49 protein-coding genes and 2 tRNA genes (2 of these 51 only partly in view) are annotated in these 57,671 nt (G+C 59.7%); 16 read left to right on the top strand and 35 right to left on the bottom strand.

Annotated features, from left to right (window positions below; all coding sequences use genetic code 11):
* The 4 genes in view from CX511_RS07175 to CX511_RS07160 are tightly spaced (at most 24 nt apart) and all read left to right on the top strand, a layout consistent with a single transcriptional unit that may run on beyond the window.
* On the top strand, positions 1-403 hold the final stretch of the coding sequence (locus tag CX511_RS07175; protein ID WP_045180214.1) for an ABC transporter permease. Its footprint begins 431 nt before the window's first position; 403 of the gene's 834 nt are visible here — the last part of the coding sequence; its start codon lies off the left edge, out of view; the stop codon is at positions 401-403.
* Positions 390-1,187 carry an ABC transporter permease gene (locus CX511_RS07170; RefSeq protein ID WP_045180158.1) on the top strand — a complete coding sequence of 266 codons (798 nt, stop codon included), beginning with the start codon at positions 390-392 and terminating at the stop codon, positions 1,185-1,187. The genes CX511_RS07175 and CX511_RS07170 overlap by 14 nt, the downstream gene beginning before the upstream one ends.
* 1 nt (position 1,188) lies before the next feature.
* Positions 1,189-2,178, top strand: coding sequence for an ABC transporter ATP-binding protein (locus CX511_RS07165; protein WP_045180160.1), 990 nt, complete (start codon positions 1,189-1,191; stop codon positions 2,176-2,178).
* A 24-nt stretch (positions 2,179-2,202) separates the two neighbouring features.
* Positions 2,203-2,856, top strand: a complete 654-nt coding sequence (locus CX511_RS07160; protein ID WP_045180162.1) for an HAD family hydrolase — start codon at positions 2,203-2,205, stop codon at positions 2,854-2,856.
* A 70-nt stretch (positions 2,857-2,926) separates the two neighbouring features.
* On the opposite strand, the gene CX511_RS07155 is transcribed toward CX511_RS07160, so the two are convergent.
* Positions 2,927-3,889 (bottom strand): NAD(P)H-quinone oxidoreductase, encoded by a 963-nt coding sequence (locus CX511_RS07155; protein WP_045180163.1) that lies wholly within the window; start codon positions 3,887-3,889, stop codon positions 2,927-2,929.
* A 140-nt stretch (positions 3,890-4,029) separates the two neighbouring features.
* Between CX511_RS07155 and CX511_RS07150 the strand changes: the two genes are divergently transcribed.
* A complete protein-coding gene (locus CX511_RS07150) occupies positions 4,030-6,117 on the top strand; it encodes a carboxy terminal-processing peptidase (RefSeq protein ID WP_177409691.1) in 2,088 nt (695 codons plus the stop codon).
* 359 nt (positions 6,118-6,476) lie between these two features.
* Here CX511_RS07150 and CX511_RS07145 read toward each other — a convergent pair whose 3' ends face one another.
* The 8 genes from CX511_RS07145 to CX511_RS07110 all read right to left on the bottom strand — a co-directional run bounded on the left by CX511_RS07145 (position 6,477) and on the right by CX511_RS07110 (position 17,032).
* Positions 6,477-6,851, bottom strand: a complete 375-nt coding sequence (locus CX511_RS07145) for a hypothetical protein (protein ID WP_045180167.1) — start codon at positions 6,849-6,851, stop codon at positions 6,477-6,479.
* Positions 6,848-7,186, bottom strand: a complete 339-nt coding sequence (locus CX511_RS07140; RefSeq protein WP_101293066.1) for a helix-turn-helix domain-containing protein — start codon at positions 7,184-7,186, stop codon at positions 6,848-6,850. The genes CX511_RS07145 and CX511_RS07140 overlap by 4 nt, the downstream gene beginning before the upstream one ends.
* Before the next feature lie 98 nt (positions 7,187-7,284).
* Positions 7,285-7,725, bottom strand: coding sequence for a YkvA family protein (locus tag CX511_RS07135; protein ID WP_045180171.1), 441 nt, complete (start codon positions 7,723-7,725; stop codon positions 7,285-7,287).
* A gap of 284 nt (positions 7,726-8,009) precedes the next feature.
* A complete protein-coding gene (gene bamJ / locus CX511_RS07130; RefSeq protein ID WP_045180173.1) occupies positions 8,010-8,729 on the bottom strand; it encodes a BamJ family beta-barrel-assembly machinery protein in 720 nt (239 codons plus the stop codon).
* Between the two features lie 227 nt (positions 8,730-8,956).
* Positions 8,957-9,889: a pca operon transcription factor PcaQ gene (gene pcaQ, locus CX511_RS07125; RefSeq protein ID WP_045180175.1), complete on the bottom strand. Its 933-nt coding sequence runs from the start codon at positions 9,887-9,889 to the stop codon at positions 8,957-8,959.
* A gap of 155 nt (positions 9,890-10,044) precedes the next feature.
* Positions 10,045-10,410 (bottom strand): nitrite reductase small subunit NirD, encoded by a 366-nt coding sequence (nirD, locus tag CX511_RS07120; protein ID WP_101293067.1) that lies wholly within the window; start codon positions 10,408-10,410, stop codon positions 10,045-10,047.
* Positions 10,410-12,968, bottom strand: coding sequence for a nitrite reductase large subunit NirB (gene nirB / locus CX511_RS07115; RefSeq protein ID WP_101293068.1), 2,559 nt, complete (start codon positions 12,966-12,968; stop codon positions 10,410-10,412). The genes nirD and nirB overlap by 1 nt, the downstream gene beginning before the upstream one ends.
* A 275-nt stretch (positions 12,969-13,243) precedes the next feature.
* Positions 13,244-17,032 carry a bifunctional nitrate reductase/sulfite reductase flavoprotein subunit alpha gene (locus tag CX511_RS07110; RefSeq protein WP_101293069.1) on the bottom strand — a complete coding sequence of 1,263 codons (3,789 nt, stop codon included), beginning with the start codon at positions 17,030-17,032 and terminating at the stop codon, positions 13,244-13,246.
* A 315-nt stretch (positions 17,033-17,347) separates the two neighbouring features.
* On the opposite strand from CX511_RS07110, the gene CX511_RS07105 reads away from it, so the two are divergent.
* On the top strand, positions 17,348-18,046 hold the full coding sequence (locus tag CX511_RS07105; RefSeq protein ID WP_045180184.1) for a DUF1266 domain-containing protein: 699 nt from the start codon (positions 17,348-17,350) through the stop codon (positions 18,044-18,046).
* Positions 18,043-20,730 carry a DUF805 domain-containing protein gene (locus tag CX511_RS07100; RefSeq protein WP_101293070.1) on the top strand — a complete coding sequence of 896 codons (2,688 nt, stop codon included), beginning with the start codon at positions 18,043-18,045 and terminating at the stop codon, positions 20,728-20,730. The genes CX511_RS07105 and CX511_RS07100 overlap by 4 nt, the downstream gene beginning before the upstream one ends.
* Here the strand turns inward: CX511_RS07100 and CX511_RS07095 are convergent.
* The 3 genes from CX511_RS07095 to CX511_RS07085 all read right to left on the bottom strand — a co-directional run bounded on the left by CX511_RS07095 (position 20,727) and on the right by CX511_RS07085 (position 22,742).
* Complete coding sequence (locus tag CX511_RS07095; protein WP_045180188.1) at positions 20,727-22,418, bottom strand: molecular chaperone HscC; 1,692 nt, start codon at positions 22,416-22,418, stop codon at positions 20,727-20,729. The two genes, CX511_RS07100 and CX511_RS07095, sit on opposite strands and share 4 nt — an antisense overlap.
* A gap of 155 nt (positions 22,419-22,573) precedes the next feature.
* A tRNA-Asp gene (locus tag CX511_RS07090) sits at positions 22,574-22,650 on the bottom strand.
* Positions 22,651-22,666: 16 nt separating this feature from the next.
* Positions 22,667-22,742, bottom strand: a tRNA-Val gene (locus tag CX511_RS07085).
* Between the two features lie 159 nt (positions 22,743-22,901).
* Between CX511_RS07085 and rdgC the strand changes: the two genes are divergently transcribed.
* Both rdgC and sugE read left to right on the top strand, forming a co-directional pair.
* Positions 22,902-23,822 carry a recombination-associated protein RdgC gene (rdgC, locus tag CX511_RS07080; protein ID WP_045180190.1) on the top strand — a complete coding sequence of 307 codons (921 nt, stop codon included), beginning with the start codon at positions 22,902-22,904 and terminating at the stop codon, positions 23,820-23,822.
* A 138-nt stretch (positions 23,823-23,960) separates the two neighbouring features.
* Positions 23,961-24,278, top strand: coding sequence for a quaternary ammonium compound efflux SMR transporter SugE (gene sugE / locus CX511_RS07075; protein ID WP_045180192.1), 318 nt, complete (start codon positions 23,961-23,963; stop codon positions 24,276-24,278).
* Between the two features lie 15 nt (positions 24,279-24,293).
* Here the strand turns inward: sugE and CX511_RS07070 are convergent, their stop codons facing one another.
* The gene (locus CX511_RS07070; protein ID WP_045180193.1) at positions 24,294-26,168 is read right to left on the bottom strand and encodes an MFS transporter; all 1,875 of its coding nucleotides are present in this window, start codon (positions 26,166-26,168) and stop codon (positions 24,294-24,296) included.
* 79 nt (positions 26,169-26,247) lie between these two features.
* Positions 26,248-27,396 (bottom strand): TDT family transporter, encoded by a 1,149-nt coding sequence (locus CX511_RS07065; RefSeq protein ID WP_101291824.1) that lies wholly within the window; start codon positions 27,394-27,396, stop codon positions 26,248-26,250.
* A 182-nt stretch (positions 27,397-27,578) separates the two neighbouring features.
* Between CX511_RS07065 and CX511_RS07060 the strand changes: the two genes are divergently transcribed.
* Positions 27,579-28,754, top strand: a complete 1,176-nt coding sequence (locus tag CX511_RS07060) for an MFS transporter (protein ID WP_101291825.1) — start codon at positions 27,579-27,581, stop codon at positions 28,752-28,754.
* A gap of 324 nt (positions 28,755-29,078) precedes the next feature.
* A complete protein-coding gene (locus tag CX511_RS07055; protein WP_052675453.1) occupies positions 29,079-29,381 on the top strand; it encodes a DUF6124 family protein in 303 nt (100 codons plus the stop codon).
* 164 nt (positions 29,382-29,545) lie between these two features.
* On the opposite strand, the gene CX511_RS07050 is transcribed toward CX511_RS07055, so the two are convergent.
* The 5 genes from CX511_RS07050 to CX511_RS07030 form a co-directional block, all read right to left on the bottom strand.
* Entirely contained in the window at positions 29,546-30,034 is a 489-nt protein-coding gene (locus tag CX511_RS07050) for a hypothetical protein (protein WP_177409665.1), read from the bottom strand.
* A gap of 511 nt (positions 30,035-30,545) precedes the next feature.
* On the bottom strand, positions 30,546-31,301 hold the full coding sequence (locus CX511_RS07045) for a hypothetical protein (RefSeq protein WP_220639110.1): 756 nt from the start codon (positions 31,299-31,301) through the stop codon (positions 30,546-30,548).
* A gap of 251 nt (positions 31,302-31,552) precedes the next feature.
* A complete protein-coding gene (locus CX511_RS07040) occupies positions 31,553-32,308 on the bottom strand; it encodes a hypothetical protein (RefSeq protein ID WP_220639109.1) in 756 nt (251 codons plus the stop codon).
* A 251-nt stretch (positions 32,309-32,559) separates the two neighbouring features.
* Positions 32,560-33,315 carry a hypothetical protein gene (locus CX511_RS07035; RefSeq protein WP_220639108.1) on the bottom strand — a complete coding sequence of 252 codons (756 nt, stop codon included), beginning with the start codon at positions 33,313-33,315 and terminating at the stop codon, positions 32,560-32,562.
* 20 nt (positions 33,316-33,335) lie between these two features.
* Positions 33,336-36,806, bottom strand: coding sequence for a T6SS effector BTH_I2691 family protein (locus CX511_RS07030; protein ID WP_220639107.1), 3,471 nt, complete (start codon positions 36,804-36,806; stop codon positions 33,336-33,338).
* Positions 36,807-37,147: 341 nt separating this feature from the next.
* On the opposite strand from CX511_RS07030, the gene CX511_RS07025 reads away from it, so the two are divergent.
* Positions 37,148-40,621 carry a hybrid sensor histidine kinase/response regulator gene (locus CX511_RS07025; protein ID WP_101292242.1) on the top strand — a complete coding sequence of 1,158 codons (3,474 nt, stop codon included), beginning with the start codon at positions 37,148-37,150 and terminating at the stop codon, positions 40,619-40,621.
* On the opposite strand, the gene CX511_RS07020 is transcribed toward CX511_RS07025, so the two are convergent.
* Positions 40,593-41,981, bottom strand: a complete 1,389-nt coding sequence (locus CX511_RS07020; protein ID WP_177327816.1) for a DNA recombination protein RmuC — start codon at positions 41,979-41,981, stop codon at positions 40,593-40,595. The two genes, CX511_RS07025 and CX511_RS07020, sit on opposite strands and share 29 nt — an antisense overlap.
* 179 nt (positions 41,982-42,160) lie before the next feature.
* Positions 42,161-42,589: a tetratricopeptide repeat protein gene (locus CX511_RS07015; RefSeq protein ID WP_045187479.1), complete on the bottom strand. Its 429-nt coding sequence runs from the start codon at positions 42,587-42,589 to the stop codon at positions 42,161-42,163.
* A 958-nt stretch (positions 42,590-43,547) separates the two neighbouring features.
* On the opposite strand from CX511_RS07015, the gene CX511_RS07010 reads away from it, so the two are divergent.
* The 3 genes from CX511_RS07010 to CX511_RS07000 all read left to right on the top strand — a co-directional run bounded on the left by CX511_RS07010 (position 43,548) and on the right by CX511_RS07000 (position 46,079).
* Positions 43,548-43,772, top strand: a complete 225-nt coding sequence (locus CX511_RS07010) for a hypothetical protein (RefSeq protein WP_045187354.1) — start codon at positions 43,548-43,550, stop codon at positions 43,770-43,772.
* Between the two features lie 418 nt (positions 43,773-44,190).
* Positions 44,191-44,673, top strand: a complete 483-nt coding sequence (locus CX511_RS07005) for a hypothetical protein (RefSeq protein WP_101292241.1) — start codon at positions 44,191-44,193, stop codon at positions 44,671-44,673.
* A 146-nt stretch (positions 44,674-44,819) separates the two neighbouring features.
* Positions 44,820-46,079 carry an OmpP1/FadL family transporter gene (locus tag CX511_RS07000; RefSeq protein ID WP_045187358.1) on the top strand — a complete coding sequence of 420 codons (1,260 nt, stop codon included), beginning with the start codon at positions 44,820-44,822 and terminating at the stop codon, positions 46,077-46,079.
* A gap of 40 nt (positions 46,080-46,119) precedes the next feature.
* Here CX511_RS07000 and CX511_RS06995 read toward each other — a convergent pair whose 3' ends face one another.
* Positions 46,120-47,055: a LysR family transcriptional regulator gene (locus tag CX511_RS06995; protein WP_045187360.1), complete on the bottom strand. Its 936-nt coding sequence runs from the start codon at positions 47,053-47,055 to the stop codon at positions 46,120-46,122.
* Between the two features lie 116 nt (positions 47,056-47,171).
* Between CX511_RS06995 and CX511_RS06990 the strand changes: the two genes are divergently transcribed.
* The gene (locus tag CX511_RS06990) at positions 47,172-47,435 is read left to right on the top strand and encodes a DUF2798 domain-containing protein (RefSeq protein WP_045187362.1); all 264 of its coding nucleotides are present in this window, start codon (positions 47,172-47,174) and stop codon (positions 47,433-47,435) included.
* Positions 47,436-47,442: 7 nt separating this feature from the next.
* Here the strand turns inward: CX511_RS06990 and CX511_RS06985 are convergent, their stop codons facing one another.
* From CX511_RS06985 to bluB, 13 genes are all read right to left on the bottom strand, one after another.
* A complete protein-coding gene (locus tag CX511_RS06985) occupies positions 47,443-47,994 on the bottom strand; it encodes a glutathione peroxidase (RefSeq protein WP_045187480.1) in 552 nt (183 codons plus the stop codon).
* Positions 47,995-48,037: 43 nt separating this feature from the next.
* The gene (locus CX511_RS25405) at positions 48,038-48,160 is read right to left on the bottom strand and encodes a hypothetical protein (RefSeq protein WP_256205390.1); all 123 of its coding nucleotides are present in this window, start codon (positions 48,158-48,160) and stop codon (positions 48,038-48,040) included.
* The gene (locus CX511_RS06980; protein ID WP_045187363.1) at positions 48,157-49,359 is read right to left on the bottom strand and encodes an MFS transporter; all 1,203 of its coding nucleotides are present in this window, start codon (positions 49,357-49,359) and stop codon (positions 48,157-48,159) included. Before CX511_RS06980 ends, CX511_RS25405 begins: the two co-directional genes overlap by 4 nt.
* Positions 49,360-49,422: 63 nt before the next feature.
* Complete coding sequence (locus CX511_RS06975) at positions 49,423-49,827, bottom strand: MarR family winged helix-turn-helix transcriptional regulator (RefSeq protein WP_045187364.1); 405 nt, start codon at positions 49,825-49,827, stop codon at positions 49,423-49,425.
* Between the two features lie 52 nt (positions 49,828-49,879).
* Complete coding sequence (locus CX511_RS06970) at positions 49,880-51,034, bottom strand: glycoside hydrolase family 5 protein (protein WP_231353433.1); 1,155 nt, start codon at positions 51,032-51,034, stop codon at positions 49,880-49,882.
* A 107-nt stretch (positions 51,035-51,141) separates the two neighbouring features.
* Complete coding sequence (locus CX511_RS06965) at positions 51,142-51,870, bottom strand: adenosylcobinamide-GDP ribazoletransferase (protein ID WP_101292240.1); 729 nt, start codon at positions 51,868-51,870, stop codon at positions 51,142-51,144.
* A gap of 1 nt (position 51,871) precedes the next feature.
* Positions 51,872-52,441: an alpha-ribazole phosphatase family protein gene (gene cobC, locus CX511_RS06960; protein WP_101292239.1), complete on the bottom strand. Its 570-nt coding sequence runs from the start codon at positions 52,439-52,441 to the stop codon at positions 51,872-51,874.
* Complete coding sequence (cobT, locus tag CX511_RS06955; protein WP_045187368.1) at positions 52,438-53,493, bottom strand: nicotinate-nucleotide--dimethylbenzimidazole phosphoribosyltransferase; 1,056 nt, start codon at positions 53,491-53,493, stop codon at positions 52,438-52,440. Before cobT ends, cobC begins: the two co-directional genes overlap by 4 nt.
* Positions 53,490-54,011 (bottom strand): bifunctional adenosylcobinamide kinase/adenosylcobinamide-phosphate guanylyltransferase, encoded by a 522-nt coding sequence (gene cobU, locus CX511_RS06950; RefSeq protein WP_045187369.1) that lies wholly within the window; start codon positions 54,009-54,011, stop codon positions 53,490-53,492. The genes cobT and cobU overlap by 4 nt, the downstream gene beginning before the upstream one ends.
* Position 54,012: 1 nt before the next feature.
* Complete coding sequence (locus tag CX511_RS06945; protein WP_101292238.1) at positions 54,013-55,467, bottom strand: cobyric acid synthase; 1,455 nt, start codon at positions 55,465-55,467, stop codon at positions 54,013-54,015.
* Positions 55,464-56,456: a threonine-phosphate decarboxylase CobD gene (gene cobD / locus CX511_RS06940; protein WP_101292237.1), complete on the bottom strand. Its 993-nt coding sequence runs from the start codon at positions 56,454-56,456 to the stop codon at positions 55,464-55,466. The genes CX511_RS06945 and cobD overlap by 4 nt, the downstream gene beginning before the upstream one ends.
* Positions 56,449-57,357, bottom strand: a complete 909-nt coding sequence (gene cbiB / locus CX511_RS06935; protein ID WP_045187372.1) for an adenosylcobinamide-phosphate synthase CbiB — start codon at positions 57,355-57,357, stop codon at positions 56,449-56,451. The genes cobD and cbiB overlap by 8 nt, the downstream gene beginning before the upstream one ends.
* A protein-coding gene (bluB, locus tag CX511_RS06930) for a 5,6-dimethylbenzimidazole synthase (RefSeq protein ID WP_045187373.1) crosses the window boundary here: on the bottom strand, positions 57,357-57,671 show its 3' end. It continues 333 nt past the right edge of the window; only the last 315 of its 648 coding nucleotides appear in the window; the start codon falls outside the window, past its right edge; the stop codon is at positions 57,357-57,359. The genes cbiB and bluB overlap by 1 nt, the downstream gene beginning before the upstream one ends.

Here is a 57,671-nt window from a genome sequence, read left to right as displayed (position 1 = left end):
TCTGATCATTCTCTACACCTACTTCCAGATCCCCCTGGGGGTATTGTTGCTCTACCCCGCCTTCGACGCCCTGCGCGAAGACTGGCGCGAATCGGCCGAACTGCTCGGCGCCAACACTTGGCAATACTGGCGACTGATCGGCCTGCCGGTACTGACGCCAGCACTGCTGGGCACCTTCGTGATCTTGCTGGCCAACGCCCTGGGCGCCTACGCCACGGTGTATGCCTTGACCACTGGCAACTTCAACGTCCTGCCCATCCGTATCGCGGCGCTGGTGGCCGGCGACATTTCACTGGACCCGAACCTGGCCAGCGCCCTGGCAATAATCCTGGTGGGGTTGATGACCCTGGTCACCATCGTCCATCAATGGCTGTTGAAGAGGAGCTACCATGTCGCGCGCTGAACCCGGCACCAGCCGCCTCTACCATCGGTTGATGGTCTATTTGTTGTTCATCATTCTGTTGTTACCGCTAGCAGGGACCCTGCTCTATTCACTGGCCACCAGTTGGTCGGCGAGCCTGCTGCCCAGCGGCCTGACCTTCAAGTGGTACCTGGCACTGTGGAGCGATCCGCGCTTTCTCGCCGCGTTCGGCCAGTCGCTGCTGGTGTGCGTCGGCGCCCTGCTGCTGTCGGTGCTGCTGATCCTGCCGTTGCTGTTCGTAGTCCATTACCACTTTCCGCGGCTCGACGCGCTGATGAACATCCTGATCCTGTTGCCCTTTGCCGTGCCACCGGTGGTGTCGTCGGTGGGGCTGCTGCAACTGTATGGCTCGGGCCCGATGGCCATGGTCGGCACACCGTGGATCCTGATCGGCTGCTACTTCACCGTGGCCCTGCCGTTCATGTACCGGGCGATTACCAACAACCTGCAGGCCATCAACCTGCGCGACCTGATGGACGCGGCCCAACTGCTCGGCGCCAGCACCTTTCAGGCCGCGTTTCTGGTGGTTTTGCCGAACCTGCGCAAAGGCCTGCTGGTCGCCTTGCTGCTGTCGTTCTCGTTCCTGTTCGGCGAGTTCGTGTTCGCCAACCTGCTGGTCGGTACCCGCTACGAAACCCTGCAGGTGTACCTGAACAACATGCGCAACAGCAGTGGCCACTTCAACAGTGCCCTGGTGATTTCCTATTTTTTCTTCGTGCTGGTGCTGACGTGGGCAGCTAACCGCCTGAACAAGGACAAGTCCTGATATGAGCTTTGTCAGCGTACAGAATCTGCAAAAGAGCTATGGCGCAAGCCCCGTGTTCAACGACATCAATTGTGAAATCCAGCGCGGCGAATTCGTGACCCTGCTCGGCCCCTCCGGCTGCGGCAAGTCCACCCTGCTGCGGTGCATCGCCGGCCTGACGGCGGTCGACAGCGGCAAGATTCTCCTCGATGGCCACGACCTGGTACCGCTGAGCCCGCAAAAGCGCGGCATCGGCATGGTGTTCCAAAGCTACGCGCTGTTTCCCAACATGACCGTGGAACAGAACGTGGCCTTCGGTCTGCGCATGCAAAAGGTCAACGCCGATGACAGCCGCAGCCGGGTGCGCGAGGTGTTGCAACTGGTGGAACTGCAAGACTTCGCCAGTCGCTATCCGCATCAGTTGTCCGGCGGTCAATGCCAGCGGGTCGCCCTGGCACGTTCGCTGGTGACCCGACCACGTTTGCTGCTGCTCGATGAGCCGTTATCGGCACTCGATGCGCGAATCCGCAAGCACCTGCGTGAACAGATCCGCCAGATCCAGCGCGAGCTGGGCCTGACGACCATCTTCGTCACCCACGACCAGGAAGAAGCGCTGACCCTGTCTGATCGCATCTTCTTGATGAACCAGGGCCGCATTGTTCAAAGTGGCGATGCCGAAACCCTCTACACCGCGCCTGTGGATGTCTTTGCCGCAGGCTTTATCGGCAACTACAACCTGCTCGACGCCCAGAGCGCTAGCCGTTTGCTGCAGCGTCCGGTGAGCAGCCGTCTGGCTATCCGCCCGGAAGCCATCGCCTTGAGCCTCAACGGCGAACTGGAAGGCCTGGTGCGCAGCCACAGCCTGCTCGGCAACGTGATCCGCTACCGGGTCGAAGCCCGCGGGGTAGAATTACTGGTCGATGTGCTCAATCGTTCGCCCGCCGATCTGCACCCCGACGGCCAGCGCGTATCCTTGTCGATCGATCCCACCGCCCTCTGCGAAGTCGCCTGAGGGTTGCACAGGAGTTTTTTTAACATGGCATTAGCGATTTTCGATCTGGATGAAACCCTGATCCACGGCGACTGCGCCTCACTGTGGAGCGAACAGATGGCCCGCCTTGGCTGGGTCGACGGCGAATCTTTCCTGCGTCGCGACCGGGAGCTGATGGACGCCTATGGCAAGGGGCACCTGGCGATGGAGGACTACATGACCTTCAGCCTTGAGCCGCTGATCGGACGGACACCGGAAGAGGTCGATCATCTGGTCGGGCCGTGGGTGGAAGATTTTATCGAACCGATCATTTTCAGTGACGCGACGCGAACCATCGCCGCACACCGCAAGGCAGGTGACCGGATTCTGGTGATTTCGGCGTCCGGCACGCACTTGGTGCGGCCGATTGCCGAGCGTTTGGGCATCGATGAAATCCTTGGCATCGAGCTGGAGGTAGCCCATGGCGTGTATAGCGGCAAGACCACCGGCGTGCTGACCTACCGTGAAGGCAAGATCACCCGCTTGTTGGAATGGCTGGATCAGGAAGAAGAAAATCTGGAAGGCGCGAGTTTCTATTCCGACTCGCGTAACGACTTGCCGCTGTTAGTGAAGGTGGATTACCCGCATGTGGTCAATCCGGACCCGGTGCTGCGTGAGCATGCCGAGAAGAACGGCTGGCCGATTCACACCTGGACCTGAACAAGGCCAACTCCCACAAAAGACGGTGTGACACCGATCCTGTGGGAGCCGGTCTTGCCGGCGATACGGCCTACGCCAGGCTCTCGTCGATTACCAACACCAGCTTGCCCGACACCTGATTGCTCGCAAGCTCGGCAAACGCAGCTTCGGCATCCTTGATCGGGAACGCCTTGGCCAGTTGCGGCTTGAGTCGGCCTTCGCTGAACAACGGCCAGACCTGGTGGCCCAAATCGCTGAGCAGATCTGCCTTGAACTGGTCATCGCGGGTGCGCAACGTCGAGCCGATCACCTGCACGCGCTTGACCAACAGCTGCGCCAGGTCCAGCTCAGCCTTGCGCCCGCCCATCAAGCCGATGATCACCCAACGTCCGTCACGGGCGAGCAACTTGAGGTTGAGCTCGGCGTAGTTGGCACCGACCGGGTCGAGAATCACGTCGAATGGCCCGAAATCGTTCAAACCATTGAGGTCATCGCCGCGCACTACACCCGCGCTGGCCCCTAGCTCTTCACAGTAGGCCAAACGCTCGGCCGAGCCAACGCTGACCCAGCATGGGCTGCCAAACGCCTTGCACAGCTGAATCGCCGCCGACCCCACGCCACTGGCGCCCGCATGCAGCAGGACCTTCTCCCCTGGCTTGAGCCCGGCCAGCTGGAACACATTGAGCCAGGCCGTCGCGTACACCTCGGGAATGGCTGCGGCTTCTTGCAGGCTCAGGCCTTCCGGTACCGGCAACACGTGACGCGCATCGACCACCACTTCCTCGGCCATGCCGCCACCGGCGAGCAGTGCGCAAACCCGATCACCGACCTGCCAGGCGACGCCAGCGCCCACCTCACTGATCACCCCGGAGCACTCCAGGCCAAGAAATTCGCTGGCTCCCGGCGGTGGTGGGTAGAGCCCGGCACGCTGCAGCAGGTCGGCACGATTGAGGCCGGCGGCAGCCACGCGAATTCGTACTTGACCGATATCGCAGGTTGGACTTGTCGTCGTAACCCACTCCACATGTCCGTCAACGCCTTGCAATGCCTTCACAGTGCCTCCATAGTTGAGTCATGACTGAGCCCGGGTGCTGTAGCCCCGGGCTTTTTGCATTATGCGTCCGGTTCTGATGGAACCGGCGAATCCAAAGACGGCCTAATATGCGTGATCAATTGTCCCTACGTCGAATCAGCATGAAGCATTTTTTGCCAAGCACCACCCTCGCACTGTTGATCGGCCTGGGCAGTCTGCCGTTGGCAGGCAATGCATGGGCCGCCAACAGCTGGGATAAACTCCAGCCTGACCGCGATGAAGTGGTTGCCAGCCTCAACGTGGTTGAGCTGCTCAAGCGCCACCACTACAGCAAGCCGCCGCTCAATGATGCGCGCTCAGTGATCATCTACGACAGCTACATCAAACTGCTCGATCCGGCGCGCAGCTATTTCCTGGCCAGCGATATCGCCGAGTTCGACAAGTGGAAGACCCAGTTCGACGATTTCCTCAAAAGCGGCAATCTCGACCCCGGTTTCACCATCTACAAGCGCTACCTGGACCGGGTCAAATCGCGTCTGGACTTCGCCCTGGCTGAATTGAACAAAGGTGTCGACAACTTCGATTTCACCACCAAGGAAACCCTGCTGGTCGACCGCAAGGACGCCCCGTGGGTCAAGAACCAGGCTGAACTCGACGACCTGTGGCGCAAGCGTGTCAAAGATGAAGTGCTGCGTCTGAAAATTGCCGGCAAAGAACCCAAGGCGATTCAGGAGCTGCTGACCAAGCGTTACAAGAATCAGCTGACGCGCCTGGACCAGACCCGCGCTGAAGATATCTTCCAGACCTACATCAACACCTTCGCCCAGTCCTACGACCCGCACACCAACTACCTGTCGCCAGACAGCGCGGAAAACTTCGATATCAACATGAGCCTGTCGCTCGAAGGTATCGGTGCCGTGCTGCAAAGCGACAACGATCAGGTCAAGATCGTGCGCCTGGTCCCGGCCGGCCCTGCCGCCAAGACCAAGCAAGTGGCCCCGGCCGACAAGATCATCGGTGTTGCCCAGGGCGACAAGGAAATGGTCGACGTGATCGGCTGGCGCCTGGATGAAGTGGTCAAGCTGATCCGTGGGCCGAAGGGCTCTGTGGTCCGCCTGGAAGTGATCCCGGCCAGCAATGCGCCGAACGACCAGACCACCAAGATCGTGCCGATCACCCGTGAAGCGGTGAAGCTTGAAGAGCAGGCGGCGAAAAAGTCGGTGCTCAAACTCAAGCAGGATGGCCGCGACTACAAACTCGGCATCATCGAGATCCCGGCCTTCTACCTGGACTTCAAGGCCTTCCGTGCCGGTGATCCGGAGTACAAGAGCACCACCCGTGACGTGAAGAAGCTGCTCACCGAACTGCAGAAGGAAAAAGTCGACGGCGTGGTCATCGACCTGCGCAACAACGGCGGCGGATCCCTGCAGGAAGCCACAGAGCTGACCAGCCTGTTCATCGACAAGGGCCCGACGGTGCTGGTACGCAACAGCGACGGTCGCGTCGACGTGCTCGAAGACGAAAACACCGGTGCCTTCTACAAAGGCCCGCTGGCGTTGGTGGTCAACCGCCTGTCCGCCTCGGCTTCGGAGATTTTCGCCGGCGCCATGCAGGACTATCACCGTGCGCTGATCCTCGGTGGCCAGACCTTCGGCAAAGGCACCGTGCAGACCATCCAGCCGCTTAACCATGGCGAACTGAAGCTGACCCTGGCCAAGTTCTACCGTGTCTCCGGACAGAGCACCCAGCATCAGGGCGTACTGCCGGACATCGACTACCCGTCGATCATCGACACCAAGGAAATCGGCGAGAGCGCCCTGCCTGAAGCCATGCCGTGGGACACCATCCGCCCGGCAATCAAGCCTGCGGTTGATCCGTTCAAGCCGTACCTGGCCCAACTCAAGGCCCGTCATGACAGCCGCACCGCCAAGGATCCGGAGTTCGTCTACATTCGCGACCGCCTGGCGCTGACCCAGAAGCTGATGAACGAGAAGACTGTCAGCCTCAACGAAGCCGAACGCCGTGCCCAGCATGCCGACATTGAAAGCAAGCAACTGGCACTGGAAAACACCCGGCGCAAGGCCAAGGGCGAAGAGCCGCTCAAGGAACTGAAGAAGGAAGACGAAGACGCACTGCCAGTCGAGCCGGACGATACCAAACCGGAAGACGACGCCTACCTGACAGAGTCCGGGCGAATCCTGCTCGACTACCTGGGGCTGAACTCGGCCGTGGCGAAAAACAACCCGTAAAAGGTGACGGCAAAATAATGTGACTGTGCCGCTATTGAGTCATTAAACAGTCACCATTCTGTCGAAAAAAAGGGACTGAGCGCCGTTGGCCTCAGTCCCTTTTTTTTGGTTTTTCACGGAACCTCTTCGACAGCAGGTTTAGCAGTGGGTAGCTAGTGGGAGCCGCTCTTTCCGGCGATGGTATCGACGCCGTGTCCGTTGCTGCGCGGTGTCTGCATCGATGCCTATAGGGCCGTATACAGGAGCAAGCGGTTTTGCCTACTTTATCCAAGAAAAAGTAGGCCGCCGTAAGGGCGGAAGGGGCCAGCAGCATCGCCACATTGAATGGATAAGCCCCCCGAGCCAGCCCGTGATAATCCTCAGGCCTCTTCTTTTTCCGGGTAGCTGTATTCGAACACTCGCACCACTTCCGAAGCATGCCAGGAGGCCGCAGCCATGCCATCCGACGGCCCGGAAAAACGCCCCAGGCGCTCAACGCACTCGAAAAAACCGGTACGCGGCAAACGGCTGGCACCCTGGCTGATCACCAATGAGCTGCGCAGCGGCTGCTCGGCACGGGCATCGAGCGCCGCCAGATGCTCCAGCGCTGCGGTCAGTGTCTGCATGGCCGGGCTTGGCAACTGCAGGCGCTCGAGCAATGCACGATAGGTCAGCAGATGACGTTGGCGGCGGGCCAAGTCCAATTCACCAAGCAAACCATCCCAGTGCTGGCGGCTGATCCTGACACCGCTCACGATGGCTCGCTCCAGCCTGCGACACCCAATTCCCAGGCCAGACTGCGGCGAATCGCGGCATCTGGCTGGCGCTCACCACTTTCGATCAGAGCCAGGTATACCGGACTGATGCCAACGCTGCGCGCCAACTGTTCTGGCGCCAGTCCCTTGCCTTCACGCAAACGCGCCAACTCGCTGAAATGCGGCAAGCTGACACTTTCTTGAGGGGTGACTTGTGTGCTGTCGACGGCTGCTGGCTCACGCAGGCCGGCCGCCTTCAGTAGTGCCTGGTACTGCTCCCAGGGTACAACCGCATACTCGGGTTGACCGTCCCGGCTGATGACCTGAATACCCATTACAACCCCCTTGTAGGATTACGATATGTAATCGGTAGGCATAATCCTTATGCCAATTATATTACCAGCCAACAAGGGTGTGCAGGGAGCTGATGTAATTAGCCTTTGGGCTGTTCCAGTCGCAGGGCTTCAGGGGTGGCCGGCAAACGCTCGACCACGCGCAGTTTTTCCGGCGCCTGACGGTTGCGCCAGGCGTTGAAGGCGGCCAGTTCGTCCGACACGGCCTTCATGACCCAGGCCAGTACGGCAATGTCATCGAGAAACCCCACGCCCAGCAACCAGTCGGGGATCGCGTCCAGGGGGCTGACAAAGTACAGCAGCCCCGCCACCACCGTCACCAGCGCCCTGGGGCTGATCGAACGGTATTCACCACGCCACCAGGCCAGGCACAGGGCCTGCATCAGACGCACGTCTTCACGCAACTTGCCCAGCCGCGGGCCTTTGCGGGCCACAGCAAACAGCAACGCTGGCAGACGGCCGCGACTGAGCAAGCGCTCAGCCAAGGGCAGAAAGCGGGCGAAATTCCACGGTGCTTTCATACAGCCTCCAAGGGCCAACCAGGGAAAGGTTATCCACAATAATTGTGGATAACCTTGTGAACAGAGCGCCATATGCGCTCCAAGGCGCCCGCCGGGCAAGGGCCGGGCTCAAATCGGGCGTTTTTTACACACCTGTTTCAATCGCGCAAACGTTTTGTTTATCCTGCACCTTTTCTGCACCGGGTGCAGCTTTTCAGACCGTACCTGACCCGCATCGGTTCGAACCGGTTGGCAGAAACAACAACGCCCCGTCGAGACGGGGCGTTGTTAGTATCGCGCGCGGATTACTCGGCGGCGTCGGCGTCAGGCTTGGCCTGATCCTTGATGCCCAGCAGTTCCAGTTCGAAAACCAGAACAGAGTTGGCCGGGATCATCGGGCTCGGGCTCTGGGCACCGTAAGCCAGGTCGGAGGGGATGTACAGCTTGTACTTCTCGCCAACGTGCATCAGTTGCAGGCCTTCGACCCAACCTGGGATCACACCGCTGACCGGCAGGTCAATCGGGCTGCCACGCTCAACCGAGCTGTCGAAGACCTTGCCATCGATCAGCTTGCCTTCGTAGTGAACGGTTACCACGTCAGTCGGCTTTGGCTGAGCGCCATCGGCCTTCTTGATCACTTCGTACTGCAGGCCGGAAGCGGTGGTCACGACACCCGCTTTCTTGCCGTTTTCTTCAAGGAACTTCTTGCCAGCAGCAGCCGACTCTTCGCTCATCTTGGCCAGGCGCTCTTCAGCGCGCTTTTGCAGGGCTGCAAAGGCTTCGACCAGTTCTTCGTCCTTGATTTTCTGTTCTTTCTTGCCGACAGCATCTTCGATGCCTTGAGCAACCGCTTTTGAATCAAGGTCGTCCATGCCTTCCTGAGCCAGGCTCTTGCCCATGTTCAGGCCAATACCGTAGGAGGCTTTCTGTGCCGGAGTCTTGAGCTCGACGCTGGTCTGCGAATCGCAACCCGCCAGGACCAGACCAACCAGGGCAACCGCAGCCGCCAACCGATGCTGTTTCATGCTATTTCCTTGTTCATGCGCCAATAGGGCAATCGAGTAAAGCCGCGAGCTTATCAGGCGGCCACGATCAATGGCTACCGGCATAGGAGCAAGAAAAGCCGGATAAGTTCAGCCAAGTAAACGGTTCTTCTTACAAAGCTGCAGCCAGTGGCCAGTATTGACGGGACAACGCACTTGAGCAACTTCCCCGCGCAGGTTTTGTAGCTGTTTGTAAGTTCATGAAGATTTCATGGATAACGGCCGTCGCGGTACTGACCGGCCACTTCGCGCAGCACCTCACACAACCAGCGTGCCGGCATACTCAGCGGCAAGGCGGCGTTGCTGCAGATGCCCACCGAGCCTCCCGGTTCTTTTACACCCAGGTCCAGTTCACACAACTCACCACGCCCCAGGTCGATGCGCACCGCATCACGCGGTGCGACCCAGACGGCGTCGCTGCTTTGCACATAACGTCGGCTCAAGGCCGGTGAAAGCGTTTCCAAGCGCTGTACCGGTTGCTCGATGGCGCACTGCACGAACAGGCTGTCGGCATGCTTGCGGATGGTTGTGCCGGCCAACGGCAGCACCAGCGGATAGCGTCCAAGCTGACTGCGCTCAAGGGGCTGACGGGCGAGCAAGGGATGGCCCGGACGCACCACCAACGACATTGATTCGCTGTACAGGTGCTCAAATAAAAGGCCTTGAATCTGCGGGCTATCAGTCATACGCCCGATCACCAGGTCCAGCTCCCCCACATGCAGTTGCGCCAGCAGGTACGCGCTCGGGCCTGTAGCGACGCTGACCACCAGGGCATCATGGCGTTGATGCAGACGGCAAAGCACCTCTGGCATCAACAGGCTTTCCACCGTCGACAGCACACCGATGCGCACCTGTGGTGGCGCATGCTCTTCGCCACGCACACTGCTCACGCCCTCACGCAGCGCCTGCACGCTGGGACCGGCATAGCGCATGAAACGCACCCCGGCCGGGGTCAGCTCGACCCCCTGCTTGCTGCGCTCGAACAGCCGGGTCTGCAGCAATTCTTCCAGCTCCTTGAGGGTCTTGGAGATGGCCGGCTGAGTGATTGCCATGGCGTCGGCGGCTTTGGCAAAACTGCCCTGGCGGGCGATTTCAAGAAAGCACAGCAAATGGCGGAATTTGATTCGGGTGTCGAGGTTCATCCCCGGAGTTTATCGAGCGCTTGCGTGGACTGCGACTGCTTTGCGGTTCACCGCGTGTAGCCGCTGCCGAAAGGCTGCGATCGGCTGCGAAGCAGTCGTCATCGGATGTATGAATGGCGGCCATTTCACACCCGATCACAGCCTGCCGGCAGCGGCTACATTGAGCCCAGCTCCACCTGTTCACCGCGCAGCCGCACCGGCCACACCTGCAACGCCTGCTGCGGGTCCTCCAGGCAACGACCATCTCTCAAACTGAAATGCTGCTTGTACAACGGCGCTGCTACCACCAGTTCACCCTTGAGCTGGCCAACCAGCCCGCGGCCGATCACATTGGCACCGGACTTGGGGTCCTGGTTGTCGAGGGCAAATAGCGATACCTCCTGCTCCGGCAGGTAGAACAACGCCACCTGGCGGCCCTCGAACCAGACCACTACCCCCGATTGCGCGACCAGATCGTGACGGCTGCAGACCGCTTGCCAGTCGTGGGGTTGCAGATTTACTACAGCATTGGACAGGCTCATCACAGCACCTCTTCAGTGGTCGGGATCAACTGCAGTTCAGCCGCGGCGATAGGCCGACGCTGACCACGTTCGCGGACAAAATGCACACCGGGGTCAGGACGCTGGTCATTGACGAAGGTACGGAAGCGTTTGAGTTTTTCCGGGTCTTTAAGCGCATTGGCCCATTCGCATTCGTAACGGTCGACCACCAGTTGCATCTGTGCTTCCAGTTCAGCCCCCAGGCCCAGACTATCTTCGATGATCACCTGCTTGAGGTAATCCAACCCGCCCTCCAGGCTCTCGCGCCAGACCGAGGTGCGCTGCAGCTTGTCGGCGGTGCGGATGTAGAACATCAGCACGCGGTCGATGAGGCGGATCAAACCGGCATCATCCAGGTCAGTGGCGAACAGCTCGGCATGGCGCGGACGCATGCCACCATTACCGCAGATGTACAGATTCCAGCCTTTTTCGGTGGCGATCACGCCGATGTCCTTGCTCTGCGCCTCGGCGCATTCGCGGGTGCAACCGGACACCGCGAACTTGAGCTTGTGCGGCGAGCGCAGGCCTTTGTAGCGGTCTTCCAAGGTCAGGGCCATCTGCACGCTGTCTTGAACGCCGTAGCGGCACCACGTGCTGCCCACACACGATTTAACCGTTCGGGTGGACTTGCCATAGGCGTGGCCGGTTTCAAAACCCGCCTCGATCAGCTCGCCCCAGATCGCCGGCAACTCATGCAACTGAGCGCCAAACAGGTCAATGCGCTGGCCGCCGGTGATCTTGGTATAGAGGTCGTACTTCTGCGCCACCTGACCGATCACGATCAGCTTTTGCGGGGTAATTTCACCACCGGGAATGCGCGGCACCACCGAATAGGTACCGTTCTTCTGCATGTTGGCCATGAAGGTGTCGTTGGTGTCCTGCAACGGCACCCGTGACGGGTCCATGATCGGTTGGTTCCAGCACGACGCCAGAATCGAGCCCACCGTGGGCTTGCAGATATCGCAGCCGACATCACCGCGCCCGTGCTTGGCGAGCATCTCGTCGAAGCTGAGGATGCCTTCGACGCGCACCAGGGCGTAGAGCTCCTGACGGGTGTAGGCAAAGTGCTCACACAGGCGCTTGTCGACACTGACGCCACGGGCAATCAGTTCGTGTTCGAAGACCTGCTTGAGCAAGGCTGCGCAGCCACCACAACCGGTGCAGGCCTTGGTCTGCTGCTTGAGCGCGCCAAGCTCGCCACAGCCGTTGTCGATGGCGCTGCAGATCGCCCCTTTACTGACGTTGTGACAGGAGCAGATGGTCGCGCTGTCCGGCAAGGCATCTGCCCCCAAGGTGGGTGCGCCAGACACTTGCGGCAGAATCAATGCGGCAGGGTCGGCAGGCAGGCTGATGCCGTTCTGAGCATACTGCAGCAACGTGTCGTAGTAGCTGTTGTCACCGACCAGCACCGCCCCCAGCACGCGTTTGCCGCTGGCATCGACGACCAGGCGACGGTAGGCCGAATTGGCTTCGTCGATGAACCGGTAGCTACGCGAACCCGGCGTCACGCCATGGGCATCGCCGATAGAACCGACATCGACACCCAGCAGCTTGAGCTTGGTCGACATGTCTGCACCGGTAAAACTGGCGGCGTCCTCACCCACCAGCTCACCGGCAACATTGCGCGCCATGCTGTAGCCCGGCGCTACCAGGCCAAATACACTGCCGTTCCACGACGCGCATTCGCCGATGGCGAAGATCTGTGCATCGCTGGTGCGACACGCGCTGTCGATGACCACCCCACCGCGCGCGGCAATGTCCAGACCGCTGCGGCGACCCAGGGCATCCTGCGGACGAATCCCGGCGGAAAACACGATCAGATCGGTTTCCAGAAACTCGCCACCGTCAAAATTCATCCGGTAGCGATAATCTTCGCCCGCCCCTACTGACTGGGTTGCCCGTGACAGGTGCACGCCGACCCCGAGCGCTTCTATCTGCGCGCGTAAGGCTGTGCCCCCTTCGGCATCCAGTTGCACGGGCATCAGGCGCGGCGCGAACTCCACCACATGGGCCTCCAGGCCCAGGGATTTGAGGGCATTGGCGGCCTCAAGCCCGAGCAAGCCACCACCGACCACCACACCACGCCGGGCATTGGCCGCTGCCGCACGAATGGCATCAAGATCATCGAGGGTGCGATACACCAGCCGTGAAGCACCTTCACAACCTTCGATCGGCGGCACAAAAGGATAGGAGCCGGTGGCCAGAATCAGGTAGTCGTAGGCATAGCGTCCCACCGAGGTCACCACCTCACGACGCTGGCGATCAATGTCCAGCACCGCTTCGCCCAGGTGCAGGTTAACGCCCTGCTCGGCGTACAAGCCCGCCGCCGCCAACGCCAGAGTCTCGGCATCGCTGCCACTGAAGTATTCGGACAGGTGTACCCGGTCGTAGGCGCGCTGGCGCTCTTCACCGAACACCCGCAGCTCGAAGCGACTCAGGGCATCGCGTTCGATCAGTTGCTCAACGCAGTGATGGCCAACCATGCCGTTGCCGACAATGATCAGTTTTTCCCGCGGGGCGATGGTCATTGCTGCATTCATACCCGATCCTCACTCAAGGCCATTCACGGTGGCGCTGCTGCCGGGGCGAGCCCGGAAAAACAAAAAAGGCGCCTGGAGCCGAAGCTCCAGGCGCCTTTGCCTGGTCGTTTTATGCAGTTCCGCGTGCGAATCGCCATTGACCCGCGGGAACGTTGTAAAAGTACAAAAGCAGGGAGCGTGCCAACTGCCAGAAACCTTTGAAACCGGGGTTTTCCAAGTAGTTTGAGCCGTTGTCATCGACCCAGACTGGTGCACACCTCCCCCTAATGGGGCATTCAATACACGTCGCGCAGGTAGCGCTTGCTGCGGTTCAGGTCGCCGACATAGGCCTCGGCCCGCTCGACACTCATGGCACCGTGCTCGCGCACCACGTGCTTGAGCGCGGCGTCGACGTCCTGGGCCATGCGCCCGGCGTCGCCACAGACATAGAAGTAAGCGCCCTCCTGCAGCCAGCGCCACAGGTCAGCGCCCTGCTCGAGCATGCGCTGTTGTACATAGATTTTCTCCGTCTGGTCACGGGAGAAGGCGGTGTCCAAGCGGCTCAGGTGGCCGTCGCGCTGCCAGGTCAACAGTTCGTCGCGGTAATAAAAATCACTGGCGGCCTTTTGCTCGCCGAACAACAGCCAGTTGCGCCCACTGGCAGCCATCGCCTGACGTTCCTGAAGAAAAGCCCGAAACGGCGCAACCCCCGTGCCTGGGCCGACCATGATCACCGACGCCGAGTTGTCTGCAGGCAGACGAAAATGGCTGGTCGGCTGAGGGAAGATCGCCACCCGCCACCCCTCTGCCCGGTCGGCCAGGTAGCTGGAGCACACGCCCTTGCGCTGGCCATAACGGACGGTGGACAGGGTCAGGTGAACCTGTTCGGGATGTGCTTTTTGGCTTGAGCTGATCGAATAGAGTCGCGGCTGCAACGGTTTGAGCACGCTCAACCAGGTGTCCAGATCAAGTACCGGTGCAAACGCCTGCACCAGATCGACCAGTTGCTTGCCCCATAGCCAGTCCTTCAGTGCCGCCTTGTTTTGCGCCAGCAGCCGTTGCTGCAAGTCACCGTCAGCGCTGTGGCGGGCAATCACTTCAAGTATCTGCGGGGTGATACGGGCAATTTCCAGATGCTCACTTAACGCCTGCACCAACGGCATGTCGGGCTGCCCCTTGAGGCTGACGCAACGGCGGCCATCAAGACCGCTCGCCAGCAGCAACTCCTCGACCAGCGCCGGGCAGTTGCGTGGCCAGACGCCCAAGGCATCACCGGCCTGATAGGTGAAACCGCTGTCGCCCAGATCGAACACCATCTGGCGGGTTTCCTTGCTGGTGCCAGGGCTGTTGAGCAAACGGTTCTCCACCAGACAGGCCGCCAACGGCCGATGCTTGCTAAAGCTGCTTGAGACTGGCACGGATGACTGCGCGATGGGTTCAACGCCTTGATGCCCGAGCTTGCCGAGCAAGGCTTGCAGCCACTGGCCAGCCGGCTCGACGAAATCACCTTCGCAGTCCACGCGCTCCAACAACCGTTGGCCGCCCAGCTCCGCCAAACGCTGATCAAGCTTGCGACCAAAACCGCAGAACTGCTCATAACTGGAATCCCCCAGCGCCAGCACGGCATAGGGCAACCCTGCGCAACGGCTCGAATGCTCACCGTGCAGCCCTCGCCAGAACGCCGCGCCGCTATCCGGTGCATCGCCATCACCAAAGGTACTGGCAATCAATAGCAAGCTGGCGGGGCTGTCCAATTGCTCCAGCGCGACATCCTCCATGCAACTCAACTGCACCGCCAAACCCGCTTGGCGCAAGCGCTCGGCACATTGCTCGGCCAACGCCTGACCGTTGCCGGTTTGCGAGGCCCAAAGCAACAGGTGCTGATCCTGCACAGACAAGGTCTGTGATTCGAATTCAACAGCGGCAATACGCTCAACGGCCACGCGTTGCAACGCCACGGCGCAGTACTTGAACGCGGGCTGCAGCGACACCGGGTCAACGGCATCGCTGGTGACAGCGTTGATTGCCAGGAAGTCGCCGTAAACATCGTTCCAGTGAAACGGGGCAAAACAATTGCCCGGCAAAACCCGTGTGGTGATCCGTGCAGGCAATACGGCCTGGCCACGGCGTGAGCGCACCTGTACCTGGTCCGCTTCAGCAATGCCCAGGCGCTGGGCGTCTTCGGGATGAAGTTCGACGAAAGGGCCGGGATCGAGTTTGTTCAGCGCCGCGACCTTGCCGGTCTTGGTCAGGGTGTGCCATTGATGCTGGACACGCCCCGTGTTGAGCACCAGGGCAAATTCCTCGTCCGGCAACTCGGCGGTGGGCAGGCAGGGTCGGGCAAAGAAACGGGCCCTGCCGCTGCGGGTTGGAAAAGCAATGGCCGGTACCCGGCCGGCGCCATCGCGATACAGCGTCTGGCTGATCCCGTCATTGCGATAACGCAGCGGGCTGCGGTTGTCCTCCCGACCCGGCTCACACGGCCACTGCTGAGGCGTCTGGCGCAGGCTGGCGTAGCTGACGCCGCGTACATCGTAGCCAGTTTCCGGATTCCAGGCCCTGCGGAGCTCTTCGAACACCGCCTCGGCACTGTCGTAGCTGAACGCCTCGGCATAGCCCATGGCACAGGCGACACGGGCAATGATCTGCCAGTCGGGCAAGCTCTCCCCGGGCGGCTCGACGGCCTTGTTCATCAGTGTCATGTTGCGCTCGGAGTTGATCATCACCCCTTCCCCTTCGGCCCACAGCGCCGCAGGCAGAAGGATATCGGCATAGCGATTGGTTTCGGTGTCGAGAAAGGCATCCTGGGCGATCACCAGTTCCGCTGCCTGCAGGCCGTCGATCACCTGTTGGCGATTGGCGACACTGGCCACCGGGTTGCTGCAGAGGATCCAGCAGGCCTTGATTTGCCCGGCAGCGAGCTGCTCGAACAAGGCCACCGTGCCATCGCTGGCTTCACTGCGCAAACTGCCGGCCGGCACCTGCCAGAGCTGCTCGGCGAACGCCCGGTCACTGGCGATCAAGGCCGACCGCTGACCAGGCAGCCCAGGGCCCATATAGCCCATTTCGCGTCCGCCCATGGCATTGGGTTGCCCGGTGAGCGAAAACGGCCCGCTGCCAGGCCGGCAAATGGCCCCCGTGGCCAGGTGCAGATTGCACAGGGCGTTGGTCTGCCAGGTGCCGTGAATGCTCTGGTTCAGGCCCATGGTCCAGCAGCTCATCCATTCTGGGGCCAGGCCGATCCATTCAGCGGCCTGGCGAATGTCGGCTTCGGCCAGTCCGGTGATGGCCGCGACGCGTGCGGGGGTGTAGTCCTCAAGGAAGGCCGGCATACCCTCCCAGCCTTCGGTGTAGCGGGCAATAAAATCATCGTCACAGTGGCCATTGTGTTTGAGCAGGTACAGCAAGCCATTGAGCAGCGCCAGGTCGGTGCCCGGCTTGATCTGCAGGAACAGGTCAGCCTTGTCGGCGGTGGCACTGCGCCGTGGATCGACGACGATCAGGCGGGCACCGGCCTTGAGCCGGTCAAGCAGGCGCAGAAAGAGGATCGGGTGACAGTCAGCCATGTTCGCGCCAATCACGAAAAACACCTCGGCGCGGTCAAAATCCTGATAGCTGCCCGGCGGCCCGTCAGCCCCCAGCGACTGTTTATAGCCGCTGCTGGCGCTGGCCATGCACAGGCGTGAGTTGGATTCGATGTGCCGGCTGCGGACAAAGCCTTTGGCCAGCTTGTTGATCAGGTATTGCGCCTCCAGCGACATCTGCCCGGAAACGTAGAACGCCAGGGCGTCCGGCCCGTGCTCGTCCAGGATGGCGCGCAGACGCTGGGCAGCCCCCTCAATGGCCAACTCCATGCTTGTTTGCACCGGATCACGCTGACGCTGGTCACGCAGGTAGGCCCGCTCCATGCGCCCTGAATCGCGCAATGGCTGATGTGCGGTCAGGCCCTTGGTACAGAGCCGACCGAAATTGCTCGGGTGCTGTTTATCACCACTGACCTTGGTTACCCGGTTGCCTTCAACCGTCATGACGATGCCGCATCCCACCCCACAATACGGGCAAACGCTGCGCACAGTGCTGCTCATCTGCCGACCTCCTGCTTGCGCAAACAAAAAGGCGCCTTGCTGCCCCGGCTTGTGAAAACAAGCAGGAGCAACACGGCGCCTTTGTCGTGAACGGGGCAATCTGCGTTGATTGCCGGATGTTCAGGCTTTAGCAAGGGTCGCGCCAGAATGCTCGAAGTCATGTGGGCCGGGCATTTTCCAACAAAAACCGGTCGGCGCACTGCACCGCTATGGCTCAGTTGCACCATTGCATGGCACACCCTGGCAACAGGCTTTATCATGCGCGCCATCACGGCCGGCACTTGTCTATTTTCCTACCGGCCCCGGAGTGTTTTCATGGAAGAAATCGAGCAGCACTGGCTGTACGCGCTTTCCGCGCCCATGGCCGCCCTCAATGGCGCCAGCTACACCGCCGCCACCTACTACGCGCTGGAAGATGAAGACGAATCAGACCTGCAGAAATGGTGGGGGCTGAGCAATCGTCGGCAGTTGCTGGACATGTTGCAAATGGCCGATGACGGTCATGCCCGCGAAGTCAGCAATGCCTATTGGCAAGCGGCCCGTTGCCTGCCCAGCGAGTGGCAAGACGCCGTGGCGCAACTCGGCCCGCGCCAACGTATCCAGTACCAATTCGCCTACCGGACCCTGCCTGACTGCGGCCAGGGCGGCGTGCGCGCCTGGGACCTGGGACGCATGGGCTTCTTGCTGCGCAGCGGCCTGCGCAAAGGCTGGATCAGTGCCGAAGAAAGCCTCTGGCTGCAGGGCCGTCTGGCCCTGCGTGCGCGTCATTACTACAACGGCTGGAACAGCTACCTGGCCGGCTACATCTACGGCAAGGCGCTGTGGAACTGCTCCGATAGCAGTGATGATGACCTGGCCCAGGACTTGGCCCGTCAGGGCGACGAGCACTGGAATCGCTGCATCCTCATCAACCTCAACAACGGCGCCAGCAACCTGCTCGCCAGCCTGCCCTGGGACCTGCCACTGGACCTGCCGGAACGCCCTGACACCCTGGAAGAGGACTGCTGGTCATGAGTTGCTGGATACACCTGGGCATTGAGCCGACCACAGATCCTGACGTCATTCGTGGTGCCTACCGCGCACGCTTGCCGCAGCACCACCCGGAAACCGACCCACAAGGTTTTCAAGCCCTGCGCCAAGCCTACGAAACCGCCTTGAAACTGGCCCGTATGGAGCAGGATCAAGCCCCAGCAGATGAAGAACAGGCGCCAGTCGACAACGGTCCTGTCGAACTCACCCTGAGCGCTTTTAGCGCCCTGCTCGAAGACGCCAGCAAGCGCTTCGACCCGGCTGCGTGGCAGGCCTTTATCGAGCAGCTCGATCAGTTGTCACTGGCCGACCTGGAACAAGTCAACTGGCACTTGCTGTACCAACTGATGCAGGCCGGTCCGCTATCCCACAATTGCGCGCAATTGTTGGCCAAGCGCCTGGGGTGGAGCCATCAGTTGCTGCACCTGGAACAGCCGCGTCAGGCAGAAGAGTTCCTTGAGCGTATCGCTGAAGCGGACCCCTTCGACACCGCCCTGATGAAGGATTGGCCGCCGGTTGCGCAGATCGAAACCTTATGGTTTGCCCGCACACTCGAGTACCTCTTTCACAATCGGCCGCTGTTTGAATACAAGAGTTTTGCCAGCACCCACACCTGCTTTGCCTTCCCCGCGGATGAGGCCTTTGTCCAGCGTTTGCTGGTACAGTTCAGCCAGGCCGGTATCGGCAGCAAGACCTTGTGCGCGAGGGTTACCGAGCAACAGCGCCAGGCACCGGACGACGTCGATCTGTTGTACCTGCTCGCCTGCCAGCGCAGCCACACTGGCCAGGAAGAATTGGCGCGCCAAAGCTGGACGCAGCTATGGCGCGAGTACCAACATCCGCAGGCGGCGCGCTGGCTGCTGGAGTTGTGCCTGACCCACCAGCCCCAGCGCTTGCCCCTGCTGATCCAGGCCTTTGACCGCCTTGACCCGGTGTTGACCTGGCCCAATCATCTGGGCGAGCACGCGCAGGTTTGGGGCAGCCCGTCACAGCGCCCGGAAACCCTGACGCGTTGGTTCGAAGCGGCCCGCAACGCGCTACCAGGCGTCGCAGGCACCTTCGTCAAATGGCGCATGAGCAGTGGCGATGAGTTGCCGCTGCTGGCCTGGCTGCTTGATGAACAGGAGGACGCTCAACTGCAGCGCCTGTATCGCCATGCCTGGGCTCTGCATCGCGGCGACAGTGGTCTGCTGCGCCAGATACTCGCCGACACGGTCAGCGACGACCCACTCGATGCGCTGATCCTCGAAGGCTTCCAGTACCAGGCTGAGCAACAGCTACGCTGGTTGAACGAATCACCGATTGCCCTGGCCCTGACCGCCTTCATCAACAGCCCGTCGGCGCACGCACAGCTGCCTGAAGCGTTGACTGACGACAACGTGTTGCCCGTGTGCCGCGACTGGATGCGGCGCATGCGCAGCTACCCGGCTGCCGGGGTGATCCGCCTGACTGAGGCGATCGAGCCGAGCTCCTTGTACCCGGTCCCTTATGCGCTTGACCTGTTGGCGCAACTGGCCACGCTCGGCATCGAGCTGCCCCGCCCGCCAAGCGACGACGAACTGTGGAACTGGCATCGACAGAACCTGTTCATGCTGGCCCTGATCAATCAGCCGGAACGCTGGCTGGCGCTGGTTTCGCCGCAATTGCTGGCGGGCCTGAGCTATCCGGCCGGACATCCCTTTGCCCCGCTGCACCAATGGCTGATGCGTCTGCAAGCTGAGCAAGGCCACCTTGAGGGGCTACTGGGTTGGCTGGAACCTGACGACCCGGTTCAGCAGTTGATGGGCAGAGGCCTGCTCACTGTGCAGCAGGCCCTCGACAGCGCCAAGCTACCGAGCAATCAACAGCTTTATGCCTGCCTGGAGAATAATCCAAGCGCCTTCGATGACGACCTGCTGGGCTTGATGTTGCTCTGTGGCGTGCTCTATCACGATCCAAGCCTGAGCGCCGAACAGCACCGCGACCTATTGCAGCGCATTGCCAACCTGACCTGCTCGCAAGACTGGTTCGAGCCGTTTCGCACGGGCCTGATCAAGGGTGAGCCTGTGCACCCGCCGCGCAAGCTGCTGGAAGAGGATCATTTGATCCATGCCCCGCTGTTCTATACCGCGCTGGATGCACTGAAGAACCTGGTACGTTTTGGCAACTACGGTGTACCACGGGCCAAAGTGCTCAAAGAGTTGCAGCGTGGCAAAGACTTTCCCGGCATGGACACCGGCATTCGCGCAGCCCTGACCGCATTGCTGTCATGGTCCGAACGCCTGCTGCTGGCCAACACTAGCAACCAGCCGGTGCCCGCATTACACATCTGGAAACTGGGTAGCCGCCTGGGTCGCAAGGGCTACGGGCTGCAAGTGCTCGGCAGCATCCTGCTCGGGCCGATACTGACGATAATGGCCGCTGGTACACCGCTGCAGTACCTGTTCGGCCTGCTGTTCGTCGGCCTGTTGGGCAGTGCCAGCCTGCGTCGTTTACACGATATCGGCCGGGGTATCCCGACACTGATCCTGTTCGCGGCGCTGCTGCCTTTTCTGCACTTTTTGCCGGTGGTGCTGTTGTTCCTTCCAGGTGAACCGCTGCCCAATCGCTACGGCGTAGCGCCGGTCAACGCAACGCAGTTCAACCTGCAGGCGGGCCTGCAAGCTGCCCTGCGGCGCTTGAACGGTTAAAAACGCAGTTGCTCCAGCGCCTCGCTGAGGCGCTTGCGCTGAGTGCTGATCTGATCGGCTTGCTGACCGGCCAAGGCATTGGAAAAATCATCCAGCCAGCGGCCGATCTGCTCGCGCTCATCGCCCAGGCTCTGCATCCAGGCCCGTTCCAGGCGGGCCAGCAAGGTGCGGTTGGGCAGCGCATCACGCGGATGGATTTTCAAACCCGAAAGCCGTGCATGACTGGCCTGGCGTGCCTGCTGATCCAGCCCGGTGGGGCTGCGGTCGATGCTGTGGCTGTGCTGCTCACCGGTGTCGAGCAAGGTCACGTCGACTTCCAGCAGGCCGTTGATGTCATAACTGAAGCGCACATCCAGGCTCTGCAGCTTGCCGTTGGGGGTCAGCGGCACGTCGAAGGCGTCAACAAAGATATTGTCTTTTACCCACGGCCGTTCACCTTGGTACACCTCGATACGGATCGATTTTTGCTCAACATGGGTACTGCTGAAACGCTCGACGCGCGACGTCGGGATCACCGTATTGCGCTCAATGATGGGTGAAAACACGCCCGTCACCGTCTCGCTGCGGCTGGTATTAATCCCCAGGGTGTAAGGGCAGACATCGGTGAGGATCAGCTCTTCGATCGCCGCGTCGCGGGCCTTGCAAGCCGCCTGGGTGGCGGCGCCGAGTGCAACGATGGTGTCTGGGTCCAGGTGCCGATACGGCAGGCGGCCAAACAGCGTGGCAACCATCTGCTGCACCGCCGGCATACGCGTGGCGCCGCCTACCAGCACCAGGCTGTCGAGGTCCTTGGGGCTGACCCGGGCATCCCGCAGCGCCTGCTCAATCGGCGTGCGAATGCGCGCCAACAGCATGGCCCAGATTTTCAGCGCCCGCGCCTCATCCAGCGACCATTCGCGGTTTTCACCGGCACCGTTCCAGCTCAGCTGCTGCTCGCCCTCGCCCAGCTTGCACTTGAGCTGCTCAATGGCATCGGCAAGGCTGGCCAGGGCTTGTGGCTCCAGTGCCGAGGGCTTCAGTTGCCAATCCTTTAGGCAGGCCTGCAGCAACGCCGCGGTGAAGTCTTCACCGCCGAGGAAGTTGTCACCGGTCGATGCATGCACCTCGATCAGTGGCAGCGCGTACTCCAGCACCGTGACGTCAAAGGTACCGCCGCCCAGGTCGAAGATCAGTGTGCGTTCGAACTTCTTCTCGTGCAGGCCGTACGCCATGGCCGCAGCGGTTGGCTCATTGATCAGGCGTTGCACCTTCAAACCGGCAAGCTCGGCGGCAAAGCTGGTGCGCTTGCGCTGCTCGTCGCTGAAATACGCCGGCACGGAAATCACCGCTTCGTTCACCGTACAGCCCAGGAACGCTTCGGCATCGGCTTTCAAGGCACCGAGCACCAAGGCCGAGAGTTCTTCGGGGCTGAACGACTGATCGCCTAGCTCAAGCTTTTTATCACTGCCCATGAAACGCTTGAAGGCCGCGACGGTACGATCAGGGTGGGTGGTCAGACGCGCTCGGGCGGCCGAGCCTACGAGGATACTGCCGTCGTCGTCGAGACTGACGACCGAGGGGGTGAGGACGTCGCCAAGGGCGTTGGGGATCAATTGCGCCTGACCATCCCGCCAGACGGCCACCAGGCTGTTGGTGGTTCCCAGGTCAATACCCAGCAAAGGCGCTGGGGAAGTGCTTGCATCCTGCATGATCGTTCTCTTGCTCAGTAGGGGCTGGCACGGAGAAAACTGCGACGTACCAGCGTGCTGGTGGATTCTGGACGAAATCCAGAAACAAAAAAAGCGACCCTAAGGTCGCTTTCTTTGTTGCTTCCGGGTGTTCAGTGGGCCCTGGAAGCTAAATATGGCGCAGCGGACGGGACTCGAACCCGCGACCCCCGGCGTGACAGGCCGGTATTCTAACCGACTGAACTACCGCTGCGCGATACACTGAGAAGTGGTGGGTGATGACGGGATCGAACCGCCGACCCTCTGCTTGTAAGGCAGATGCTCTCCCAGCTGAGCTAATCACCCTTCGTCTCGGTGTGGCGCGCATTCTACGGAGCACCGAACACTCTGGCAAGCACTTTTTTAAAAAAATTTTTCAGGCGTTCCAACGACTTAGCGGGCTTGGCCTAAAGTGCCTGCTCGGAGAATAATGCCCTCCTTATGTGTTAAGGAGAGATTCACCCCATGTGGTTCAAAAACCTGCTGACCTATCGCCTGACCCAGGATGTCCCGTTCGATCCCGAAGCACTGGAAACCGCTCTGGCCAGCAAGCCGGCGCGCCCTTGCGCCAGCCAGGAGTTGACCACTTACGGTTTCGTCGCCCCTTTCGGCAAAGGCGAAGATGCACCCCTGGTCCATGTCAGCGGTGACTTCCTGCTGATCGCCGCACGTAAAGAAGAGCGCATCCTGCCTGGCAGCGTGGTGCGTGATGCGGTTAAAGAGAAGATCGACGAGATCGAAGCCGAGCAGATGCGCAAGGTCTATAAGAAGGAGCGCGATCAGATCAAGGACGAAATCATCCAGGCCTTCCTGCCGCGTGCCTTTATACGCCGCTCGATGATCTTCGCCGCCATCGCCCCCAAGCAAGGCCTGATCCTGGTCAACTCGGCCAGCGCCAAGCGTGCCGAAGACCTGCTCTCGACCCTGCGTGAAGTCATGGGCTCGCTGCCCGTGCGCCCGGTGACCGTGAAAATCGCCCCGAGCGCGACCATGACCGACTGGGTCAAGACCCAGCAAGCTGCACCTGACTTCTATGTACTGGACGAATGCGAGCTGCGTGACACCCACGAAGACGGCGGCATTGTTCGTTGCAAACGTCAGGACCTGACCAGCGACGAGATTCAGCTGCACCTGGGTACCGGCAAGGTCGTGACTCAGCTGTCCCTGGCCTGGCAAGACAAACTGTCGTTCGTACTCGACGACAAAATGGTCATCAAGCGCCTGCGCTTTGAAGAACTGCTGCAAGACCAGGCCGAAGAAGACGGTGGCGACGAAGCGCTGGGGCAGCTGGATGCCAGCTTTACCCTGATGATGCTGACCTTCGGCGAATTCCTCCCGGCACTGTTCGAAGCGCTGGGAGGCGAAGATATTCCACAAGGCATCTGACCTGTAGCGGCAGCGGCCACAAGCTAGCCTTGTGGTCGCTGATCAACTTGGGCACTATATTGCCCACTGTGAGGACGGCCTCACGACGCACCGCGTGACCGCTTCGGGGACGGCCCCATCAACTGATGGAGACTCTGCATGTCCTGGATCATCCTGTTTTTCGCCGGCCTGTTCGAAGTAGGCTGGGCTGTCGGTCTCAAGTACACCGATGGTTTCACCCGCCCTCTCCCCACCGTGCTCACCATCGGCGCCATGGTCATCAGCCTCGGCTTGCTGGGCCTGGCCATGAAAGAACTGCCGCTGGGTACCGCCTATGCCATCTGGACCGGCGTTGGCGCCGTCGGCACGGTGATTGCCGGTATCATCCTGTTTGGTGAATCCATGGCCCTGGTCCGCCTGGTCAGCGTGGCGCTGATCGTCTGCGGCCTGGTTGGCCTCAAGGTCAGCGCCAGCTGACCTTGCCCGCCTCCCTTAGCGCTGCTCGCCACGCAACTGGCTGACACGCTCACGCAATAGTGCCGGTTCCGCGACCTCCACCGAGATAGCAGCGCCGGCCACCAGGGTCACCCGCGACCACAGGCGACGAAAGAAGCCCTTGGCCGGGTCGCGACTGAAGAAGCTCCCCCACAACCCCTGCAACGCCAAGGGAATCACCGGCACCGGGGTTTGCTCGATGATCCGGCTCAACCCACCTTTGAACTCATCAATCTCACCGTCAGTGGTCAGCTTGCCTTCGGGGAAGATGCACACCAGTTCACCGTCCGCCAGGTAAGCCGCAATCTGCTTGAACGCCCGCTCGTAGGTTTCTGGATCTTCGTTGCGTCCGGCAATCGGGATCGCGCCCGCGGTGCGGAAAACGAAGTTGAGCAACGGCAACTGGTAGATTTTGTAGTACATGACAAAGCGAATCGGCCGTCGCACCGCGCCACCGATCAGCAGCGCATCCACGAACGACACGTGATTGCATACCAGCAGCGCTGCGCCCTCCTCCGGGATCTGCTGCAGGTCACGGTGCTCGACCCGGTACATCGAGTGGCTGAGCAACCAGATCATGAAGCGCATGGTGAACTCAGGAACGATGCGGAAGATGTAGGCATTGACACCGATGTTCAGCAGCGAGACCACCAGGAACAATTGCGCAATGGTCAGCTCGACCAGACTCAGCAGAACGATGGTGACAATTGCCGAGACCACCATAAACAGCGCGTTGAGAATATTGTTGGCGGCAATCACCCGCGAACGTTCCTGCACCGCCGTGCGCGACTGGATCAGCGCATACAGTGGCACAATGTAAAAGCCACCAAACACGCCAAGGCCGACAATCGCCAGCAAGGTCCACCAAGCCTGGGCCATGCCCAGCAGCGTCAGCCAGTCATACGGTGTGGCTGCCACGGGTACATCGCCCGAATGCCACCACCAGAGCAAACCAAACAGGGTCAGGCCGAACGAGCCGAACGGCACCAGGCCGATTTCCACCTTATGGCCGCTGAGGCGCTCACACAGCAAGGAACCCAGGGCAATCCCGACCGAAAACAAGGTCAGCACCAAGGTCACCACGGTTTCATCGCCGTGCAGCCAGTCCTTGGCATAGGCAGGAATCTGCGTGAGGTAAATCGCCCCGACAAACCAGAACCAGGAGTTACCGACAATCGAGCGCGACACCGCTGGGGTCTGACCGAGGCCCAGGCGCAAGGTCGCCCAGGACTGGGTGAAGATATTCCAGTTCAGCTTCATCTGCGGCGAGGCCGCACTGGCCCGGGGAATCCACTGGCTGGACAGATAGCCCAGGGCTGCCACGGCGACCACGGCACAGGCAACCACCGGCGCGTAGTGCGAGCTGGACATCATCACCCCAGCGCCAATGGTGCCGGCCAGAATAGCCAGGAAGGTGCCCATTTCCACCAGACCGTTACCACCGACCAGTTCCTGTTCATGCAACGCTTGCGGCAGGATCGAATACTTGACCGGCCCGAACAGCGCCGAATGCGTGCCCATGGCGAACAGCGCCAGCAGCATCAGGATCAGATTATTGGTCAGAAAGCCCATGGCACCGACAGCCATGATGCCGATCTCGGCCAGCTTGATCAGGCGGATCAAGGCGTCCTTGGGGTATTTTTCGCCGAACTGGCCCGCCAGGGCCGAGAACAGGAAAAACGGCAAGATGAACAGCAAGGCGCAGAGGTTGATCCAGATGGAGCGGTCACCATCGATGGCCAGCTTGTAGAGAATGGCGAGGATCAACGACTGCTTGAACAGGTTGTCATTGAACGCACCCAGCGACTGGGTAATGAAGAACGGCAAAAACCGTCTTTTGCCAAGAAGGCTGAATTGCGAGGTTTGACTCATCATCCGTGTACCTGAGTGGGGCTTTGTAATTGGAGGCGCGCAGGCCGAACAAAGCCACAATCACTCAGGTAAATGCAATCTACTTGTTGCACAAACCGGCAATACAGGGCGAGACGAACAGCTCACCACGCCAGGCGCCGCGCAGGGTCAGGCTGGCGACCATCATCCACAAGCCAACCAGCGCCACCACCAGCACCAGGCCCATGTGCTGGAAGAAGGCCAAGCCCAACCAGGCACCGAGCTTGAGGGTGGCCAGGCTGTAAACCCCCAACGGGAAGGTGAAGCCCCACCAGCCAAGATTGAAAGGCATGCCATGGCGCATGTAGCGCAAGGTAATCAGCACAGCAGTGAGCAACCACCACAAGCCTGCGCCCCACAGTACGATGCCGGCGACCAGGCCTAGGCCGCGGGCGATTTCACCGAGGTCACCAAAGCCGTTGGCAGCGAATATCGCCGGTGCTTCAGCACCCAGCAGAAGCATGCCCAAGGCGCCAGTACCAATCGGGCCAAGTGCCAGCCAGCTGGAAGCGGCCATGTTGGCGTGCGGCAGTTTGTGCAGCGCCATACGCAGCATAAGGATAGTCAGAATGCTGAAGGCCACTGGCAGCGATACCGCCCATAATACATAGCTGGTGATCAGCATCAGGAACTGGCTGTGGGCATCCAGCAGGTGCGGCGCCAACTGGCCACCACTGGCAGCGGCAACCTCAGCGGCCACCACCGGCAACAGCCAGACTGCGGTCATCTGGTCGATGCTGTGCTCTTGGCGTGTGAACATCAGGTAAGGAATGGCCACGCCGCACAGTAGCGCCAGGCCAACATCAAACCACCAAAGCGCCTCGATCCACGGCACGATGCCTTCGCCCCACCGATTGATCCCAAACAACAGGAAGCCGTTGAGGATGGTGGCCAGCCCCATGGGGATAGTGCCGAAGAACATCGACACAGTGGAGTGGGCGAAAATCTGCCGCGCTTCGTTGAAGAACATCAACCAACGGGCGGCATAGAGAACGCTGAACAACACGAACAAGGCAATCGTCAGCCACCACAGGGCTTCTGCCGGCCCGTGCAAGGCGTCCATGCCAATCTGCATGAGGGCCAGGGCCAAAACCCCGGTACCCATGGTCGCGGCGAACCAGTTGGGGGTGAACTGACGGATGACTTCACGCGGGTGAGCCAAGTGGCTCAGTGGGCGCAAGGGCGAAGTGGTCTGTTGCAAGCATGGCATGGTCGGAGTCTCCTGTAGGCCGGTGACGTGGGACCATCTTATGCCCGCAAAGAATATCCATATAACGGGTATTTTCTCTATCTGTTATCGGTTTTATAGATATACAACTTCTGTTCGCCATTGCCTGCCCGCGCGTATGCTTGCTCCGCGACGGCTCCCGCGATGACAACAAGGACGTGACAATGCTCAACGCCGTAAAACGCTACAGCCTGCAGGTACGTCTGCTGCTGGCTACCACTTTTGTCTTGACCCTGGCCCGGGCGATCACCCTGCCCTACCTGGTGGTCTACCTGGCGCAAAACTTCGACCTGGACATAAGTGCTATCGGTTTGATCATCGGTGGTGCGCTGATTGTTGCCTCGCTGCTCAGCCTATATGGCGGCTACCTGATCGATACCCTGCGCAGCTATACCGTGATCATCGCCTCGACCCTGGTGTTTGCCGTGGCCTTTGTCGGCGCAGTGGTCAGCCGCGAACTCAGCTTGTTCTTTACCAGCCTGGTGCTGATCAACCTGGCCCTGGCAGTGGTCGATATTGCCGCCAAGGCCGGGTTCTGTGCGCTGCTGGGGCTGGAGGAACGTGCCGAGGTCTTCTCGATCAAGTACACCTTGAGCAACGTCGCCTATGCCGTCGGGCCGTTTCTTGGTGTAGCGCTGATCATGCTCGACGATCACCTGCCATTTCTGGTGTCTGCGCTGCTCGGCCTGGCCATGTGCTTGAGCTACCGACGCTGGGGCGAGCGCTCGGCACCAGCACGCCTGGACGGCAGCCCGCAGGCTGGCTTTTTCAGCGTGGGCGGGCAATTGCTCAAGGATCGCCGACTGATCTGCTTCACCCTCGGCGGCGCGCTCAGTGCTGTGGTGTTCGGCCAGTTCACCGCTTACCTGTCGCAGTATCTGGTGGTGACCCTTGATGCCAGCCAGGCGGCGCACTACATCAGCTACCTGGTCGCCACCAACGCAATCACCGTGATCGCCCTGCAGTATGTGATCGGCCGGCGCATCAGCAGCCGTCAGCTTATGCCGTGGCTGATGGCCGGCATGGCACTGTTCCTGGCCGGCTTGCTCGGCTTCTCTCTGGCGCAGACGCTACTGGTCTGGTGCCTGGCGATGCTGGTGTTCACCTTGGGCGAAATCATCGTGATCCCGGCCGAGTACATGTTCATCGACCGCATCGCCCCGGAGCATTTGCGCGGGGTGTATTACGGCGCACAGAACCTGTCCAACCTCGGCGCCGCCCTGGGCCCGGTGATCTGCGGTTTTGCCCTGGCGCATCTGATGCCGGTGGCCACTTTCTACCTTTTGATTGGCTCGGTGCTGCTGGCGGCGCTGTTTTATTACCTGGGGGCTCGGCACTAAGCAGCCCCCACAACGCGCGTCGAAAAATCGCAAGATCGTAGGTGTTTTCTGTAGGACCCTTCTGAATCATACTTCCGCCGCCGTTGCTCTGTTGTGCCAGGTCCTTCGGGGCCCTAGGCTGCTGTCGTCGTTGGAAAATCCAACGATCGGATTTAGCAGTCCGGCTCACTACTCGATGTCGACGGCACAACGCTATATGGTGGTTGTACGTGGGGCGCCTTCGGGTGCGCCGGGTTTCTCGAGTTACCGGTCTGCTAACCCGCGTACAGCTGCCACCCTTCGTTTAGCAGCGAGGCGTGGAGGCTTCATAACTTGAGGCCATCCATGAAAAAAATCGTCCCCGATCCGCCCATTCTCGACCTTTCCCGCGCCACCACCGCCAACACCCCGTTCGGCACCAACCTCATGTTCAACGTTCGTGAAGGCATACCTGCCGAAGAAGCGCTGCTTCATGCCTGCCAACTGCTGCGTTGTGCCGAAGCTACGGTGAGCGATGCGCTAGATCATCTCACGCACAACGATCGCTCCCTCGTCTCGGGTGCCGGCCAGCATATCGAAGCGGCGCATGCGCTGATCGATGCAGTGCTTGATGGCGTTGGCGTGCAACGGATCTTCACTCCCCATTAACCAAACGCAGCTTGATAGCAACGCGGGACAAGCCCGCTTCTGCCGGAGAGTAGGAAGTTGGTGGGGCCCGCCTCGCGCCTCGCACCATAGATCTTCATAGAGACTGCACGAGAGCTTACATCGCAATACAGGCTAATCATTGCTGACATAATGTATATCCCCCATCAGTACTGTGGAACGTCAGCCCTGGTTTTGATGAAAGGTACGTTTGGAGACAAGAAAGACCTGATAAATTCAGCGACCTTTTCTTTTTGTTTTCTTTTGCAGAAAACATTAACCCCACCATTGGTTACATGCTCATCGCCCTTTTGTATGATGCTGTACTGAAAATCGACGATTTCTCTATTAGTAACAACCGCGAGCTGGGTGATTTCTTTCCACTCAAACGCATAGTGATGGTATTGGGTATGCATTTCCCGATAGCTCTTTGAGTACGCCATTGAGAGATACGTCAAACCCACCCCGCCTGGGCCTATCAACGCGCCGAGCAAGAATGACGGATCAATGGTTGCCATGAAAACAAAGAAAACCGCCGTTACCCCCGCAAGCCATTTCAAGAATTTCAGAGCCCACTCCGGGAAGTCTTTCCACTCACAATGCTCCAATCCGGACTTAGTGACGCGATAGGCGCAATTAATTCGCTGATGGGTCACACTCAAAATTACAAGTGTAAAGACCATATAAAAGAAAAAACTAATTACAACTCTAGCTACGACCCTTCACCCGGCGCAGGCACTAAACACACTACATACGACAGCCCAGCCAGTGCAACTGACAAAAACAAAAACATGCAATTAGCTACAAAAGTATTGTAATTGCGCGCCCGAATTGTCCAACCCAACAATTCGGGCTCATGCGAAAATTTCCATTTAAGCTGCGGCGGCAGCTCAAGGTCCTTATTAAGTTTAAACACTGAAGCGCCCACTAATTAGTTTAATCTGGAACATCCAGCTTTAAGAGTTTGGTATTTTTATTGGCCAGCACTCGGACTGGCCGCGGGACTATCTAGCCAGACTTGCCAAAGTCGGTGTTGCTCTTGCGAGGGGTAAGCAAAATCCGCTGGACAGACCCTATTTCTTGGTCCTTCCGGCAACACTCCAAGCAGCGTTGGATCGACCCAGTTGCCATCGAGAAACTTGGCCAATTGCCACCAACGCTCAACCATTAGTCTGTACTGAGCGGCACGTTAACTTTCGCCTTAATAAAAGGTACGTCTGGAGACAGATAATGCCTGATAAAATCCGCTACCTTTTCTTTCTGCTTACGTTTGCAAAAAATATTCAGACTCCAACTCACCACTCGACCAAGGCGCTGATCGAAATGAGTAAACTTCAAGTCCACCACTTCTCTATTTGTTGCAATAGCCAGCTGCGTGAAATCTTTCCACTCGTATATCAGATGATGATACTGGGTTTGCATTTCTCGATAACTCTTTGAATAGGCCATCGAGAGATACGTCAATCCGATTCCGCCAGGACCTATCAGCGCACCAAGCAAGAATGACGGATCAATGGTTGCCATAAAAACAAAGAAAATCGCCGTTATCCCCGCAACCCATTTCAAAAATTTCAGAGCCCATTCCGGAAAATCTTTCCACTCGCAGCACTCCACTCCAGACTGGGTGAAGCGATAGGCAAACTTCATTCGCTGATGGGTTACACTCAAGATTACAAATGAAAATATCATATAAAAACAAAAGCCAATTACAACTCTAGCCATGATGCCTTCACCCGGCGCGGGCACTAAATACACTACATACGACAAACCAATCAATGCGACTGACAAAAACAAAAACATGCAATTAGCTACAAACGCATTGTAATTACGCGCCCGAATTGTCCAACCCAACAATTCGGGCTCATGCGAAAATTTCCATTTAAGCTGCGGCGGCAGCTCAAGGTCCTTATTGAATTTAAACACTGAAGCGCTCACTAATTAGTTTAATCTGGAACTCCCAGCCTTAAGAGTTTGGTATTTTTATTGGCCAGCACTCGGACTGGTCGCGAGACTATCTACCCAGACTTGCCAAAGTCGGTGTTGCTCTTGCGATGGGTAAGCAAAATCCGCTGGGCAGAGTCTATTTCTTGGTCCTTCCGGCAACGTTCCAAGGAGCGTTGAATCGACCCAGTTTCCATCGAAAAACTGGGGCAGTTGCCACCAACGCTCAACCATTAATCCGTACTGAGCGGCACGTTAACTTTCGCCTTAATAAAAGGCACACCTGGGGACAAAAAAGGTCTGATAAATTCTGCTACTTTTTCTTTTTGCTTTCGCTTGCAAAAAATATTCAAACTCCAATTCACCACTCGTCCAAGGCGCTGATCGAAATGAGTAAACTTCAAGTCCACCACTTCTCTATTTGTTGCAATAGCCAGCTGCGTGAAATCTTTCCACTCGTATATCAGATGATGATATTGGGTTTGCATTTCTCGATAACTCTTTGAATAGGCCATCGAGAGATACGTCAATCCGATTCCGCCAGGACCTATCAGCGCACCAAGCAAGAATGACGGATCAATGGTTGCCATAAAAACAAAGAAAATCGCCGTTATCCCCGCAACCCATTTCAAAAATTTCAGAGCCCATTCCGGAAAATCTTTCCACTCGCAGCACTCCACTCCAGACTGGGTGAAGCGATAGGCAAAATTCATTCGCTGATGGGTCATACTGGAAATTGTAAGTGTAATAATTAAAAAAAAGCAAAGACTAACTATCACTCGAGTCAGCACCCCCTCACCCGGCGCGGGATTCAAATACACGGAATACGACACTATGGCTACCAATACAAACATAAATGCAAACATGCAATTAGCTACAAACGTATTGTAATTACGCGCCCGAATTGTCCAACCCAACAATTCGGGCTCATACGAAAATTTCCATTTAAGCTGCGGCGGCAGCTCAAGGTCCTTATTAAGTTTAAACACTGAAGCGCCCACTAATTAGTTTAATCTGGAACATCCAGCTTTAAGAGTTTGGTATTTTTATTGGCCAGCACTCGGACTGGCCGCGGGACTATCTACCCAGACTTGCCAAAATCAGTGTTGCTCTTGCTAGGGGTAAGCAAAATCCGCTGGGCAGAGTCTATTTCTTGGTCCTTCCGGCAACGCTCCAAGCAGCGTTGGATCGACCCAGTTGCCATCGAGAAACTGGGCCAATTGCCACCAACGCTCAACCATTAATCTGTACTGAGCGGCACGTTAACTTTCGCCTTAATAAAAGGCACACCTGGGGATAAAAAAGGCCTGATAAGCTCCGCCACTTTTTCCTTTTGCTTTCGCTTGCAAAAAATATTTATATTCCAATTGGTTACAAAGTCATCTCCTTCCATGGTGGTACTGTATTTTAAATCGACCACCTCTCTATTGGTTGCAATAGCAAGCTGCGTGAAATCTTTCCACTCATGAATCAGATGATGGTATTGGGTATGCATTTCTCGATAACTCTTTGAATAGGCCATCGAGAGATACGTCAATCCGATTCCGCCGGGACCTATCAGCGCACCAAGCAAGAATGACGGATCAATGGTTGCCATAAAAACAAATAAAATCGCCGTTATCCCCGCAATCCATTTCAAAAATGTCAGGACCCACTCCGGGAAATCTTTCCATTCACAGCATTCCACTCCAGAAGGGGTGAAGCGATAGGCAAACTTCATTCGCTGATGGGTCATACTGGAAATTGTAAGTGTAATAATTAAAAAAAAGCAAAGACCAACCATCACTCGAGTCAGCACCCCCTCACCCGGCGCGGGATTCAAATACACGGAATACGACACTATGGCTATCAATACAAACATAAATGCAAACATGCAATTAGCTACAAACGTATTGTAATTACGCGCCCGAATTGTCCAACCCAACAATTCGGGCTCATGCGAAAATTTCCATTTAAGCTGCGGCGGCAGCTCAAGGTCCTTATTGAGTTTAAACACTGAAGCGCTCACTAATTAGTTTAATCTGGAACATCCAGCTTTAAGAGTTTGGTATTTTTATTGGCCAGTACGATGCCATCCTTCTCCATCAACTCATTATTAAATGCAGTGTTGACCCGGTCGGCTTCATTCGTTGTCCATTCCAGGGCCAGCCGAAACATGTATCCACGACGATCGCTTCGCTGCCGCACGCCAGCCGGATATTTAACCTCCAATTCAAGGACCGGACTGGCCGCGGAGCTATCTATCCAGACTTGCCAAAGTCGGTGTTGCTCTTGCGAGGGGTAGGTGAAGTCCGCTGGACTGAGTTTATTTCTTGGTCCTCCCGGCAACTCTCCAAGCAGCGTTGGGTCGACCCAGTTACCTTCGAGAAACTGGTCGTAAAAATTGCTCTCTGTGACAGACAGCCGGCCTTTCGAAAAATAACGCTTCTCGATTATCGCTGGCTGCAAGGTCAGCTCTTTGCCCGCCAACGCTGCAGGCAGCTGGATTTGCACCCAGAAGCCCAGCCATCTCCTCGGAGTGCTACCACCGCCGTAAGACAAGGCCCTTGCCATTACTGTGGGGCGCTGCAGGGTCTCCAGCAGCATTTGCATTTGTTCGAGATGGCCTTCCTTGCCCTGCGATGCAGGTGTTGCCCCGCGTCCCCAACTGCAGCGGTACAGCCACAAGCGCAGCCCCTCACGCTTGAAGCGGTTGGCGGCCATGGAGACCATCAGATAGGCAATACCCAAGAGCGCTAACATGATCGTTACTGGCGTCGACATAATCCAGGCAAAACTAACCCAATAGCCGAGCCTTGCGCCAATTAGCTGGCCTAAGGCAACAAGCCCCGTCCCTTGAACAATACGAAGCTTCCATTTAAGGAGCGTTTTCTCTTCCTCGCTAGTGGCAACATCTGCGTCTTTGGCAATCTGCCACGCCTCAAGCCCAGCAGCAACGGCCCCCAACGCTGCCCATGTCACCGTACGCAAAATCAGACCCTTCGAAACCGTGGCAAACTCGTTTGCAACCGCAGCCTGGGCACTCCCACTGGCAGAAGTTTTGGCTTTTGCTAGCCACTGAAAATAACCAGCCTGAGCAACCTTAAGTGTTTTGCCACCCAACTTCGTAGACATCCCCCCCGCCCGACTCCAAGCCGGCCCAACCCACAACGCCGCGATGGCATTGGCGGCGTAAGCGGCATTGGCCCCCATGGTGCGCCATTCATCCGCAGAAAAATGACCGTCGTTCTGCGCCTTCTTGGCGCTGCTCCAGACGTTCCACACGTTCAAACCTACCAGCAAGGCTGGCAAGGCATTGCCCAGGTTCTGCCCCATCCAGGCTTTGGTGCGCACCAGGTAATCTTCGGTACCGGCCACTTTCAGTTGCGCCAACACCTCAGACTGCCCCAGGTCGACGAGCCAGCTGTTAATCAGCCCCAGCGGGGCGTTCAGGCGTGTGCTGCCAGACGCTTTGGCGATGATCTGGTTAGGCCGTTTGAGGAACAGCTGTTTCAGCTGTTCTTCATGGGTTTGCAGTGATATTCGCGCGCTGCGTTGGTCGTGAGCCGGCGCGGGGTGAAGCAACACGCGCTTGGCGCCAGTTATTTTGTTGTTCACGGTTTGCACTTGCAGCAGCCAGGCCTGGTAGTCACGTAAGTAGGTCGGGTTGGTGAGCAACTGGGTGGCGCTGGATATTTCAGTGGAGATCAACACCTGGGTCGCCGCAAGGGTCAAGCCGGTGTCTTGCTTCATGGCCGGCAGCAGCATGCCGCTGAGCCCGTGCCAGGCGTCCCTGGCCTGGTTGTTGGCGACCTGAATCAGGGTGCTCATGGCTTGCTTGGCGGCGCTGCTCATGGCTTGGTAAGGCGGGCTGTTGCGGACTGACTCCAGGTCAAGGACCGCTTTCATTTCATTGGCTCGGGTGGCCATGCTCGTCACATCACCCGCCGCGCTCGGCGTCAGTGCCGGGGTGCTGCCATCCCCTTCACGGCCCTGGTCGTCAAGGGTGCCGTAGGTGGTGAAGTTGTGCGACACCGTTTTGATCAAGGCCGCCACGTCCGGGCTGAAGTTGTACAGCGCCAGGCCGAACAGGCTGGTCGGTCGCCTGGCCTGCTGGCACAGCCACTTTTGCCCGCTCTGCCCGTTGCCCAGTACGGTGTACAGCGCGTTTGCGGTCTCCAGCAATTCGCTGGCTTGGTCGGCTTTGCAGGTGTCGTGGTAAACCGCCTCAGCGCGGGGGCTGAGGCGATCAAGCCAGGTGAGCAGATCCGCTTCGCTTCGCTGGCCATGCGCTCGAAGCCGTTGCGCCTGGGTGGTGGTCTGACTCAGGTACTGCTGCACCTCATCAAAGCGCACGTCCTCGCGCCACAAGCGTTTGGCCTTCCATTCTTCAAGGGCGGCCTGCCAATCACCTTGCCCGGACAGTTGCCCCCATCTGCCTTCAAACGTGGCCCTGGCGGCAGTGAGTGCCGAAGTCGCGCCCATCTCCACCACGCTTTCCAAATCGGTAGAGACCAGGTCCTTGCCACGCTCGACTTCATCCACGGCTTTCAGCAGGGTGTACAGGTCGTCGGTGCAGGCTTGGCGCTCTATAGGGTCCTCAATTGAGGCGGGGATAAATGCATCGCTATCAAACCCACACAACCGCTCGACGGCGAGCGCGCTTTCCATTGTGTGTTGGTGCTGGCTTTCAAACTGACTCAGTTCCATCAGCCGACCGGTCAGGTTCATGTTCAAGTCGTCGACCATGGCCAACGGATCATCCAGCGCGATGAACAGCGCCGTGTCTTGTTCGGGGACCCGCCCGCGCACCAAGGCCTCTTCGAACGCCGCTTTGCTCGGCAGGTCTGATTCACTCGCTGTTGTCGGCAACAGCGTGCTGGAAAAGGTCGGGGCGTTGGCGCCGTAGACGAAAATATCCGCCACGCTGTTGCCCAGCTCGGTAATCAAGCCACCGTGCTCGACGGTTCCGCTGGCACAAAACGCCGGCAGATCCACCGCTCGCATCCATTGGTGCTGTTCGGTGGCGCTGCTGCGCATCAGCTCGCACATGCGCCAGGTCCATTGCACCGGCGAGTATGCGATACGCAGCTGGCTACGGCGGGGATAGAGCAGGTACGGCTGGCTTTCGCCCGGGTTGTGACGCGTGTCCTGATTCAACTCGCTGTCGGTCCAGCGGTGGCGGGTGAAGTACTCAGCGTTTACCTGGTACTCGTGGAAGGTCTGGTCGACGCTGTTCCACACATACAGCCAGCCATCACGCAGCTGACGCAGGGTGTAGCTGCGGGTCTGCAGCGGGGGCTGTTTGCTCGACCAGCCGGCGGGAAGCGGATTCGGTCCTTGGCTACTGCCTTTGCTTAGCGGTGATTCGTCCAACGCATAACGCACCGGGAAAATCGCCACCTCGGCCTGTCTGAAGGCGCATTGGCCCCTGCCCATCGGGGCGTTGGTGAATTCCTGGTAGAGCCGGGCCTGGTTCAGTTCGGCTTCTGTCGCGGGCTTGTTCATCACACGTCCTTGTTCATGTCTGAGTGCAGGCAAGCGTTGGCCATGTGCTGGATACGCAGCGCTGGTGCCCAAAGCGTGCTTGAGCCAAGGACAACACCCGGAAACGCTACCAAGCGCGACAAATAATTGATGTCAGACGCTTCCGAAAATACATCCGTATTTGCAGACTGTTGGTTGGTGAGTCACAAAAAGCTCGCGAGGCACGCCTGCCCGCTGAACCTGCGACGCTCTGCCACTGCTACCATCGTCGGCGCTGACGAAGCGCCTGCGGCGTGCCAGACTGATTGATCGAGGTTCGCCGTTACGCCGACGGCTGTTCCATTTTTTGTTTCGGAGTAGTCATGTCGCTGTCCAGTGGGCTGATCGCCGTGGTCGCCCTGGCCTATATGGCCATCATGTTCGCTATCGCCTTCTATGGTGACCGGCGCAAAACGCCGCTGCCACCGCGCTTGCGTGCCTGGGTCTATAGCCTGTCGCTGGCGGTGTACTGCACCAGCTGGACGTTCTTCGGCGCCGTCGGCCAATCCGCCGAACAGCTCTGGGCATTTCTGCCGATCTACCTGGGCCCCGTGCTGTTGCTGCTGTTCGCGCCCTGGGTGCTGCAGAAGATGGTGCTGATCAGCAAACAGGAAAACATCACCTCAATTGCCGACTTTATTGCCGCCCGCTACGGTAAATCCCAAACCCTGGCGGTGGTGGTAGCACTGATCTGCCTGGTGGGTGTGTTGCCCTACATCGCCTTGCAGCTCAAAGGCATCGTACTGGGTGTAAACCTGCTGATTGGCGCCAGCGCCGACGCCACCGGCAGCCGCGTGCAAGACACCGCACTGGTGGTTTCGCTGGTACTGGCCCTGTTCTCAATTGTGTTTGGTACGCGCAGCCTGGATGTGACCGAACACCACCGCGGCATGGTCCTGGCCATTGCCTTCGAATCGATGGTCAAACTCTTGGCCTTCCTCGCCGTCGGGGCTTTCGTCACTTTTGGTTTGTATAACGGTTTCGACGACCTGTTCAGCAAGGCACAACTGGCCCCGCGCCTGGAAGGCTTCTGGAACGAGACTATTAACTGGCCGTCAATGGTGGTTCAGACCGGCGTGGCGATGATGGCGATCATCTGCCTGCCTCGGCAGTTTCATGTCACCGTGGTCGAGAATATCGAGCCGCAGGATCTGCGCCTGGCCCGCTGGGTGTTTCCGATGTACCTGATCCTCGCCGCGCTGTTTGTGGTGCCGATTGCCTTGGCCGGGCAGATGTTGCTGCCAGGGGTGATACCCGACTCCTACGTCATCAGCCTACCGCTGGCCGAAGCGCATCCGGCCCTGGCATTGCTGGCGTTCATCGGCGGCGCTTCGGCCGCCACCGGCATGGTGATCGTTGAAGCGGTGGCACTGTCGACCATGGTCTCCAACGACATGCTGCTGCCCTGGTTGCTGCGCCGCAACAACGCCGAGCGGCCGTTCGAAGTGTTCCGCCACTGGATGCTCTCGGTACGCCGAGTGACCATCGTTGTCATCCTGCTGCTGGCCTACGTCAGCTACCGCCTGCTCGGTTCCACCGCGAGCCTGGCAACCATCGGCCAGATCGCCTTTGCCGCCATAACGCAGTTGACCCCGGCTATGCTCGGCGCCCTGTACTGGAAGCAGGCCAACCGTCGCGGTGTGTTCGCCGGCCTGGCTGCCGGGATCTTTCTCTGGTTCTACACCCTGGTGCTGCCGATCGCCGCCCACAGCCTGGGTTGGTCGCTGGACCTGTTTCCAGGGCTGGCCTGGCTGCACGGCAACCCGTTGAACCTGCCGATTACCCCGCTGACTCAAGGGGTGGTGTTGTCGCTGGCCGGCAACTTCACCCTGTTCGCCTGGGTTTCGATCCTCTCGCGTACCCGCGTGTCGGAGCACTGGCAAGCCGGACGGTTTATCGGTCAACAGACCAGCGCCCGGCCCAACAGCCGCTCATTACTGGCAGTACAGATCGACGACCTGTTGCAACTGGCGGCGCGCTTTGTCGGCGAAGAACGCGCGCGACAGAGTTTCATCCGCTTTGCCTACCGTCAGGGCAAGGGCTTCAACCCCAACCAGAACGCCGACGGTGACTGGATCGAGCACACCGAACGCTTGCTCGCCGGGGTGCTGGGCACCTCCTCGACCCGTGCGGTGGTCAAGGCGGCCATTGAAGGCCGTGACATGCAACTCGAAGACGTGGTGCGCATCGCCGACGAAGCCTCGGAAGTGCTGCAGTTCAACCGCGCCCTGCTGCAAGGCGCCATCGAGAACATCAGCCAAGGCATCAGCGTGGTCGACCAGAACCTGCTGCTGGTGGCCTGGAACCGCCGCTACCTGGAGCTGTTCAATTACCCCGACGGGCTGATCAGCGTCGGCCGACCGATTGCCGACATCATTCGCTACAACGCCGAACGTGGCCTGTGCGGCCCCGGCGAAGCGCAGGTCCATGTGGCCCGGCGCCTGCACTGGATGCGCCAGGGTCGTGCACACACCTCTGAGCGGCTGTTCCCCAATGGCCGGGTCATCGAGTTGATCGGCAACCCGATGCCGGGCGGCGGCTTCGTCATGAGTTTCACCGACATCACCCCGTTCCGCGAAGCCGAACAAGCGCTCAAGGAGGCCAACGAAGGCCTGGAGCAACGGGTCGCCGAGCGCACTCAGGAGCTGTCGCAACTGAACCAGGCGCTGACCGAAGCCAAGAGCCACGCTGAGTCTGCGAACCAATCCAAGACCCGCTTCCTGGCGGCCGTCAGCCATGACTTGATGCAGCCGCTCAATGCTGCCCGCCTGTTCTCTGCAGCGCTCTCCCACCAGGGCGACGGTCTCTCCACAGACGCCCAGCAGTTGGTGCAGCACATGGACAGCTCGCTGCGCTCAGCCGAGGAATTGATCAGTGACCTGCTCGATATCTCGCGCCTGGAAAACGGCAAGATCACCCCTGATCCCAAGCCGTTTGCCCTGAACGAGTTGTTCACCACCCTGGGGACCGAATTCAAGGTATTGGCCCAGCAACAGGGCCTGGATTTTCGCGTACGCTCCAGCCGCTTGCGGGTGCACAGCGACATGAAACTGCTGCGGCGGATCCTGCAGAACTTCCTGACCAATGCCTTCCGCTACGGCAAGAGCCCGATCCTGCTCGGTGTCCGCCGAGACGGCGGCAAGCTGTGGCTGGAGGTCTGGGACCGCGGCCCAGGCATTGCCGATGACAAGCTGCAGGTGATTTTCGAGGAATTCAAACGCCTGGACAGCCATCAGACCCGCGCCGAAAAAGGCCTGGGGCTGGGCCTGGCGATTGCCGATGGCCTGTGCCGGGTTCTCGGTCATTCGTTGGAGGTGCGCTCCTGGCCAGGCAAAGGCAGCGTGTTCCGAGTCAGCGTGCCCCTGGCCACCACACCGGTCGCCACCCTCGTCACCCCCGCCGAGCAAGCGGGTCAGCCACTGGCCGGTATGCAGGTGCTGTGTGTCGACAACGAAGACAGCATTCTGATCGGCATGAACAGCCTGCTCAGCCGCTGGGGATGTCAGGTGTGGACGGCGCGTAACCGCGACGAATGCGATGCGCTGCTCAAAGAAGGCATGCGTCCGCATCTGGCGCTGGTCGATTTCCACCTGGACGACGGCGAAACCGGTACCGAGCTGATGGCTTGGCTACGCACACGCCTGGGCGAACCGGTACCTGGCGTGGTGATCAGTGCCGACGGCCATAGCGAAACCGTGGCGCAGGTGCATGCTGCCGGCCTCGACTTCCTCGCCAAGCCGGTCAAGCCGGCGGCGTTGCGGGCCCTGCTCAATCGCCATCTGAGCTTGGTCCAGTAAGGCTGCTGGTGGCCAGCGGGTCGCCTTCGCTCATGGCCCGCTCCAGCAAATCGGCCGGCAGGCTCTTGCTGGCGCGGGCGCCGAGCAACTTAAGTTGCTCACTGCGACTGATCAGGTTGCCACGCCCTTCGCAGAGCTTGTTGCGGGCAGCGCTGTAGGCTTTATCGACCTGTTGCAAGCGATTGCCCAGTTCGTCCAGGTCCTGAATGAACAACACGAATTTGTCGTACAGCCACCCGGCACGTTCGGCGATTTCCCGGGCATTCTGACTCTGGCGCTCCTGCTTCCACAGGCTGTCGATCACCCTCAGGGTGGCCAGTAAGGTGGTTGGGCTGACAATCACGATCTGCCGGTCGAAAGCCTCCTGAAACAGGTTGGGTTCGGCCTGCAGCGCTGCAGAGAAGGCCGCTTCGATCGGCACGAAGAGCAGAACGAAATCCAGGCTGTGCAAGCCTTCCAGGCGGTTGTAGTCCTTACCCGACAAGCCTTTGACGTGATTGCGCAACGACAGCACATGCTGTTTGAGTGCCGCCTGGGCAATCTCGCTGTCGTCAGCGCCGACATACTGCTGATAGGCCGTCAGGCTGACCTTGGAGTCGACCACCACCTGCTTGTCACCCGGCAACATGATCAGCACGTCCGGCTGGAAGCGCTCGCCGTCAGCACTCTTGAGGCTGACCTGAGTCTGGTACTCGCGGCCTTTCTCCAGCCCCGCGTGCTCAAGTACCCGCTCAAGGATCAGCTCCCCCCAGTTACCCTGGGTTTTCTGGCCCTTGAGCGCCTGGGTCAGGTTGGTGGCCTCATCACTTAAGCGCAGGTTAAGTTGCTGCAGACGCTCCAGCTCCTTGGCCAGGGAGAAACGCTCACGCGCTTCTTGCTGGTAACTGTCTTCAACGCGCTTCTCGAACGCCTGGATACGCTCCTTGAGCGGGTCGAGCAATTGCCCCAAGTGCTGCTGGCTGGTCTGAGCGAAACGTTGCTCACGTTCGTCAAAGATCTTCGTCGCCATTTCAGCAAACTGTGCGCGCAGCTCGTCCCGCGAGCCCTGCAGATCGTCCAGGCGTTGCTGATGGCTTTCTTGCTGTTCGCGCAGTTCGGCACTCAAGGCCGCGCTGTGGGCGTCCAGGCGGCGCAGTTCGGCTTCACGGGCACTGCGCTCAAGCTGCCAGGCATGGGCAGCATCACGGGCGTTGTCGCGGTCGATCTGCAGCAACTCCAGCTCACGGGTTTGCGCCGCCAGGGTCGCCTGCTTGGCAGCGTTGGCCATGCTCAAATCACTGATTTCATCGCGGCTGGCGTCAAGCTGGGCGAGCAAGCCTTCCTGAGCCAACTGGGCACTGCCCAGGCGCTCCTCCAGCAAGGCTGTTTGCGCTTCACGGGCTGCCAAACGTCTCTGCTGCTGAAACACCCAGCCCAGACAAGGCACTGCGGCTGCCATGATACCCAGCACAATGCTGGTCAGATCCAACGCCATCACCACCCGATTACTCCCAAGCAAAATCAACGGCAGAGCTTATCAGCCTTGCCCCTGCCGTGCAGTCAAGCGTCTGGTAACTGCTTGAGCAAGCGCCGGGCTTCCTGAGAGCCTTGAGAAGACGCCAGCTCCAGCCAGTAGCGCGCCTGTTCGGGTTCGTTGATCTGCGGTTGCGTGCACAAGCGGCCGTATTCGAGCTGCGCGCGTCGGTCGCCCGCGCGAGCCGCCTGACGCAACAGGTCGTGACCTATGCGCCGGTCGCGCGCGTTGCCGCAATCACGGCAGAGCATCTGCCCCAAACGGCTTTGCGCAACCACCACCCCCTGACGTGCAGGCTGCTTGAGCAAGCGCCCGGCAAAGTGCTTGACGTTGGGGTTGTCGCCCAGTCGCGGATTGTCGAGTAGCCACAAGGCGACCTTCAAGGAGAAACGCTTGGGCTCGGACAAAGGCGGTGGCGGGGTATCAATTGCAGGAATTTTGGCGCGAAACTTCATAACCAACAGCGATGACAACTCGAGAGGCGCGCCACTCTACTCCTTTTTTCTGCCAATGGCCCGAGACCTTCCGCTACTTTTTTCAAAATATTTCTGCGTCTTTTTATTGACGCACGCTGAGGTGTTTTTCTTCTGTCATATGCCTGAGGGAAAATTGTCGGACACATCGGAAAAAGCTAGCACGCCCGTCCTAGAGCAAGCGCTCGGGACAATCCACAGAAGCTGTGGATAACTCGGTGGACAACCCCCTCCAAGACCCCGCAAACCCCTATAAAATGGGGCTTTGGCTCAAACTGACGATTTTTTCACCAGCTAAAATAAGTGTTTTTTTTCATTGACTTAAGTTCTCGGTCAAGTCATTGGCCGCTCGATCAGGGGGTGTTGCAGGGCTGTAACATCGACTGCCCCATGTGTGCACAAGCGCCCCAATGAAAGGCAGTTCGTTGCACGAATTTGGCACGTTAGCGACGTTATCCCCCCTGCAGTGCCCCTTCACAGATCCTTGAAAACACGAGATACTGGCCGGCTCCGCGAATGAAAAGCCATCATCCCTTGCCAAGACCCCGTCCTTTACGGTAGTCTTCCCACTGTTAGTACCAAGCTGAAAGTCAATTCTGGCCAAAGCAGTCCTTACAGCGCCCTCTCCATCTTGGAACAGCGCCTGTTGAAACAAGGACCGGCCCACTCGATGGTTCCCAGGTAAATCACTTCTTACTCTGACCGAACCAACCTGCAGATTGATCAGGATCTTCACCCCGTGGCATAGAACCTCGACCCGGTGTGTTGCCTGCCCTCTGACGTACCTACCAGTCAGCCCCAGCGCCACATGATAAATGCGCCCAAAACTGGCTGCCCTGTTCCAGTCAGGTTCTTCGCCCAGGCTAAATCTCGGCGTTACTGGAACGTTTTAAGTGTGCACGGATCGAAACCGTGTCTATTGCAGGAACATCTAATAACTATGACTCACTCTATCCATACTCAGGCTGCGATTAGCACCCTTTCCCAGGCATTTGCCCCCCTGAACTGCTTGATCAATGCCTCGCGCAAAGGCAGCTTCAGCTTCACCCTGGTCAACGAGCACGGTATTGCCCGTCACAGCGAGCGTCTGTACCCCGAGCAGTACAGCCAAGCCGAACCGCTGCAAGCGGTTATCGAGCGCACCCGTCAGGCACTGATTGCCTGATCCGCGCTTCGCTGCAACAGCTCAAGCCCCGCCCTCTCGCGGGGCTTTTTTATGGGTACTAGTAGCCGCTGCCGCGGCACGAAGCTGCGATCGACTGCTGGGCAGTCGCAACGCGGGCTCCCCGGCGGGTCTGACAAATCGCGGTAGCCCGGTTTGCGGGCGTTTCACGCCCGATCGCAGCCTCGCGGCAGCGGCTACACCGGGCCAGTCACGACACCCCCACGGGCAGCTTTCTTAATCACCGCACGGCATATGATTTATAACTAAAAGCCGCAAATGTTTTAAAAACAGCCCTTTACAGCACGAATATGACACTACACTTCAACTCAAGCGGCATAGGCTGCTTCCGGCGGGCCTGACCGACTCTCCAGCTGCCAAGCTCCAGCGTCCGCCGGCCAAATTCAAGTTCGAGGGCATTATGGGTATCGCCGCGAGCGAGTTGAGCCAATTTGTCATTCGCCCGACCCTGATCTACCTGGGCCGCCACTGCGCAAGCGCCGAAGCTTTGTTGCTGGGTGTTGCCGCCAGCCAATCTGCCCTCGGCTCAGCCTTGCATGATCGACGCGGCCATGGCCTCTACCGGATTGCTGAACTACGCCACCAAAGCGTCTGGGACCAGTTCCTGGCCCGCGACCCCGACCTGGCCAGCCTGGTTCGCGGCCTGGCCAGCCAGCACGCCTTCCTCAGCGGCCCGCACCTGGAACTGACCGTCAACCTGCGCTACGCCACCGCCATCGCCTGGATGCTCATTGAAGAACAAGGCCCCACACTCCCCGCTGCCGACGATCTCCTGGGCCTTGCGCGCATCTGGCGCCAGACCTTCCACCCCCAGGGACGCCTGCGCGATTTCACCTGCGCCTGGCAAACCTGCATCGCGCCTGTGACTCTTGAAGCCTGCTGACAGTCACTGAACTCCATATTCGGAAAAATCCGGCCAACCTGGTCGGATTGTCCTACAAAACCGCTCTATCTCCTGCGATACAGCCTATAGCGCTGCGGGCGAAATGTTGGTAATTTTCGCCCCGGAGATCCCAAGGAGTTCTAATAATGAAAAAAGTAATGCTCAAAACCTCTCTCAGCCTCGCCGTCACTCTCGCCTCGACTCAACTGTTCGCCAGCGGCTTTGCCCTCAACGAACAGAGTGTCAGCGGCATGGGCACAGGTTTCGCGGGTCGTTCTTCGTCTGCCGATGATGCCAGCACCGTATTCGGCAACCCTGCCGGTATGTCGCGCCTGAAACGTGAGCAAATCACTGTCGGCGCCGCAGCCGTGATCGCCAAGTCCGATATCTCGGGCGGCGGCTTCCCTGGCGGTTCTACCGACGGTGACATGGTTCCGTTCGTGGGCGTTCCTATGGGCTTCTACGTCAAGCCCATCGATGAGCACTGGAGCGTTGGCTTCGGTATCTACGCCCCTTTCGGCCTGGTGACCGAGTATGAGGACGAAGCTGCCAGCCGCTACTGGGGCAAGAAAAGCTACGTTGAAGTCATCACCTTCCAGCCTACTGTCAGCTATGCCTTCAACGACAAGGTTTCGATCGGTTTCGGCCCGACCATTAACAAAATCAAAGGCGAACTGAGCTCCAACACCATCAACCCGTTCACCCCGGGCAGCAACGATGGTGAAGTGAAGATCAAGGGCGACGACACTGCCGTCGGCTACAACATCGGCGTCCTGGTTCAGGCCACCGACAAGACGCGCCTGGGCCTGACCTACCACTCGATGGTCGACTACAAGCTCGAAGGTAACACCAAGGTCAACAACGCCCTGATCGGCCCGTTCAGCGGCAGTAAGTTTGACGCTGAACTGAAAATCAAAACCCCTGAATCCGTCGATTTCTCGGTCACCCACGAGCTGGATGACCAGTGGACCCTCTACGCGGGCAGCACCTGGACCCGCTGGAGCCGCCTGGAAGCGATCACCGTGCAGAACGAAGTGCCGCCACCGTTGGCCGGCCAATTCGGCACCATCAGCGAAGAGCAGAACTGGCACGACACCTGGGCACACGCCATCGGTGCATCGTACAAGCTGAACAAAGAGTGGGTCCTGCGTACCGGCTTCACCGTCGACCAGTCGCCGACCAACAACCATGACCGTTCGCCACGTATCCCGACTGGCGACCGTAAGGTGTTCAGCCTGGGCGCTGGCTGGAGCCCGAACGACGACATGACCATCGACCTGGCTTACTCCTACCTGTGGGAAGAAGACACCAAGGTCAACCTGAGCAGCCCGACCAAGGGTTCGTACAACGCCAAGTACGAAAACAGCGCTCACGGTGTGGGTGCTTCGCTCACCTACCGTTTCTGATTTCACCATGCTGTAGTAAAACCGCCCTCGGGCGGTTTTTTCATTCTTGCGCGCCGACCGGCTCGGTAATGCCCAGACTCTCCTGCAGATAGTCCATGAACACCCGCACCTTGGGCGTCATCGCAAAACGATCAGCTACACACAGGTAGATATCCATCGGCTCGGTCTGCGCATAAGCCTGGGTGGGCTGTGAGTATTCGAACAGCGCCACCAGTTGCCCGCGCTCGATGTAGGGCCTGGCGACGAATTCCGCCAGACGCGCAATGCCGCCATGGTTGGCCGCCATCTGCGTGAGCACATCAATATCGTCGCTGATCAACACATCACCAAACTCGGCGTCAAAGCGCAGCCCGTCACGTACAAAGCCCCAGCGCAAGAAGCGCCCGTCCACCGGATAACGAAACACCAGACACCGATGCGCCTTGAGCTGCTCTGGCGCGCCAGGCCATCCCGCCTGCGCCAGGTACTGCGGTGAAGCACAGCAAATGAACGGCACCTGAGCTATGTGCCGTGCCAGCAAACCATCCTCCAACTGCGGCTTGATACGGATACTGACATCGACGCCCTCTTGGGCATGATTGACCCGCCGATCATTCGTAACCAGTTCAATCGAAAGCTGCGGATAACGGGCGCTAAAGGCCGGAATCAGAGGCGCCAGCACATGCCGACCGAACGCCGATGACGCAGCGATACACAAGCGCCCCTTGGGTTCACAATCGGGTGTGGTGATCGCCAGGTGCGCTTGTTCAAGGTCACGTTCGATGTGCTTGACCTTCTCGTAGTAAAGCGTGCCATTAGGCGTCAACGCCATGCTGCGGGTAGTGCGCGACAGCAAGCGGACCTGCAAGTGGGCCTCTAGCCGAGCAATGTTCTGGCTGACGGCCGCTGCGCTCAAGCCTAGGGTTCGGGCGCCACCCGCAATGCTGCCAGCTTCGACGACTTTGATGAAACTCTTGATCGAGCCCAGCAGATTCATAGCGATCAGTCCGGTATTCGTAAGAATTTCTTTATAAAGACCTAAGCTCGCCGCGTCTACCTGAGCGCCTGCGACGCTTGTTAGGCTGCGCCCTTCATTGCACCCAAGGAGTCCGCATGAGCATGCAGAACGTCACCCGCAGCCGCCGCAAACTGGGCGCTCGCGCCACGCCTTACGTATTCGCCTTCTATATGTCGGCGATCATGGCCTTGCTGATGTGTTTCGTGATCACTGCCGCAACCGCCGGCATCGACCCGAATTACCTGAGCAATGTGCTCAAGGCTTATCAATTGGCCATGCCGGTCGCCTTTGCCTGCGTCCTGGTGGTTCGCCCGGTGGTGCTCAAGCTGGTGGCCTGGACAGTGCATCCCGGCCACTGAGGACTGCTTACGGTTGCGAAGCGATGGCCTTCTCGATCGCGGCTGTGAATGCAGGGTCATCGGGCTTGGTCAGGCTGGAAAAATTGGCGACCACGTTGCCCTGACGATCTACCACGTACTTGTAGAAATTCCACTTCGGCGCGCTGCTCTGCTTGGCGAGGTTCTTGAACAAGGGAATCGCATCACTGCCGCGCACGGGCTGGGCTTTGGTCATGGTGAAGGTGACGCCATAGTTCGCATAGCAGACCTTGGCGGTTTTCTCGGCGTCAGCGTCCTCCTGCTTGAAGTCGTTGGACGGCACCCCGAGCATCTCCAGCCCTTGCCCCCTGTAAGTTTTGTAGACCCCTTCCAGGCCTTCAAATTGCGGCGCGAAGCCACAATAGCTGGCGGTGTTGACCACCACCAGCGGCTTACCCGCAAACTTCTCACACAGGTCAATCTGCTCTTTGCCACGTAATTCCGGCAGGCTGCCCTTGAGCAAGGCTGGACAGTCGGCGGCCTGCACGGATGCGGCAGCCATCAGGGTGAACAGTGGAACCAACAGCCAGCGTGCACGCATCATCGTCTCTCCCTTGAACCGGTCTATGACGTTCAGAATACGCCTAGCACACGCCCATGCCCAACTGCATCAGCGCCAGTCCACCTTCATGCCAGCCCCACCAGATCAACGCTAGCAGCAGTAGCGCACCGAACGCCAGGAGCCCACGCAGAGCTAAGCGGCTCATGCCGCTTGCGCCTGCAGGCGCGCCACAGGGCGTTCACGCACCGGCCAGTTGAGTGCCGCCGCCAACAGGCTGAGGAGGATCGAAATCTGCCAGACCAAGTCGTAGTTTCCGGTTTTGTCGTACACCACCCCGCCCAGCCAACCGCCCAGGAATGCGCCCAACTGGTGGAACAGAAACACGATACCGCCGAGCATCGACAGGTTACGCACGCCAAACAGGGTCGCCACCGTGCCATTGGTCAACGGCACGGTCGACAGCCACAACAGCCCCATGGCGATGCCAAACAGGTAAGCGCTGAACTGCGTGACCGGCGCCCAGAGAAACAACACGATCACCACCGCCCGCAACAGATACAGCGCCGTCAGCAAACGCGGCTTGGACATCCGTCCGCCCAGCCAACCAGCAGTGTAGGTGCCGACAATATTGAACAGCCCGACCAGTGCCAGCACCGTGGTGCCAATGGTCGCCGGCAGGTGTTGGTCGACCAGGTAGGCCGGCAAATGCACGCCGATGAACACCACCTGAAAGCCACAGACGAAAAAGCCCAAGGACAAGAGCCAGAAACCAGAATGTGTGCAGGCTTCACGCAAGGCCTGACCCAGACTTTGTTCGGCACCGTGGCTGGGTAGCGGTCGATCTTTCAACAACCCCACCAGCGGCACGATGAAGGCCACCAGCAAACCCAGCACCAGCAAGGCCGCTGACCAGCCCAGCCAGCCGATCAGGCCGAGGGTACCCGGGAGCATGGCGAATTGACCGAAGGACCCGGCGGCACTGGCAATCCCCATGGCCATGCTGCGCTTCTCTGGGGGAACGGCGCGACCCACCACGCCGAGGATCACCGAGAACGATGTGCCGGAGAGGCCAATACCAATCAGCAGGCCGGCGCTCAGCGACAGCGTCAGCGCCGAATCAGACATGCCCATCAACACCAGCCCGACGGCATAGAGAATACCGCCGACCATCACCACTTTTGCTGCACCAAGGCGATCCGCCAAGGCCCCGGCAAAGGGTTGTGCCAGCCCCCAGATCAGGTTCTGCAAGGCAATGGCGAAGGCGAACACCTCACGCCCCCAGCCGAAGTCGGCACTCATCGGTGCCAGGAACAGGCCAAAGCCATGCCGCACGCCCAGAGAGAGCGCCAGGATCAACGCAGCGCCGAGGAGAATCCAACCACTGGTTCGCCATACCGATGTCATTATTGTTTTCTCCAAAGTGCCGCAAGGCTATACGGGTATATACCCGTTTATGTCATAAAGGTTTCAGGCAAGCAGCTCAAGCAGACGCACCAGTTCATCGCGCTGCCCTTCACCCAAGGTATCAATCAAATCGGCCTGGGCTTTTTCCCAGGCTGGCTCAGCTGCGCGCAAACGCTCATGCCCCTGATCGGTCAACAGCACCAGACGATTGCGAAGGTCCCGACCTTCAGCCAGGGCCAGCAACCCTTCAGCTTCCAGCACCCGCACGTTACGCCCCAGGGTACTGCGATCCAGGCCCATGGCATCGGCCAAGGTCGAGATACTCGGTTGATCGAGACGACGCAAATGCCGCAGCAGGGAAAACTGCGCGACATTGATCCCGAAACCTTCAAGGGCTTCGTCGTAGTGTCGGCTGACCCCACGGGCCGCACGACGCAGATGGGTGCAGATACATTCACTGGTCAACATGAATACGTGTATATACCCGCATAAACCTTGAGGCAAGGATTTCCTGATCCGACTAGGGCAGCAGGCGCTTGCTAATCGGCTCAAACTCTACAGTGGCTTGGCGTTTCAGCGGGTCGGGGTGCCCTTGCTCGATGGCCTGCCAGTAAGCCCAGGGCACCTTGGCGCTGCCCAGTTCATAGTCCATGCCGTCCCAGCTGTCCTCGCGAAAGCTGTAAAAGGCCCAATGCAGGCCGGCTTGATCAAGGCTTGTCAGCACGTCCTCAAGGTATTGTCGACATCCCGGCAAGCGCCGCATGCAGCCAAACTCCCCCGCCACCAGGCGGCTGGCAGGCACTTGGTGAGCTTGCGCCCACTGCTGGGGGCTTTTCAAATACTTCTCAACCCGCTCACGACCCCACACCTGCTGCTGCCCGGCAAACTTCACGGTACCTGGATAGGCATACGGTTTTGCCCGGTTCAGGTTTGGCGCGCTGGTAGCGTGGTAAGGCTCGTACATGTGAAAACTGTACAGCACGCGAGCGTCAGACAAAGGGGCCGGCCAGTAGGCAAAGGCATCGGCGGCGGCATACCAGCCAGCGTCGACCATCACCGGCGTTAGCGGGTCCACTTCACGAATGGCGGCAATGACCTGGGTGTAGAACGCCGGCAAATCACGAGTGCCGCCCTGTTGCTGGCGATACCAGGCCTGCATGTCTGCCGCCGCCGCATGCTCGGCAAGCCCACCCCTCTTTTCCGGCGCGGGCTCATTGATCAGGTTGTAGCCGGCAATGGCCGGATGGTCCTTGAGGGCTGCAGCCAGATCCCGCCAAAAGGCAGCCGACTGCAACCACCAGGCCTTGTCCTGCCAGAGGCGGTCGTCAAAACGATCATGGTTGTTCTGCACCCAGCGCATGCCCGGCAACGACAGTGGCGCAATGACGACCTTGAGCCCGGCACTCTGGGCAGCGTCGAGTACGTTGCGCAGTTGCACCAGGTCCTCGGCAGCCAGCCCCTTGTAGCCATCGGCATCGCCGAGGAGGAAGTCGCGCCCGGTAGGCTGCCACTTGTCGTAAGACAGACGGACCCAACTGGCACCGTAATCCTTGAGTGCCTGGAAGTACGCCTGATCAGGCGGCAGCCGGTTGAAACTGTTGCCACCGTGGCGTGGCGCCTCCCAAAAATCGATCAAATCGGCGGCGTTCGCGCTACCAAACGCACAACACAGCATCAGCAGTCCGCGTTGCAACCTTCCCCGCATACGTCACCTCCCTGACAAAGAAGGCAAGCATACGCTCGCCACTGCCAGGGAAAAGCCGCCCCCGGATAACCCAGCGATCACAATGCCAGACTGAGTAAAACCGCCAACTCCAGCAATTCCAGGAGCGCACCGGCAGTATCACCGGTCGTGCCGCCTAATCGCCGAATCATCATTCGACGAAAGAAGAAGAAAGCCACGCCCGCGACAGCCAATACATACAGACCTTGCAGACCAGTCAGACAAAGGCATAGGACGCAACTTACAAACAAAACCCACTGCCCACTACGTCGTGGCAGGTGATCGGCCAGCGCCTGCCCCAGCCCCCCCGCGCGCACATAAGGCGTGGACAGAAACAGCCCGAGCAAGGCGGCGCGCCCCAGCAGCGGCGCGATGATCAGCCACTCGCCCTGCCCTCGCTCGACCAGCACCAGCAAGGCGCAGAACTTCAGCAACAGCACCAGTACCAGCGTTACCACGGCTATGGGCCCGCTGCGTGGATCTTTCATGATCTCCAGGGTACGCGCGCGGTCGCCGAAGCCCCCCAGCCAGGCATCGGCACTGTCGGCCAGGCCATCCAGGTGCAGGGCTCCGCTGAGCAGCACCCAGGCACTGAGCAGCAACGCGGTATGCAACAGTAACGGGCTGCCGTCGAGCAGCGTGCTCAGCCCCCAGAGCAATACGCCGAACACCCCTCCCACCGCCGGGTAATACAGCAGTGAGCGGCCCATTTGTTCAGGGCTCGGCATCCCTGGCAGGCGCACCGGCAAACTGCTCAGGAACTGCAAGGCGATCCAGAAGGGCAACATTTCAACGCACTTCCCGCAGGCTACCGTCCGCCTTTACTTCAAGTCGACACAAGGCGCCATGAGCGACTTCGACCTGCAACAACTGCTCCCGGGGCAGTCCCCTGGCGCGCGCCAGCAATAGCCGCATCACGCCACCATGGGTGACCAGCAACACGTGCTTGTCCGCCTGTTGATGGTGCAGCCGGGTAATGGCGGCCAGCACGCGGTCAGCAAAGTCGATCACCGCCTCACCGCCAGGCGGGGTGAAGCCATAGGGGTCGGACCAGAACTGCCCCAGTTGCTGTTCATGGGTGAGCATCAGATCAGCGGCACTGCGCCCTTCCCATTCACCAAAGTGCAACTCCTGCAGTGCCGGTTCCAATTGCACGGGCAACCCCATTTGCTCGCTCAGCGACTGGGCAAATCGCGCGCAGCGCTGCAAGGGTGAACTGACCAAGACATCCCAAGGCTGTATGCCAGCCACCGCAGCATGCATCTGCGCCCAGCCCTTGGCGGTCAAGGCATCATCCAGGCTGCCACGCAGGCCGCCGCCCAGCTCGGTTTCACCATGGCGCAGCAGATCGATGATCATGCCGGACGGTCCGCTACGGCAGCTTCGGCGAAGGTTGCCATCTGCCCGTGCAGGTCGCAGGCCAGGCGCAACACCGGCACTGCCAGCGCTGCACCACTGCCCTCGCCCAGGCGCAAGCCGAGTTCCAGCACCGGCTCCGCGCCCAACTCGGCCAGCAGCCGCCGGTGCCCCGGCTCAGCACCGCGATGGCCAAACAGCAGCCAGTCACGGCACCCCGGATTGATCCGCACCGCCACCAGCGCGGCCACGGTGCAGATAAAACCATCGACCAGCACCGCGACACCGGCTTGGGCACTGCCCAGATAGGCACCCACCAAGGCTGCGATTTCAAAACCGCCGAAGCAGAACAGCGCCCGCAACGGATCATTCGATAGGTCACCGTGCAGCACTAACGCACGCTCGATCACTTCAGCCTTGTGCCGCACACCCGCAGCATCCAGACCCGTTCCGGGGCCACTGAGCTCGATGGCCGGGCACGCGAGCAAGGCACACGCCAGCGCACTGGCCGCCGTGGTATTGCCAATGCCCATCTCGCCGCCAATGAACAACTGACTGCCGCTGGCCGCTGCACGCAAGGCACTCTCGCGACCGCCCTGCAGTGCTTGCAAGCCTTGCTCGCGGGTCATTGCCGGGGCCACAGCGAAATTAGCGGTGCCGGCACCGATTCGCAGATGACGCACGCCCGGCAACTCCAGATCCGGGTCGATAGTGCCCAGATCCACCACTTCCAGGTGCGCCTGGAGCTGGCGCGCGAGCACGCTGATCGCCGCACCACCACCGACAAAGTTGTACAGCATCTGCACCGTCACCGCCTGCGGATAGGCCGCGATGCCTTCAGCAACCACACCATGGTCACCAGCAAAAATCGCAATACTGACCTGCTCCAGGCAAGGCTTGAGCTGCCCCTGCAGGCCAGCCAGCTGGACAGCGATCAACTCCAGGCGCCCGAGTGAACCTGCTGGTTTGGTCAATTGCTGTTGGCGTGCCGCGGCCTGAGCCATGGCTTCCTGATCAAGGGCACGGCAGGCATCAAGCCACCAGGTCTGACTCATGGTGCAGTTCCTTTCAAAGTGAGGGGTAAGCCGGCAACCGTGAGCACCACCCGCTGGCAGCGCTCGGCAATGGCCTGGTGCAACCAGCCGGCTTCATCGACATAGCGCCGGGTCAGCTCGCCCAGCGGAACCACGCCAAGGCCGGTCTCGTTGCTGACCAGAATGATCTCGCCGGGCAATTGCACCAGGCAATCGAGCAGTGCCATGCGCTCAGCCAGCAAGCGTTCGGGGTTATCCAGCATCAGCAGGTTGGTCAGCCACAGGGTCAGGCAGTCAACCAACAGGCAGCGTTCGGCACCGGCGTTGGTGCGCAAGACCTGGGCCAGGGCCAGCGGTTCTTCGATCAGGCTCCAACTGGACGGCCGCCGGTCGCGGTGCAGTTGCACGCGGGCATTCATTTCGCCATCCAGTGGTTCACTGGTGGCGATGTAGGTCACCGCCAGGCCGCTGCGCTCGGCCAGTTGTTCGGCCAGGCGGCTCTTGCCGGAACGGGCACCACCGAGGATAAGGTTGAGCATGTCAGTTCAGTCCGCACAGTTGCCTTAGGCAGGTGGTATCCAGGTGCTGTTCGACCAGGTCGGCCAGGCGATCGATGTCGCGTTCGCGCAGGGCCTGGTAATCGACGTCTTCGACGTCATGCAAGCCGGCCCAGCGCAACAGCGCCGCACAAGACTGCGGGCTTTCAAACAGGCCGTGCAGGTAGGTGGCGAAGATCTGCCCGTCGGCGCTGATAGCACCGTCGTGGCGACCGTCAGCCAAGTGCACCGCCGGTTGCTCCAGGGCCACGCCTTGGGTTACCCCAGCATGAATTTCGTAGCCGCTGATCGGTGCCTGCTCCAGTTGCAGGGTGCCGCTGACATTGCGCAACTGCTTCTGCGCCTCCAGCACCGTGACAAAGTCGAGTAGGCCCAGCCCGTCACTACTGCCTGCCGGCCCTTCCAGCCCCAATGGATCATCCACCTGCAACCCGAGCATCTGCAGGCCGCCACAAATACCCAGCAACTTGCCGCCGTAGCGCAGATGCCGACTGATGGCCTGGTCCCAACCACGGGCACGCAATTGCGCCAGGTCGCCGCGCACGCTCTTGGAGCCTGGCAGGATGATCAGGTCCGCAGCGGGAATCGCATCGCCCGGGCCAATGAACTGCAGGTCCACTTGCGGGTGCAGGCGCAGCGGGTCGAAATCGGTATGGTTACTGATGCGCGGCAGTACCGGCACGATCACTTTGAGGGCGCGTGCGGCCTTGTCACTCTGGCGCTGATCAATGCCGTCTTCGGCTTCCAGGTGCAGGTCCATCACATACGGCAGCACGCCCAATACCGGTTTGCCGGTACGCGCTTCGAGCCAGTCCAGGCCCGGTTGAAGTAAGGCGATGTCACCGCGAAAACGGTTGATGACGAAGCCTTTGACCCGCGCCTGCTCGGTGGCAGAGAGCAATTCCAGGGTCCCGACCAGGTGAGCGAAAACGCCACCGCGGTTGATGTCGGCAATCAGGATCACCGGGCAGTCCACCGCTTCGGCGAAGCCCATGTTGGCGATATCCCCGGCCCGCAGGTTGATCTCTGCAGGGGAGCCCGCGCCCTCGACCATTACCACCGGGTATTGCTCACTCAAGCGCTGATGAGAGTCGAGTACCGCTTGCATGGCGATGACTTTGTAGTCGTGGTAAGCCACCGCATTCATGCTGGTGACGGCGCGACCGTGGACGATCACCTGGGCCCCGGTGTCGCTGTTGGGCTTAAGCAACACTGGGTTCATGTCGGTGTGCGGCGCAAGTCCCGCGGCCTGGGCCTGGACTGCCTGAGCGCGGCCGATCTCACCGCCGTCAGCGGTGACCGCGCTGTTGAGAGCCATGTTTTGCGGCTTGAACGGCACCACTGCCACACCCTGTCGCAGCAGCCAGCGGCACAGCGCAGTCACCAGGGTGCTCTTGCCTGCATCGGAGGTGGTGCCTTGCACCATCAGGGTACTCATGACGGTTCCTTGCGGTAGTCGTTGAAAGCGTGGGCCAAACGCTGAAAGTCTGCCTCAGTGGCTGGCAGGCCAAAGCGCAGGCTGGCCGGCTGGCTAAACAGGCGCAGCAAAATGCCGCGCTTGGCCATGAATTCATGCAACTGCTCAGCCTCATCGGTGACCAGGTACTGGAACAGATCACAGCCCCCTCTGGGGGGAAAGCCTGCATTGCTGAGCAAGGCGGACAGCTGCTGGCTGGCCGCCGCACAGCGCGCAATCTGCTGCTGATGCGCGGCCCGGTCGAGCAGGCAGGCCTGGCCGAGAATCCGCGTTGGGCCACTGACGGTCCAGGGCCCCAGCAACTCGGCCAGGCGTTGCAACAGCGTTGCCTCAGCCAGGACAAAGCCCAGACGCACGCCGGCCAGGCCGAAGAACTTGCCAAACGAGCGCAGCACGATCAGCCCAGGGCGCTCTGCCTGGGCGCCAATGCTGTGCGCAGGGGTGTTGTCGATAAACGCTTCATCGACCAGCAACCACCCCCCATGCTGGGCCAAACGGGCATGCCAGGCGAGCAATCGCTCAGCGTCGATCCGGCACCCGGTAGGGTTGTTGGGGTTGACCACCACCAGCACATCCAGGCGGTCGAGCTGGTCGTCCACAGACTCGCCGTGCAGCTCGATCACTTGATGCCCGGCGCGCCGCCAACCCTCGGCGTGCTCGGCATAACAGGGCGAAAGCACGCCGACCGTGCCGCGCGCGCGCAGGTGCGGCAAGGCCTGAATCGCGGCTTGGGAACCGGCTACCGGCAATACCTGTTTGACCCGGTAATACGCGGCGGCGGCTTGTTCCAGGCCATCGTCGGTTTCCGGCAGGCGCGCCCAGGCGCAAAGCGGAATGTCAGGAATGGCGAAGGACCAAGGGGCAATACCGCTGGACAGGTCCAACCATTGCTCGCGCGCGATGCCGTATTGCTGCACGGCACGTTGCAGGCGTCCACCGTGTTCAAGCATAGAATTCAGCCCCCAGGCACAACAGTAGCAACCACAACCACACACCTTGGCACACCAGGCGCCAGCCACGTTCGATGGCGTCAGCGTCCGCCGCCGGACCTTCGCCCAGTTGCGGGCGCTCGTGCCGTTCACCGTGATACACCGCCGGGCCACCGAGTTCCACGCCCAAGGCCCCCGCCCCGGCCGCCATCACCGGCCCTGCATTAGGGCTGTCCCACAGCGGCGCCTGGCGACGCCAGCAACTGAGCGCCAGGCGGGTCTTGCCGAGCAGTGCGTATGTCAGTGCTACCAGACGGGCAGGAATATAGTTGAGCAGGTCGTCGATACGCGCTGCCGCCCAACCAAATCGCTCGAAGCGCTCATTGCGATAGCCCCACATCGCATCCAGGGTATTGCTCAAGCGATAGAGCACCACCCCCGGCGCACCGGCGACGATAAACCAGAACAATGCGGCAAACACCGCATCGCTGCCATTCTCCAGCACCGACTCGGTGGCAGCGCGTGCCACAGCGGTCTCGTCCAGTTCACGAGTTTCACGGCTGACCAGAAAGCCCACACGGCGACGTGCTTCTTCCAGGTCGGCGCGACCCAGGGCCTCAGCCACCGGTCGCACGTGCTCCCCCAGACTGCGCAGGCCCAAGGCGCAGTACAAGAGCAGGACGTCCACCAGCCAACCGATGTAGGGCAACCAGGACAACAAGGTGGCCAACAAGGTCAACGGAATCACCGCCAGGAACCAGGCGGTTACACCATGGCTGCGCCAACCACGACCGGCAGCATTGAAGCGCTGCTCCAGGCGCCCGGCAAAACGGCCGAAGGCAACCAGTGGATGGCGCCGCTGGGGCTCCCCCCACAGCGCATCAAGCGCCACCCCGGCAACCGTCAGCAACGCCACACTCATCAAGATTCTCCCCACTGGTTTTCAAACACCATGTCGCTCAAGGGGCGCGCCGTGGCCCACCCTTCAAGGACCAGCATCGGCGCCGGATAGAACGCCTGGACCGGGCCTAGGCACAGAATTGCCACGGCTTTGGCCCCGACCGGCATGCCCAGCAGCTCGGCCAGTGCCTGCGGTTCGAACAGCGATACCCAGCCCATCCCCAAGCCTTCGGCACGTGCTGCCAGCCAGAGGTTCTGGATCGCGCAGGACAACGAGGCCAGGTCCATCTCCGGCAAGGTCCGGCGACCGAAAATATGTTTGTCGCGATCATCCAT

Origin of the sequence: Pseudomonas sp. S06B 330 (genome assembly GCF_002845275.2) — a bacterium.
Taxonomy (GTDB): domain Bacteria; phylum Pseudomonadota; class Gammaproteobacteria; order Pseudomonadales; family Pseudomonadaceae; genus Aquipseudomonas.
Note: the sequence above shows the minus strand (reverse complement) of the source record. Positions and strands in the feature narration are given on the sequence as shown.

Bases quoted from the DNA above. Each gene is read 5' to 3' on its own strand.
- CX511_RS07170 (WP_045180158.1), top strand. From the start codon at position 390: ATGTCGCGCGCTGAACCCGGCACCAGCCGCCTCTACCATCGGTTGATG.
- CX511_RS07165 (WP_045180160.1), top strand. From the start codon at position 1,189: ATGAGCTTTGTCAGCGTACAGAATCTGCAAAAGAGCTATGGCGCAAGC.
- CX511_RS07160 (WP_045180162.1), top strand. From the start codon at position 2,203: ATGGCATTAGCGATTTTCGATCTGGATGAAACCCTGATCCACGGCGAC.
- CX511_RS07150 (WP_177409691.1), top strand. From the start codon at position 4,030: ATGAAGCATTTTTTGCCAAGCACCACCCTCGCACTGTTGATCGGCCTG.
- CX511_RS07140 (WP_101293066.1), bottom strand. From the start codon at position 7,186: ATGGGTATTCAGGTCATCAGCCGGGACGGTCAACCCGAGTATGCGGTT.
- CX511_RS07135 (WP_045180171.1), bottom strand. From the start codon at position 7,725: ATGAAAGCACCGTGGAATTTCGCCCGCTTTCTGCCCTTGGCTGAGCGC.
- bamJ (WP_045180173.1), bottom strand. From the start codon at position 8,729: ATGAAACAGCATCGGTTGGCGGCTGCGGTTGCCCTGGTTGGTCTGGTC.
- pcaQ (WP_045180175.1), bottom strand. From the start codon at position 9,889: ATGAACCTCGACACCCGAATCAAATTCCGCCATTTGCTGTGCTTTCTT.
- nirD (WP_101293067.1), bottom strand. From the start codon at position 10,410: ATGAGCCTGTCCAATGCTGTAGTAAATCTGCAACCCCACGACTGGCAA.
- nirB (WP_101293068.1), bottom strand. From the start codon at position 12,968: ATGAATGCAGCAATGACCATCGCCCCGCGGGAAAAACTGATCATTGTC.
- CX511_RS07110 (WP_101293069.1), bottom strand. From the start codon at position 17,032: ATGAGCAGCACTGTGCGCAGCGTTTGCCCGTATTGTGGGGTGGGATGC.
- CX511_RS07105 (WP_045180184.1), top strand. From the start codon at position 17,348: ATGGAAGAAATCGAGCAGCACTGGCTGTACGCGCTTTCCGCGCCCATG.
- CX511_RS07100 (WP_101293070.1), top strand. From the start codon at position 18,043: ATGAGTTGCTGGATACACCTGGGCATTGAGCCGACCACAGATCCTGAC.
- CX511_RS07095 (WP_045180188.1), bottom strand. From the start codon at position 22,418: ATGCAGGATGCAAGCACTTCCCCAGCGCCTTTGCTGGGTATTGACCTG.
- rdgC (WP_045180190.1), top strand. From the start codon at position 22,902: ATGTGGTTCAAAAACCTGCTGACCTATCGCCTGACCCAGGATGTCCCG.
- sugE (WP_045180192.1), top strand. From the start codon at position 23,961: ATGTCCTGGATCATCCTGTTTTTCGCCGGCCTGTTCGAAGTAGGCTGG.
- CX511_RS07070 (WP_045180193.1), bottom strand. From the start codon at position 26,168: ATGAGTCAAACCTCGCAATTCAGCCTTCTTGGCAAAAGACGGTTTTTG.
- CX511_RS07065 (WP_101291824.1), bottom strand. From the start codon at position 27,396: ATGCCATGCTTGCAACAGACCACTTCGCCCTTGCGCCCACTGAGCCAC.
- CX511_RS07060 (WP_101291825.1), top strand. From the start codon at position 27,579: ATGCTCAACGCCGTAAAACGCTACAGCCTGCAGGTACGTCTGCTGCTG.
- CX511_RS07055 (WP_052675453.1), top strand. From the start codon at position 29,079: ATGAAAAAAATCGTCCCCGATCCGCCCATTCTCGACCTTTCCCGCGCC.
- CX511_RS07030 (WP_220639107.1), bottom strand. From the start codon at position 36,806: ATGAACAAGCCCGCGACAGAAGCCGAACTGAACCAGGCCCGGCTCTAC.
- CX511_RS07025 (WP_101292242.1), top strand. From the start codon at position 37,148: ATGTCGCTGTCCAGTGGGCTGATCGCCGTGGTCGCCCTGGCCTATATG.
- CX511_RS07015 (WP_045187479.1), bottom strand. From the start codon at position 42,589: ATGAAGTTTCGCGCCAAAATTCCTGCAATTGATACCCCGCCACCGCCT.
- CX511_RS07010 (WP_045187354.1), top strand. From the start codon at position 43,548: ATGACTCACTCTATCCATACTCAGGCTGCGATTAGCACCCTTTCCCAG.
- CX511_RS07005 (WP_101292241.1), top strand. From the start codon at position 44,191: ATGGGTATCGCCGCGAGCGAGTTGAGCCAATTTGTCATTCGCCCGACC.
- CX511_RS07000 (WP_045187358.1), top strand. From the start codon at position 44,820: ATGAAAAAAGTAATGCTCAAAACCTCTCTCAGCCTCGCCGTCACTCTC.
- CX511_RS06995 (WP_045187360.1), bottom strand. From the start codon at position 47,055: ATGAATCTGCTGGGCTCGATCAAGAGTTTCATCAAAGTCGTCGAAGCT.
- CX511_RS06990 (WP_045187362.1), top strand. From the start codon at position 47,172: ATGAGCATGCAGAACGTCACCCGCAGCCGCCGCAAACTGGGCGCTCGC.
- CX511_RS06985 (WP_045187480.1), bottom strand. From the start codon at position 47,994: ATGCGTGCACGCTGGCTGTTGGTTCCACTGTTCACCCTGATGGCTGCC.
- CX511_RS25405 (WP_256205390.1), bottom strand. From the start codon at position 48,160: ATGAGCCGCTTAGCTCTGCGTGGGCTCCTGGCGTTCGGTGCGCTACTG.
- CX511_RS06980 (WP_045187363.1), bottom strand. From the start codon at position 49,359: ATGACATCGGTATGGCGAACCAGTGGTTGGATTCTCCTCGGCGCTGCG.
- CX511_RS06975 (WP_045187364.1), bottom strand. From the start codon at position 49,827: ATGTTGACCAGTGAATGTATCTGCACCCATCTGCGTCGTGCGGCCCGT.
- CX511_RS06970 (WP_231353433.1), bottom strand. From the start codon at position 51,034: ATGCTGTGTTGTGCGTTTGGTAGCGCGAACGCCGCCGATTTGATCGAT.
- CX511_RS06965 (WP_101292240.1), bottom strand. From the start codon at position 51,870: ATGTTGCCCTTCTGGATCGCCTTGCAGTTCCTGAGCAGTTTGCCGGTG.
- cobC (WP_101292239.1), bottom strand. From the start codon at position 52,441: ATGATCATCGATCTGCTGCGCCATGGTGAAACCGAGCTGGGCGGCGGC.
- cobT (WP_045187368.1), bottom strand. From the start codon at position 53,493: ATGAGTCAGACCTGGTGGCTTGATGCCTGCCGTGCCCTTGATCAGGAA.
- cobU (WP_045187369.1), bottom strand. From the start codon at position 54,011: ATGCTCAACCTTATCCTCGGTGGTGCCCGTTCCGGCAAGAGCCGCCTG.
- CX511_RS06945 (WP_101292238.1), bottom strand. From the start codon at position 55,467: ATGAGTACCCTGATGGTGCAAGGCACCACCTCCGATGCAGGCAAGAGC.
- cobD (WP_101292237.1), bottom strand. From the start codon at position 56,456: ATGCTTGAACACGGTGGACGCCTGCAACGTGCCGTGCAGCAATACGGC.
- cbiB (WP_045187372.1), bottom strand. From the start codon at position 57,357: ATGAGTGTGGCGTTGCTGACGGTTGCCGGGGTGGCGCTTGATGCGCTG.